This is a genomic window from Anaerobacillus sp. CMMVII, assembly GCF_025377685.1.
In the GTDB taxonomy this organism is placed as follows: Bacteria; Bacillota; Bacilli; order Bacillales; family Anaerobacillaceae; genus Anaerobacillus.
In genome coordinates, this window is the sequence record NZ_JACEHK010000008.1 from 1 (window position 1) to 57,671 (window position 57,671).

Annotated in this window: 58 protein-coding genes, 1 other RNA gene, 3 pseudogenes and 2 riboswitches; of the genes and pseudogenes, 47 read left to right on the forward strand and 15 right to left on the reverse strand. The window is 36.4% G+C overall.

What is annotated here, in order from left to right; genetic code table 11:
• The 14 genes and pseudogenes from H1D32_RS10620 to H1D32_RS10680 all read left to right on the forward strand — a co-directional run.
• On the forward strand, positions 1 to 876 hold an 876-nt coding region (locus tag H1D32_RS10620; RefSeq protein ID WP_261178271.1), incomplete at its 5' end, for an MATE family efflux transporter.
• A 33-nt stretch (positions 877 to 909) separates the two neighbouring features.
• Positions 910 to 1,161, forward strand: a complete 252-nt coding sequence (locus H1D32_RS10625; protein ID WP_261178272.1) for a glycosyltransferase — start codon at positions 910 to 912, stop codon at positions 1,159 to 1,161.
• 59 nt (positions 1,162 to 1,220) lie between these two features.
• Positions 1,221 to 1,754, forward strand: coding sequence for a hypothetical protein (locus H1D32_RS10630; protein WP_261178273.1), 534 nt, complete (start codon positions 1,221 to 1,223; stop codon positions 1,752 to 1,754).
• 432 nt (positions 1,755 to 2,186) lie between these two features.
• Positions 2,187 to 2,896 (forward strand): annotated as a pseudogene (locus H1D32_RS10635) (GT-D fold domain-containing glycosyltransferase).
• Positions 2,897 to 2,994: 98 nt separating this feature from the next.
• Positions 2,995 to 4,047 (forward strand): UDP-glucose 4-epimerase GalE, encoded by a 1,053-nt coding sequence (galE, locus tag H1D32_RS10640; RefSeq protein WP_261178274.1) that lies wholly within the window; start codon positions 2,995 to 2,997, stop codon positions 4,045 to 4,047.
• Between the two features lie 26 nt (positions 4,048 to 4,073).
• Complete coding sequence (locus tag H1D32_RS25385; protein ID WP_396126171.1) at positions 4,074 to 4,376, forward strand: DUF5658 family protein; 303 nt, start codon at positions 4,074 to 4,076, stop codon at positions 4,374 to 4,376.
• A gap of 102 nt (positions 4,377 to 4,478) precedes the next feature.
• Entirely contained in the window at positions 4,479 to 5,462 is a 984-nt protein-coding gene (locus H1D32_RS10645) for a metallophosphoesterase (protein ID WP_261178275.1), read from the forward strand.
• 273 nt (positions 5,463 to 5,735) lie between these two features.
• Positions 5,736 to 7,687, forward strand: a pseudogene (locus H1D32_RS10650) (asparagine synthase-related protein).
• Between the two features lie 14 nt (positions 7,688 to 7,701).
• The gene (locus H1D32_RS10655; RefSeq protein ID WP_261178276.1) at positions 7,702 to 7,857 is read left to right on the forward strand and encodes a paeninodin family lasso peptide; all 156 of its coding nucleotides are present in this window, start codon (positions 7,702 to 7,704) and stop codon (positions 7,855 to 7,857) included.
• 115 nt (positions 7,858 to 7,972) lie between these two features.
• Complete coding sequence (locus tag H1D32_RS10660; RefSeq protein ID WP_261178277.1) at positions 7,973 to 8,923, forward strand: HPr kinase/phosphorylase; 951 nt, start codon at positions 7,973 to 7,975, stop codon at positions 8,921 to 8,923.
• Positions 8,920 to 9,216: a lasso peptide biosynthesis PqqD family chaperone gene (locus tag H1D32_RS10665; RefSeq protein WP_261178278.1), complete on the forward strand. Its 297-nt coding sequence runs from the start codon at positions 8,920 to 8,922 to the stop codon at positions 9,214 to 9,216. The genes H1D32_RS10660 and H1D32_RS10665 overlap by 4 nt, the downstream gene beginning before the upstream one ends.
• Positions 9,217 to 9,227: 11 nt before the next feature.
• Positions 9,228 to 9,707, forward strand: a complete 480-nt coding sequence (locus tag H1D32_RS10670; RefSeq protein ID WP_261178279.1) for a lasso peptide biosynthesis B2 protein — start codon at positions 9,228 to 9,230, stop codon at positions 9,705 to 9,707.
• On the forward strand, positions 9,700 to 10,869 hold the full coding sequence (locus tag H1D32_RS10675; RefSeq protein WP_261178280.1) for a nucleotidyltransferase domain-containing protein: 1,170 nt from the start codon (positions 9,700 to 9,702) through the stop codon (positions 10,867 to 10,869). The genes H1D32_RS10670 and H1D32_RS10675 overlap by 8 nt, the downstream gene beginning before the upstream one ends.
• A 12-nt stretch (positions 10,870 to 10,881) precedes the next feature.
• Positions 10,882 to 12,693, forward strand: coding sequence for an ABC transporter ATP-binding protein (locus H1D32_RS10680; protein WP_261178281.1), 1,812 nt, complete (start codon positions 10,882 to 10,884; stop codon positions 12,691 to 12,693).
• Positions 12,694 to 12,717: 24 nt separating this feature from the next.
• Here H1D32_RS10680 and H1D32_RS10685 read toward each other — a convergent pair whose 3' ends face one another.
• Together H1D32_RS10685 and H1D32_RS10690 are read right to left on the reverse strand one after the other, a co-directional pair.
• Entirely contained in the window at positions 12,718 to 12,879 is a 162-nt protein-coding gene (locus H1D32_RS10685) for a hypothetical protein (RefSeq protein ID WP_261178282.1), read from the reverse strand.
• A gap of 160 nt (positions 12,880 to 13,039) precedes the next feature.
• A complete protein-coding gene (locus H1D32_RS10690) occupies positions 13,040 to 13,156 on the reverse strand; it encodes an anti-repressor SinI family protein (protein WP_261178283.1) in 117 nt (38 codons plus the stop codon).
• Between the two features lie 31 nt (positions 13,157 to 13,187).
• Positions 13,188 to 13,276: riboswitch (cyclic di-GMP riboswitch) on the reverse strand.
• A 450-nt stretch (positions 13,277 to 13,726) separates the two neighbouring features.
• Here H1D32_RS10690 and H1D32_RS10695 point away from each other — a divergent pair.
• A complete protein-coding gene (locus H1D32_RS10695) occupies positions 13,727 to 14,842 on the forward strand; it encodes an MBL fold metallo-hydrolase (protein WP_261178284.1) in 1,116 nt (371 codons plus the stop codon).
• Positions 14,843 to 14,980: 138 nt separating this feature from the next.
• Entirely contained in the window at positions 14,981 to 16,759 is a 1,779-nt protein-coding gene (locus tag H1D32_RS10700; RefSeq protein WP_261178285.1) for a S8 family peptidase, read from the forward strand.
• 253 nt (positions 16,760 to 17,012) lie between these two features.
• A riboswitch (cyclic di-GMP riboswitch) is annotated at positions 17,013 to 17,098 on the reverse strand.
• Positions 17,099 to 17,176: 78 nt separating this feature from the next.
• Here H1D32_RS10700 and H1D32_RS10705 read toward each other — a convergent pair.
• Together H1D32_RS10705 and H1D32_RS10710 are read right to left on the reverse strand one after the other, a co-directional pair.
• Positions 17,177 to 17,317: an aspartyl-phosphate phosphatase Spo0E family protein gene (locus H1D32_RS10705; RefSeq protein ID WP_261178286.1), complete on the reverse strand. Its 141-nt coding sequence runs from the start codon at positions 17,315 to 17,317 to the stop codon at positions 17,177 to 17,179.
• Between the two features lie 510 nt (positions 17,318 to 17,827).
• On the reverse strand, positions 17,828 to 17,971 hold the full coding sequence (locus H1D32_RS10710; RefSeq protein WP_261178287.1) for a hypothetical protein: 144 nt from the start codon (positions 17,969 to 17,971) through the stop codon (positions 17,828 to 17,830).
• 243 nt (positions 17,972 to 18,214) lie between these two features.
• Between H1D32_RS10710 and H1D32_RS10715 the strand changes: the two genes are divergently transcribed.
• From H1D32_RS10715 to H1D32_RS10725, 3 genes and pseudogenes are all read left to right on the forward strand, one after another.
• Positions 18,215 to 20,143: a DUF4179 domain-containing protein gene (locus H1D32_RS10715; RefSeq protein ID WP_261178288.1), complete on the forward strand. Its 1,929-nt coding sequence runs from the start codon at positions 18,215 to 18,217 to the stop codon at positions 20,141 to 20,143.
• 215 nt (positions 20,144 to 20,358) lie between these two features.
• Positions 20,359 to 21,005, forward strand: a pseudogene (pgmB, locus tag H1D32_RS10720) (beta-phosphoglucomutase).
• A gap of 72 nt (positions 21,006 to 21,077) precedes the next feature.
• Positions 21,078 to 23,384: a glycoside hydrolase family 65 protein gene (locus H1D32_RS10725; protein ID WP_261178289.1), complete on the forward strand. Its 2,307-nt coding sequence runs from the start codon at positions 21,078 to 21,080 to the stop codon at positions 23,382 to 23,384.
• Between the two features lie 235 nt (positions 23,385 to 23,619).
• Here H1D32_RS10725 and yppF read toward each other — a convergent pair whose 3' ends face one another.
• A complete protein-coding gene (yppF, locus tag H1D32_RS10730; RefSeq protein ID WP_261178290.1) occupies positions 23,620 to 23,832 on the reverse strand; it encodes a YppF family protein in 213 nt (70 codons plus the stop codon).
• A 416-nt stretch (positions 23,833 to 24,248) separates the two neighbouring features.
• The gene (locus tag H1D32_RS10735) at positions 24,249 to 25,190 is read right to left on the reverse strand and encodes a DUF2730 family protein (protein ID WP_261178291.1); all 942 of its coding nucleotides are present in this window, start codon (positions 25,188 to 25,190) and stop codon (positions 24,249 to 24,251) included.
• 119 nt (positions 25,191 to 25,309) lie between these two features.
• Between H1D32_RS10735 and H1D32_RS10740 the strand changes: the two genes are divergently transcribed.
• The 5 genes from H1D32_RS10740 to H1D32_RS10760 all read left to right on the forward strand — a co-directional run bounded on the left by H1D32_RS10740 (position 25,310) and on the right by H1D32_RS10760 (position 29,250).
• Positions 25,310 to 25,462: a hypothetical protein gene (locus H1D32_RS10740; RefSeq protein ID WP_261178292.1), complete on the forward strand. Its 153-nt coding sequence runs from the start codon at positions 25,310 to 25,312 to the stop codon at positions 25,460 to 25,462.
• Between the two features lie 66 nt (positions 25,463 to 25,528).
• On the forward strand, positions 25,529 to 26,920 hold the full coding sequence (gene fumC / locus H1D32_RS10745) for a class II fumarate hydratase (protein WP_261178293.1): 1,392 nt from the start codon (positions 25,529 to 25,531) through the stop codon (positions 26,918 to 26,920).
• A 227-nt stretch (positions 26,921 to 27,147) separates the two neighbouring features.
• Positions 27,148 to 28,071, forward strand: coding sequence for a dipeptidase (locus tag H1D32_RS10750; protein ID WP_261178294.1), 924 nt, complete (start codon positions 27,148 to 27,150; stop codon positions 28,069 to 28,071).
• Positions 28,072 to 28,162: 91 nt separating this feature from the next.
• A complete protein-coding gene (locus H1D32_RS10755; protein WP_261178295.1) occupies positions 28,163 to 28,966 on the forward strand; it encodes a nitroreductase family protein in 804 nt (267 codons plus the stop codon).
• Positions 28,967 to 29,046: 80 nt separating this feature from the next.
• Positions 29,047 to 29,250, forward strand: a complete 204-nt coding sequence (locus H1D32_RS10760; RefSeq protein WP_261178296.1) for a hypothetical protein — start codon at positions 29,047 to 29,049, stop codon at positions 29,248 to 29,250.
• Positions 29,251 to 29,316: 66 nt separating this feature from the next.
• Here H1D32_RS10760 and H1D32_RS10765 read toward each other — a convergent pair whose 3' ends face one another.
• Entirely contained in the window at positions 29,317 to 29,802 is a 486-nt protein-coding gene (locus tag H1D32_RS10765) for a YbgA family protein (protein WP_261178297.1), read from the reverse strand.
• Positions 29,803 to 30,054: 252 nt separating this feature from the next.
• Between H1D32_RS10765 and H1D32_RS10770 the strand changes: the two genes are divergently transcribed.
• From H1D32_RS10770 to H1D32_RS10810, 9 genes are all read left to right on the forward strand, one after another.
• Entirely contained in the window at positions 30,055 to 31,026 is a 972-nt protein-coding gene (locus H1D32_RS10770) for a YbgA family protein (protein WP_261178298.1), read from the forward strand.
• Between the two features lie 135 nt (positions 31,027 to 31,161).
• On the forward strand, positions 31,162 to 32,313 hold the full coding sequence (locus H1D32_RS10775; RefSeq protein ID WP_261178299.1) for an exonuclease SbcCD subunit D: 1,152 nt from the start codon (positions 31,162 to 31,164) through the stop codon (positions 32,311 to 32,313).
• Positions 32,310 to 35,450, forward strand: a complete 3,141-nt coding sequence (locus tag H1D32_RS10780; protein WP_261178300.1) for an AAA family ATPase — start codon at positions 32,310 to 32,312, stop codon at positions 35,448 to 35,450. Before H1D32_RS10775 ends, H1D32_RS10780 begins: the two co-directional genes overlap by 4 nt.
• 193 nt (positions 35,451 to 35,643) lie before the next feature.
• Positions 35,644 to 36,180 (forward strand): peptide-methionine (S)-S-oxide reductase MsrA, encoded by a 537-nt coding sequence (msrA, locus tag H1D32_RS10785; RefSeq protein WP_261178301.1) that lies wholly within the window; start codon positions 35,644 to 35,646, stop codon positions 36,178 to 36,180.
• A complete protein-coding gene (msrB, locus tag H1D32_RS10790) occupies positions 36,173 to 36,595 on the forward strand; it encodes a peptide-methionine (R)-S-oxide reductase MsrB (RefSeq protein WP_261178302.1) in 423 nt (140 codons plus the stop codon). The genes msrA and msrB overlap by 8 nt, the downstream gene beginning before the upstream one ends.
• 465 nt (positions 36,596 to 37,060) lie before the next feature.
• On the forward strand, positions 37,061 to 37,786 hold the full coding sequence (pxpB, locus tag H1D32_RS10795; protein WP_261178303.1) for a 5-oxoprolinase subunit PxpB: 726 nt from the start codon (positions 37,061 to 37,063) through the stop codon (positions 37,784 to 37,786).
• Positions 37,770 to 38,738, forward strand: a complete 969-nt coding sequence (locus H1D32_RS10800; RefSeq protein WP_261178304.1) for a 5-oxoprolinase subunit C family protein — start codon at positions 37,770 to 37,772, stop codon at positions 38,736 to 38,738. The genes pxpB and H1D32_RS10800 overlap by 17 nt, the downstream gene beginning before the upstream one ends.
• Positions 38,739 to 38,752: 14 nt before the next feature.
• Positions 38,753 to 39,481, forward strand: coding sequence for a 5-oxoprolinase subunit PxpA (locus tag H1D32_RS10805; RefSeq protein WP_261178619.1), 729 nt, complete (start codon positions 38,753 to 38,755; stop codon positions 39,479 to 39,481).
• Positions 39,482 to 39,704: 223 nt separating this feature from the next.
• Positions 39,705 to 39,827 carry a hypothetical protein gene (locus tag H1D32_RS10810; protein WP_261178305.1) on the forward strand — a complete coding sequence of 41 codons (123 nt, stop codon included), beginning with the start codon at positions 39,705 to 39,707 and terminating at the stop codon, positions 39,825 to 39,827.
• A gap of 206 nt (positions 39,828 to 40,033) precedes the next feature.
• Here the strand turns inward: H1D32_RS10810 and ssrS are convergent.
• Positions 40,034 to 40,216: non-coding RNA, 6S RNA (gene ssrS, locus H1D32_RS10815), on the reverse strand.
• A 189-nt stretch (positions 40,217 to 40,405) separates the two neighbouring features.
• Between ssrS and H1D32_RS10820 the strand changes: the two genes are divergently transcribed.
• From H1D32_RS10820 to bshB2, 3 genes are all read left to right on the forward strand, one after another.
• Entirely contained in the window at positions 40,406 to 40,972 is a 567-nt protein-coding gene (locus tag H1D32_RS10820; RefSeq protein ID WP_261178306.1) for a GNAT family N-acetyltransferase, read from the forward strand.
• A 152-nt stretch (positions 40,973 to 41,124) separates the two neighbouring features.
• Positions 41,125 to 41,472 (forward strand): YojF family protein, encoded by a 348-nt coding sequence (locus H1D32_RS10825; protein ID WP_261178307.1) that lies wholly within the window; start codon positions 41,125 to 41,127, stop codon positions 41,470 to 41,472.
• A gap of 14 nt (positions 41,473 to 41,486) precedes the next feature.
• Positions 41,487 to 42,137 carry a bacillithiol biosynthesis deacetylase BshB2 gene (gene bshB2, locus H1D32_RS10830; RefSeq protein ID WP_261178308.1) on the forward strand — a complete coding sequence of 217 codons (651 nt, stop codon included), beginning with the start codon at positions 41,487 to 41,489 and terminating at the stop codon, positions 42,135 to 42,137.
• A 471-nt stretch (positions 42,138 to 42,608) separates the two neighbouring features.
• Here bshB2 and H1D32_RS10835 read toward each other — a convergent pair whose 3' ends face one another.
• Together H1D32_RS10835 and H1D32_RS10840 are read right to left on the reverse strand one after the other, a co-directional pair.
• Positions 42,609 to 42,839: a hypothetical protein gene (locus H1D32_RS10835; RefSeq protein WP_261178310.1), complete on the reverse strand. Its 231-nt coding sequence runs from the start codon at positions 42,837 to 42,839 to the stop codon at positions 42,609 to 42,611.
• Positions 42,840 to 42,920: 81 nt separating this feature from the next.
• The gene (locus tag H1D32_RS10840; RefSeq protein ID WP_261178311.1) at positions 42,921 to 43,583 is read right to left on the reverse strand and encodes an HAD family hydrolase; all 663 of its coding nucleotides are present in this window, start codon (positions 43,581 to 43,583) and stop codon (positions 42,921 to 42,923) included.
• A 134-nt stretch (positions 43,584 to 43,717) separates the two neighbouring features.
• Here H1D32_RS10840 and H1D32_RS10845 point away from each other — a divergent pair, with 134 nt between their 5' ends.
• The gene (locus H1D32_RS10845; protein ID WP_261178312.1) at positions 43,718 to 43,933 is read left to right on the forward strand and encodes a YozQ family protein; all 216 of its coding nucleotides are present in this window, start codon (positions 43,718 to 43,720) and stop codon (positions 43,931 to 43,933) included.
• Positions 43,934 to 44,181: 248 nt separating this feature from the next.
• On the opposite strand, the gene H1D32_RS10850 is transcribed toward H1D32_RS10845, so the two are convergent.
• Positions 44,182 to 45,414, reverse strand: coding sequence for an aminopeptidase (locus H1D32_RS10850; protein ID WP_261178313.1), 1,233 nt, complete (start codon positions 45,412 to 45,414; stop codon positions 44,182 to 44,184).
• Positions 45,415 to 45,706: 292 nt separating this feature from the next.
• On the opposite strand from H1D32_RS10850, the gene H1D32_RS10855 reads away from it, so the two are divergent.
• Positions 45,707 to 46,852: an alpha/beta hydrolase gene (locus tag H1D32_RS10855; RefSeq protein WP_261178314.1), complete on the forward strand. Its 1,146-nt coding sequence runs from the start codon at positions 45,707 to 45,709 to the stop codon at positions 46,850 to 46,852.
• Between the two features lie 376 nt (positions 46,853 to 47,228).
• On the opposite strand, the gene H1D32_RS10860 is transcribed toward H1D32_RS10855, so the two are convergent.
• Complete coding sequence (locus H1D32_RS10860; RefSeq protein ID WP_261178316.1) at positions 47,229 to 48,611, reverse strand: MATE family efflux transporter; 1,383 nt, start codon at positions 48,609 to 48,611, stop codon at positions 47,229 to 47,231.
• A 176-nt stretch (positions 48,612 to 48,787) separates the two neighbouring features.
• Here H1D32_RS10860 and uvsE point away from each other — a divergent pair, with 176 nt between their 5' ends.
• From uvsE to H1D32_RS10895, 7 genes are all read left to right on the forward strand, one after another.
• The gene (gene uvsE / locus H1D32_RS10865) at positions 48,788 to 49,579 is read left to right on the forward strand and encodes a UV DNA damage repair endonuclease UvsE (protein ID WP_261178317.1); all 792 of its coding nucleotides are present in this window, start codon (positions 48,788 to 48,790) and stop codon (positions 49,577 to 49,579) included.
• Between the two features lie 442 nt (positions 49,580 to 50,021).
• A complete protein-coding gene (locus tag H1D32_RS10870; RefSeq protein ID WP_261178318.1) occupies positions 50,022 to 51,176 on the forward strand; it encodes an aminotransferase A in 1,155 nt (384 codons plus the stop codon).
• Between the two features lie 364 nt (positions 51,177 to 51,540).
• Positions 51,541 to 52,308: a hypothetical protein gene (locus tag H1D32_RS10875; protein WP_261178320.1), complete on the forward strand. Its 768-nt coding sequence runs from the start codon at positions 51,541 to 51,543 to the stop codon at positions 52,306 to 52,308.
• 24 nt (positions 52,309 to 52,332) lie between these two features.
• Entirely contained in the window at positions 52,333 to 52,635 is a 303-nt protein-coding gene (locus tag H1D32_RS10880) for a hypothetical protein (protein WP_314733395.1), read from the forward strand.
• Positions 52,636 to 52,904: 269 nt separating this feature from the next.
• Positions 52,905 to 53,141, forward strand: a complete 237-nt coding sequence (locus H1D32_RS10885) for a spore coat associated protein CotJA (RefSeq protein ID WP_261178321.1) — start codon at positions 52,905 to 52,907, stop codon at positions 53,139 to 53,141.
• A complete protein-coding gene (locus H1D32_RS10890) occupies positions 53,141 to 53,404 on the forward strand; it encodes a spore coat protein CotJB (protein ID WP_261178322.1) in 264 nt (87 codons plus the stop codon). Before H1D32_RS10885 ends, H1D32_RS10890 begins: the two co-directional genes overlap by 1 nt.
• A 20-nt stretch (positions 53,405 to 53,424) precedes the next feature.
• Positions 53,425 to 53,994, forward strand: coding sequence for a manganese catalase family protein (locus H1D32_RS10895; RefSeq protein ID WP_261178323.1), 570 nt, complete (start codon positions 53,425 to 53,427; stop codon positions 53,992 to 53,994).
• Positions 53,995 to 54,036: 42 nt separating this feature from the next.
• Here H1D32_RS10895 and H1D32_RS10900 read toward each other — a convergent pair whose 3' ends face one another.
• On the reverse strand, positions 54,037 to 55,056 hold the full coding sequence (locus H1D32_RS10900; protein ID WP_261178326.1) for a sodium-dependent bicarbonate transport family permease: 1,020 nt from the start codon (positions 55,054 to 55,056) through the stop codon (positions 54,037 to 54,039).
• Between the two features lie 124 nt (positions 55,057 to 55,180).
• Positions 55,181 to 55,549, reverse strand: a complete 369-nt coding sequence (locus H1D32_RS10905; protein ID WP_261178327.1) for a Na-translocating system protein MpsC family protein — start codon at positions 55,547 to 55,549, stop codon at positions 55,181 to 55,183.
• Positions 55,550 to 55,958: 409 nt separating this feature from the next.
• Here H1D32_RS10905 and H1D32_RS10910 point away from each other — a divergent pair, with 409 nt between their 5' ends.
• Both H1D32_RS10910 and H1D32_RS10915 read left to right on the forward strand, forming a co-directional pair.
• Positions 55,959 to 56,687, forward strand: a complete 729-nt coding sequence (locus H1D32_RS10910; protein ID WP_261178328.1) for a ZIP family metal transporter — start codon at positions 55,959 to 55,961, stop codon at positions 56,685 to 56,687.
• 79 nt (positions 56,688 to 56,766) lie between these two features.
• A complete protein-coding gene (locus H1D32_RS10915) occupies positions 56,767 to 57,237 on the forward strand; it encodes a GNAT family N-acetyltransferase (RefSeq protein WP_261178329.1) in 471 nt (156 codons plus the stop codon).
• A gap of 40 nt (positions 57,238 to 57,277) precedes the next feature.
• On the opposite strand, the gene H1D32_RS10920 is transcribed toward H1D32_RS10915, so the two are convergent.
• Entirely contained in the window at positions 57,278 to 57,619 is a 342-nt protein-coding gene (locus H1D32_RS10920; protein ID WP_261178331.1) for a DUF1992 domain-containing protein, read from the reverse strand.
• Positions 57,620 to 57,671 lie beyond the last annotated feature (52 nt).

Below are 57,671 nucleotides of genomic sequence, written 5' to 3' on the forward strand. Positions count from 1 at the left end.
GACATTAAGAAAAATGTCAAAGCAATAGTATTACATAAAATAGGCGGCTTTGCTGTATTTGGAACTGACAACATTATTATTTCAACATTTGTAAGTGTTGTAGCAGTAGGTTTATATTCTAACTATTACATGTTAATGGATATATGTAGAACTTTCATTAACCAGATATTTAATAACATTACTCATAGCGTAGGTAATTTACTAGCGAAAGAAACTAAACAGAAGATTTACAGTGTTTATAAAGTAACAATGTTTTTAAACTTTTGGATTTATTCTTTCTTTTCTATTTCATTGTATATTATGTTAGAACCTGTTATTACAATATGGATTGGCACTAATTTTCTATTAGAAAAAATAGTTGTAATAATGTTATTAATAAATTTTTTTATTTCTGGGATGAGACGATCTATCTCAACTGTAAAAGAAACAGCAGGTATTTTTCATGAAGATAGATATGCCCCCTTATTTGAGGCAGCAATAAATCTAGGAGCATCTATTTATCTAGTACAACACTTTGGAATGATGGGTGTTTTTATGGGGACCTTAATTAGTACTTTACTTATACCATTCTGGGTCGCACCATATTTAGTATATAAAAAGGTTTTTAAAAAACCAGTAATTTATTACTTTATTAGATATTTAATCTATTCTATTGTTGGTCTTGTAACACTATTTGTAACTTATTATCTCTGTGGCTTCGTTACAATGACGGGGATAACTGGTCTATTTATTAAAGGGATAATTTGCATAGTAATTCCGAATTTCTTGTATGTAATTACTTTCTATAAAACTGCTGAATATAAATATTTAAGAGGTGTATTAAGAGGAATAATACTTAAGAAAGTTAGGAAAGATGAGTCTTCATCAGTAGCTTAAATTCGATTGTTTAGAAAAGAAAGGGAAGTGGACATGTTAAGAAGACCAGCAATCTCTATAGTAATACCTATTTATAATGTTGAAAAGTATATTAATACTATTCTGGACTGTATATTAGAGCAATCTTTTACAGAATTTGAATTAATCCTTGTGAATGATGGGTCAACTGATAATTGCGGTACTATTTGTGATCATTATGCACAGCATGATAATAGAATTAAGGTTGTTCATAAGTTGAATGGTGGTCCAAGTAGTGCTAGAAATGCAGGAATAGAATTGCAATAGGGGAGTATATCGTTTTTATTGATCCTGATGATAAAATAACTGATGACTATTTAGTCAAATTGTATAGTATTGCTAAAAAAAATATGTGTGATGCTATAGTTAGTGGATATCAAACAGTACCTACTAATAATGTTATTGAGCCAGGCTTTAAACTTAATCAAGTTATGAACGGCAAAGAGTTTGTTCTCAGTTCGCCAGCAGTTCATTCCAAAAACGATCTTTGTTTTGTATGGAGATACATCTATAAGTTACAGATTATTAATGAAAGTAACATCCGCTTTAATGAACAAGTGTTTATTGGCGAGGATGTTATTTTTAATTTGGAATACTTATTATCGTCTAAAAGAGTTATGGCAATAGCTGATCAATTATATTTGTACACTGTAGATAATCCAGACAGTTTAATGAGAGTTTCGTATAAACCAAAATTAGAAAGTAGTTTAGTGCTTCAATATAAAATTAGAAAGGAGTTTTCCAAGAAATATAGTTTATTAGAACATGAACACTATACTAAAGATATTGGTAATTATTATATAAACAATATATATTGGATGTTGATTGATAATTGTAAGAATAACGAGAATATAAATTAAAAAGAAAATTACAAAAAATAAGAAACTACCAAATGATAAAAGATAGTATCAAAGAGATTGGCTTTTCCTATAATTGTAACAATTTTAAGGAATATATCCATTACATAGCATTAAAATATAAAATATATCCTATATTGCTAGTGCTAATAAAAAAGAGATATATTCAGTAATACTTAATTATTAATTCTTTTACAAATTGACTAATAAAGAGGTGTAATGGTGAGTTTTATTTTTAAAAAGAGGGTTGTAAATCTTTGGAATTTGCTAATTGATTTGAAAATAAAATGCATAAATTCTTTCTTTATCATTAGAGATAAATTTGCTAAATTTTTCTTTAAACCTCCTCATGTAAAGACCATAGAACAAACAATTAGTGAAATAATAGAAAACAATAGTTCAGTTTCAAGGTACGGTGATGGAGAGTTTAAATTAATGGTTGGTAAAAATATAACTTTTCAGAAGTACGATCGAGTGTTAGCTAGTAGATTAAGGGAGATATTGTTGGTCAAAGATAAAAAAATGCTAGTTTGTTTACCAGATATATTTGAAGATCTTTCAAGCTTAAGTAAAGAGCCGTATAATTATTGGAAGCTTCATATCTCTAAATTTAGGTTTAAATGGTATAACTATTGGACAATAAAAAGAATTATTTTAATTCATTTATATCGCGTTGGTATTATCAGTATAAGGATAAGTCAAACTGTGAAAGCATATTAAGACAATTAAGAATTATTTGGAATAACAAAGACATTGTTATAATTGAGGGTAGCAAAAGTAGATTAGGGGTCGGTAATGACTTATTTATTGATGCTAAATCAATAGAACGAATATTGGTTCCAGAAGAAAATGCCTTTAACTATTACGATGATATTTTGCAGGAAGCTTTAAGAGTTGACAGGGGAAAACTGATTTTATTAGCTATAGGTCCAACTGCTACTGTCCTTTCTTATGATCTATTTAAGAAGGGCTATCAAGCTATTGATATAGGCCATGTGGATATTGAATATGAATGGTTTCTAATGAAGGCGGTCACTAAAGTTAAAGTAAAAAACAAGTATGTATGTGAAGCCGGTGCTGGACAAGGAGTCGGTAGTATTAAAGATAAAAAGTATATAAGTCAAATAAAGAAGGAAATAATCTAAAAACCGTAATAAGGCTTGGTTAATAAAAGTAGACGAATTAAAGGGACATCTCACGAGTTGAGGTGTTTCTTTTTTCATTTTTGAGAGGAGAAAAATTGATGGAAATCTTAGTTACAGGCGGTGCAGGCTTCATAGGGTCACATACTTGCGTTGAGTTATTGAATGCAGGTTATGAAGTTGTCGTTGTCGATAATTTAATGAATAGTAAACAAGAGGCTTTAGACAGAGTAAGAGAAATTACTGGAAAGGAAGTGCTGTTCTATAATATAGACTTATTAGATAAAGATGCACTCAGCAAGGTGTTCTTAAAACATGAGATAAGGGCTGTTATTCACTTTGCTGGACTTAAAGCAGTAGGGGAATCTGTATCTCTACCATTGAAATACTATCACAATAATATTACTGGGACACTCAATCTATGTGAAGTGATGGAAGAGTTTGGAGTTCACCAATTGGTTTTTAGTTCATCTGCTACTGTTTATGGACTTCAGGATTGTGTCCCATTTCATGAAGAGCTTCCTCTACAAGCAACAAACCCTTATGGGAGAACTAAACTGATGATTGAGGAAATCCTTCGAGATCTTTATGTATCTAATAAAAAGTGGAGTATCGCCTTGTTACGTTATTTTAACCCTGTAGGTGCTCATCCAAGTGGTCTCATTGGAGAAGATCCAAACGGTATCCCTAATAATCTGGTACCCTATATCACTCAAGTAGCGATAGGTAAACTAGCGAAAATAAGTGTTTTGGGTAACGATTATTCCACTGACGATGGGACAGGGGTCAGAGATTATATTCATGTACTTGATTTAGCAGTAGGTCACCTAAAAGCATTAGAGAAAGTATCTTTTACTACTGGAGTAGAGGCATATAATCTTGGTACTGGTCGAGGGTATAGTGTGCTTGAAATGATCGCTACCTTTGAAAAAGTAACGGGCAATTCTATCCCCTATGAAATAGTAGATCGGAGACCAGGGGATATTGCTGTGAGTTATGCAGACCCAACTAAAGCAAAAAATAATCTGAATTGGATATCTCAAAAAGGACTCATTGATATGTGTGAAGATTCATGGCGTTGGCAAATGAACAATCCAAATGGGTTTGGAGAAGTTGGTCTAATAAAAAGTGGAAATAAAACTTTCATGAAATAGTAAATTGTTAAGAAAGGTGACTACTGATGGCTTATTTCTTCATCCTTGCGATTTTAAATTTGCTTGATGGTTTATTTACGTTTTGGGGTTTGTCAAACAGTTGGATTACGGAAGTAAATCCTTTTATGAATTGGATGTGGATTAAAAGTCCCTTATTGTTTCTAGGTTTTAAGATGTTTCTTAGTGTGTCTTTAACAGGATTAGCTTTTTATTTTTACCGTTTATCCTACCAAAAGTTATGGCGATGTGTAGTTATGGTCCTTAACATTGCATACAGTGTAATTTTGTTACTCCACATAAATTGGATTATATATATTGAGATAACATAATCACCTTAATCGAGTTATATCAAGTGTTTTAATGAAGATTATACGGTTAAATGTTCCTTTTGTTATTGTAAAAAAGTCCGTTGTTGTTAATAGGGGAGAATTATGAAGAAATTAGGTGGTATCCGTCTTTTTATAGGATTAACGTTATTATTCTGTGTACTTATCATATTTACATTTTGGAATAACAATAGAATAAAAATAGTAGAAGAAGAAGTAAAGGTTTATAATCTTCCAATAGACTTAGATGGTTTTACCATTGTTCAATTAAGTGATTTACATGAAAAACAGTTTAGAAAAGATCAAAAAAAATTGATTGATACTGTCAATTCCCTTCGCTATGATGCGATTGTATTTACTGGGGATATGTTGGATGGGAGAAAAAGCAAGAATTATCAACCATTTTACACATTAATAGAAGGCCTAAATAATAAAGAAACAGCGCTGTTTGTACCTGGAAATTCAGACCCTGCAATTTATCGATTAAATCCTTTTCAAAAGTCTGATTTTATCAAAGGTATGGAGGAGCGAGGAGTAAAGTTACTTGAGTCTGTACATAGCCTTTATGTAGGCAATTCAATGCTGCATTTCGTAGAATTTGAATTATCTATTGAAAATAAGGATTTAATGTTGTCTCAGTTAGAGAGAAGACTAAACCGAGAAAATGAACCGCATCCCGAATATTTTCGCCACAGAAAAAAATTATTTGAAGATCTTTCACAAATCGATGAATTAGGTTCCGAGGGTGTTTTAATAGCTTTGTCACATTATCCTATTGTAGATAAAAGATTAGATCTCATTGCTTCAGACTCAAGATTTCATTTAAGGGAATTTGATTTACTCATTGCAGGACATTATCATGGTGGACAGATACGCCTTCCATTCTTTGGTGCACTATTTGTGCCAGAATCTTTTTCAGACAGAAAAGGATTTTTTCCACCACAAAATAGAGTGAAGGGATTATGGAACTATAAAGGAATTAACCAATATGTGAGTGCGGGTTTGGGTAGTAGTGATGCCATCCCTTTCTTAAACTTTCGTTTACTTAATCCTCCGGAAGTAAATATAATAATCTTAAAAGCCAAATAGTATAAATGTTTTTTATTAATAAAAAATATTCAATTTCGTGTCAAGTTTTTTATTACGAATTTTTTATGGAAATAAATTAAATAGTAATTGACAGTAAAAACCTAAGATGGTATTTTAATAGTATAAACGTTCTTAATAAAGAACTGAACGATTTGACTTAAACTTATTGATAATCCAATAAAAATTTGGTTATATATTTTTAAAATCTTGTTCTTTATTAAGAACTTAACTCTTTAAGGGGAATTATACACTAGTTGATCTCAGGAGGAAATAATGAGTGCAATCGTCGGTATTTATAACACTAATCAAGAACCGGTAGTTCCTGATCATTCCAATAAACTTTTACAGTCATTACAACAATTTCCTGCGGACAGCGTTCAAGTTTGGGAAAGTGATAGCATCTTCCTTGGCTGCCATAACCAGTGGATTACCCCAGAATCGGTTGGAGAGACGCTACCATACTATGATTATCAAAGACAATTAGCGATAACAGCTGATGCAATAATTGATAATCGAGAAGAACTAATCTTACAGTTACATATAGATCCTTCTGAAGGGAAATACATTTCAGATAGTATGTTAATATTATTAGCTTACGAGAGATGGCAAGAAGATGCTCCTAAACACTTAATTGGTGACTTTGCGTTTATGATTTGGGATGAAGGAAAACAAAAAATCTTTGGTGCTAGGGATTTCTCTGGAACTAGAACACTTTACTACTATTCAAATAATAATTGTTTTGCATTTTCAACTATTATTAAACCATTATTTTCATTACCTTTTGTGAAAAAAGTATTAAACGAACAGTGGCTTGCCGAGTATCTAGCTATTCCAACCTTAGTAGAAGCAGTAGATATGAACAGTACAGTCTATCATTCGATCTTTCAAGTACCTCCTTCACATAGTATCTCTGTAGCTGATGGAATTGTTACGCTTAGAAGATATTGTACGATTGAGGTAAATGAAGAATTAAAATACAAATCAGATTTTGAGTATGTAGACGCTTTTAAAGAAATTTTTCAAAAAGCTGTAACTTCAAGAATTAGGACTTACGGGAGTGTTGGCTCTCATTTAAGTGGAGGACTAGATTCTGGTACCGTTGTTAGTTTTGCTGCAACAGCACTTCGGAAACAAGATAAACAGTTACATACTTATAGTTATATACCTGAAGAAAATTTCGAAGATTGGACACCGTATTACTATACTCCTAATGAGAGTCTATTTATTAAAGAAACTGTAAAGTATATTGGAAATATTAATGATCAATTACTGAGCTTTGAAGGGAGAAATCCCTTGTCAGAAGTTGATGAAACTCTAGAACTAATGGAAATGCCGTATAAGTTTTTTGATAACTCCTTCTGGTTGAAAGGTATTAATGAAATAGCCCATAAACAAGGAGTTAAGGTACTGTTAAATGGTGCTAGAGGAAATCATTCCATTTCGTGGGGGTCATGGAGCTTAACCACTGACTATTATGCGAGACTATTAAAAAAATTTAAATGGATTTCATTGTTTAATGAGTTAAATCACTACACTAGGGTCTATCAGACTGGAAAATCAAATATCCTTCCGATAATAACAAAAAAAGCATTTCCAATAATTAATCTACATCAAAAGAAAAATGATCAGGATTACCAATTTCCCCAATTTATAAGTGATGAATTAGCAATAAAAACAAATGTTTACGAAAAATTACAAGATTATGGAATGGATATATCCGGCAGTGCAGACAAAAGAAATTTAAATGAGTATCGTAAAGCATATTATCAGCAACTCTATCCTTGGAATAAGAGTGGTGTTGCAAATACAAACCTCTCACTAAGATATTCAATGTGGGATCGTGATCCTACGAACGATCTAGAATTGATTAAATTTTGTTTAGCACTACCAGAGGAGCAGTATGTAAAAGGAGGTCTAGAAAGATCTTTCATAAGAAGAGCAACCAAAGGCGTTTTACCTGATATGGTTAGATTAAATCAAAAAGCAGGGGGATCCAGGGGGCAGACGTAATTCACCGAATGAAGCCATATTGGCAAGAATTCATTGATGAGCTAGAAAATAATAGTAAGGACTCAATATTATCACAATATATAAATCAAGACGTAGTTCAAAATGCAATAAAAAAAATTAGCCGTGAGCCAAAACCAGAATTAATATTTGGTGACGATTATAAAATTCTAACTAGAAGTTTAATTGTTAGCCGTTTTATTAAAAGATTATCTTGAAAGGAGGTGAGAAAATGAAAAAAACATGGAAGTCTCCAACGTTAGATATTTTAACTGTAAGTATGACAATGAACGGTCCAGGAAATGCAAATCCAGATTGTTTTGATGCAGATGACGGAAGAAACGAAACTCATGAGGGTCAATCTAATGCAAGTTGCTTAGGAAGTTAATAAATATAAAAAGTAATGTTAGTTTGATAACGCCGTGAAACAAGGCTAATGTTATTATCATTTATACCTAATACCCCTTATACCTTAAGCAAGTATAAGGGTCATTATTTTAAAAATGGAGGAAGCATTATTGATTACAAATAAATTAGTCTACAGGGCTTTTGGGTATAATGTTTTAAGTGATTTTGATCTTCCGGAATTACCTAACAAATATGAAGTTAAAAAAGAGGAAGTAGACATTACTATCTCATTCTCCGAATTAAATGGTCAGTGGAAAAATATCTCTAAACAAGAAGACGATTATTTCGTACTCCGAGAAAACCTAATTATGTTTTGCATGCCAGGCATAGCTATCTTTTCAATTGAAAATGGAGACAAAATCTATGTAACTCCATTGGAGAACTCTCAGGAAGACCATATCCGTCTATATCTTCTCGGAACCTGCATGGGTGCAATCCTTATGCAACGGAAGATCCTGCCATTGCACGGTAGTGCCGTAGCTATTAATGGAAAGGTGTATGCCATCGTCGGTGACTCAGGTGCTGGCAAATCGACGCTTGCTTCTGCTTTTTTGCATAGAGGCTATCGGTTACTTAGTGATGATGTTATACCCGTTTCCTTTAACGAAGACAACATTCCTATAGTAACCCCGGCTTATCCGCAACAGAAGCTGTGGAAGGAAAGTTTAGATGCATATGGAATGCAATCTGACCTTTATAGACCAATTATTGATCGTGAAACGAAGTTTGCCATTCCAGTTCCGGAGCACTTTGAATATGAGGTTATGCCTTTAGCGGGAATTATTGAATTAACAAAAACTGAAAGTGACGAAATAGATATTAAACCTATTAATGACCTTCAACGCTTCCATACTCTGTTTTACCACACTTATCGTAACTTTTTCATTGAGCCTCTTGGTTTAATGGAATGGCATTTTAATACTTCAGCAAAGATGTTAAATAAGCTTGAAATGTACCAGATTAAGAGACCGATTTCCAGATTTACAGCCCATGATTTGACAGAAGTGATCCTTTCTACTATTACTAAGGAGGTAAGTGTTGGATGATTAAAAATCAAACAGTTTCTTTAAATAATATTGTGCGCCAAGGCACTGGGAATATCGTCAGTGATATGGACGGTGAAAAAGTGATGTTAAGCATTTCCAAGGGCAAATACTATAATTTAGGTGAAATTGGTGGGGAAATCTGGGAGCTTATTCAAACTCCTATCTTAATTGAAGAGGTAATAACTACACTTACTTCCCGATATGACGTGGAACAATCAGTTTGCCAAGAGCAAGTATTATCTTTTCTAGGATTATTGGCTAATGAAGGATTAATTGAAGTAAAAGAATCATAGGGGATTTAAAAATGGTAAATAAACTAAAGGTATTTTTCAAGCTTGATAGAAAAACAAAGTTACTGCTAGTAGAAGCTTATCTATATTTAGGGTGGGCCCGTATTCTGAAGGTCCTACCATTTGCAAAGGTTGCCCCTTCATTAGGCATACAAATGGAAGAAACCTCGTTGACACTGAAAAACGCTAACAAAGAAACGTTGAGAAGTGTCTCACATGCGATCCATGTAATGAGCAAATATACGTTTTGGGAAAGTCAATGTTTAGTAAAAGCGATTGCGGCGATGAGGATGTTAGAAAAACGAGGTGTGGAAAGTACTCTTTATTTAGGAACAGCAAAAGATACAAAAGGGATATTAATCGCCCATGCATGGCTACGCAGTGGACCTTTCTATGTTTCTGGATTTGAGGGAATGGAAAACTTCACGGTTGTTAGTAAATTTGCTAAGAAAATGACAGAGTCACAAACTAAAGGGGTAAACGATAATGGTTGATAATTTCTCTATTAATACGACTACTGTGACAAAGGAATTATCCCTCATCTTAGCTTTGTTAAAAAATGAAGAAGTCCGTGAGGAAGCCTTCGAAAGTATCAATTGGGATTTATTGATTGAGCTTGCCTACCATCATCGTCTCTATCCCATTCTCTACTCAAAACTTAAAAAGGTTAATAATTCTATTATTCCAGAACATGTAATTCAAACGCTAAGTAACCATTATAAGAGGAACACATTTCAAATGCTTCATCTATGTGGAGAAATGGAAACGGTTAGCGAGCTGTTTTTGAAGCAAGATATTCGTCTTCTGTTTCTAAAGGGTCCAGTACTAGCTCATTATCTGTATGGTGACCTATCACTTCGAACTTCTTGCGATTTAGATTTTCTCATTCCCATTGATAAGCTTGGCCAGGCAGAAGCACTTTTAATCGAGTTAGGTTATGTGAAGGATGATTACATAAAAACTGTATTGAACGATTGGCGCTGGCGGCATCATCACGTTACATACTATCATCCTCAGAAGGGGATTAAATTAGAAATTCACTGGCGTTTACACCCTGGTCCAGGGAAAGAACAGACCTTTGATGAGCTATGGAAGCACAAAAACACTAGTTCATTAACAACAAAACCGGTTTTTTATTTAGGTAAGGAAGATTTGTTTCTCTTCCTCATTACACATGGTGCCCGTCATGGCTGGTCCCGTTTGAGGTGGTTACAGGATATTCATCAGCTTCTACAAAAAGATTTAAACAATCGCCGACTAACTCAATTACTTACGAAATACCATTATCAACAAGTGGCAGGGAAAGCAATTATTTTAGCAGCACATTTATTTAATACGAACCTCACTCGAGAAATGAAGCAGCTAATCAATGGTGAGCGTCCTAAGAAGTTAGCTCAGGATACAATGTTTTATCTCCAAAAAATGGTGAATTTACACACCGATCCTGTTCCTGAAGAGGTTTCACGCTATCATAAAAGGTACTTATTTTCCTTAATGTCATTTCAGCAAAAAGTACTATTTATTTTAAGTTTTCTTTATCCTTATCCAGAGGATGCGGAGACGTTACCATTACCGAAAAAATTACATTTCTTATATTTTCCACTACGTCCTTTTTTATGGGTCTGGAGAAAAACGAGGAAGCATGCGTTATCTTAGGAGGCAATAAAATTGAAACACATTGTTTATTTTTTAAGACAAATCCATGCCTATGCCGGTAAAATTCTTTATATTAACCTCCTAGCGATGCTGTTTATTAGCTTACTAGATGGAGTTGGGATTTTGCTATTAATCCCGATGATAAGTATGAGTGGGCTTGTTGATATTGATCCTACAGGAACACCATTAGTAGGTATTTTTGATTTTCTTCAGTCAAATCCATTATCAGTAGGGCTGTCTATCATCCTGGGGTTATTCGTTCTTATAGTTATAGGTCAAAATTTACTCCAACGACAGATAGCCATAAAAGGATCTATTATTCAACACGGTTTCTTTAGACATCTACGAGTGAAAACCTATGATGCTTTGCTACATGCAGATTGGGGATTTTATATTAAAAATCGAAAGTCTGATCTAATTCATTTAATGACTGCTGAAATAGCAAGAGCAGGTGCGGGTACTCATTCGTTCTTACAATTTCTTGCTTCGTTAATTTTTACGTGTATCCAAGTTGTACTAGCTTTTTGGTTGTCACCAACGATTACAACATTTGTATTAGCTTCTGGCTTAATTCTACTTTTATTTAACCGTAAGTTTTTAAAACTCTCTCTTGAGCTCGGAAATAGGCAATTTACGTTAGGGAAGAATTATTTAGGTGGAGTCACTGATCAAATTAACGGAATTAAAGATATTAAAAGTAATACATTAGAAGAGTCAAGAATGCAGTGGTTTCATAAGGTCACGAAAAGCATGGAAGAAGAACAAATTGAGTATACGAGGTTAAAAACAAAATCACAATTGTACTATAAAATAGCTTCATCTGTTTTAATTGCAGGTTTTATATTTTTAGCAGTTAACCTGTTTAACGCTCAAGCAGCTCAGCTAATGCTAATTATCGTTATTTTTTCTAGGTTATGGCCAAGAGTGGCTGGTATTCAAGCATCTTTAGAACAAATTGCTACAACGATCCCAGCATTAAAAGCAGTGATTGCTTTGCAAGAGGAGTGTAGGAATGCTAGAGAATTTACGCTTGTTAGTGGAGGAGCTGTGCAACCGCTTCAAGTACATCGAGGTATGGAATGCCGTGATGTCTCGTTTCGCTACAATCGTAACGAATCTAAATTTGCTTTAAAAAGTATCAACGCATTCATCCCAGCCAACCAAATGACCGCAGTCGTTGGTCCTTCTGGAGCAGGGAAGAGTACCCTAATAGATTTATTGATGGGGCTGAACCAACTTGAGAGCGGAGAGCTACTCATTGATGGCAAACCATTAACTAGCTCGAATTTGCAATCACTTAGACGTGCAATCTCATACGTACCCCAAGACCCATTCCTTTTCAATGAAAGCATTCGCGAGAATTTGCAATTAGTTGCACCGAATGCTAGTGAAGCGGAGATGTGGGAGGCATTGGAATTTTCTTCGGCGGCTGAATTTGTTCGAAAGCTTCCAGAGGGTTTGGATACGTTAATCGGTGATCGTGGCATTCGCCTATCTGGAGGAGAACGACAGCGGATTGTTTTAGCGCGGGCGATTTTACGTAAGCCTTCTATTCTTGTATTAGATGAGGCAACGAGTGCGCTTGATACGGAAAATGAGTCGAAGATCCAAGAGGCCTTAGAACGGTTAAAAGGGAAGATGACAATTGTTGTCATTGCTCATCGACTCTCGACTATTCGAAATGCCGACCAAGTGGTTGTTTTAAATGAAGGTGAGATTATTCAACAGGGTGGGTTTAACCAGCTTGCCAAAGAAAAGCGAAGTATGTTTAGCAATTTACTTAGTAAACAAATGGAGGTTGTCCATTCACAAACATCTACATAAAAATGTAGGTGTTTGTTTTTTTGTTTAGTATTTCATCTCTTTGCGATGATACGCTGCTTTTTTATAGTATTTAATTCTCGTTTCATTGTCTAAACAGTCTTTATAAAGATGATAGTTATAAACATATAAACAGCGGTGATAGGTCTCTTTTGTTTTCTTGATCATCGTTTTTGGAAAAGAGAACATATGGAAGACCTCCTCTAGTTGAATGTAAAAGAATGAAATGGAGTAAGTGTTTCTTATATACTATTTATGCGCATTTGTTCGGTAATATCCAAGAAAAAAAGCGATGCCGATAAAAACTATCGACGATCACTTTTGTCTTTTAAAATCTTATGTACGTAACTTATTTGTGTTCTAGAAGAAATTCCATTACTTCATCAATACTAATACCTATACCAATCGCTTCTTTCATTAATTCTACCCATTCTTGATCAAGGTTTTCACGAACAATATGATCCAAGCAAGATTCCTCCTAAAATACTTTCCGTATCTCAAGCAGCCCAGCCATCATTGTTCGATATCGACCATTAGACCTGTGACTTTGCGTCCTTAATTTTCATTAAGTTTGCCCTTTATTGAAAATTGCGAAAAATCATTTTGTATTTATATGACTTTGTTTTCCCTTTTCCTGTAGTATAAGGCTTGATCACAATATCTTGTGTAGAAATATGTAACTAACATAAAATAACAATTTGACAAATAAAAGTAAAATATTTAAACCTCATGGGTCTATTTACCTATGGTTTCGACATGTGGGAAGAAAGGACTATTAAGGGTTGTCGTGGTAGAACATTTTATCTGTAAATATATGTAGGTAAAGCGATTAAAATGTAGAAAACTTATTTTGTTTACAATTCGAAACACAGCTTTTTCCTAACTATTTTTCTTGTTTTTTGTTATCCTAAGAAAAGCTGTTTATTTTTGAAGGGAGAAGATCAATATTAGTTTCTGGATTTTATTCGTAAGTATTGCACTGTTATTTTTAGTGAAAAAGAAAACTTTTTTTCCCGTTCTATGTCTAAGTTTCATTTTGGTTGGTTGCAGTGAACAACAATCAATAGTACCAATTGAACCGCCGAACGTTGAAGAAGTAGTTGAACAGATTGAAGAAGAGGGTGAAGTTGAAGAGGTTGATGAGAAACGGATTGCTGTTACGGGGGAAGCTACGATTCATTTTATTGACGTTGGTCAAGGTGATGCGACGCTGTTAATGGGGCCAAACTTTACAGTTTTAATTGATGCAGGTAGACATGAACGTAATGATGTGGTTCCTTATTTACAATCTGTAGGAGTAAGCGAGATAGACTTAGTTGTGGGAACACATCCTCATGCTGACCATATTGGTCAGATTGATAAAGTGATCGAAGCTTTTACAGTGAAAGAAGTGTGGATGTCTGGTGATGCTCATACAACCCAAACCTTCGATCGTGTTTTGAGTGCGATCTTAGATCATGATGTCGATTACTACGAACCTAGAGCAGGTGAACAATTTGATATTGGTTCACTACGGATTAAGGTAGTAAACCCAAGCAAACTTTCGGGTGACTTTCATGAAGGGAGTATTGGACTCGTAACCACGTTTGGAGAGGTTTCAATTTTGTTTACTGGAGATGCTGAAAGACAGACGGAAGAAGCCATGCTTGCAAGAAAAGAACCCGTTCAGGCACAGATTTTTCAGTTGGGGCATCACGGTTCTAGTACATCAAATATAGATAGGTTTATCAAAGCCGTCAATCCTGAAGTAACGATTTATTCAGCGGGTGTAGATAATTCATATGGGCATCCTCACGCCGAAGTAATTGAAAGGCTTGTAGCAATGGATATCCCAGTTTATGGTACGCCAGATAATGGGACGATCATTGTGACAACAGATGGTGTTTCCTATACCGTCGATGCACAAGTAAAAAAAGTAGGGAAAATAGAAAAAGCTGAACCAGTACCGAAAGTTTCAGCGGGTCCGAGTATTGATATTAACACTGCTTCTATAGAAGAGTTGCAACGGATCACGAATGTTGGCGAAGAACGTGCTCAGCAAATCCTTCAACTACGTCCTTTTAAGTCGATTGATGACTTAACGCGAGTGAATGGGATTGGGGCTGGGAGGCTAAAGGAAATTAAGGCTGAAGGTCTGGCATGCGTTAAGTAATGTAGAAGATAGAATGTAGAATTGGTTTAGTGATGCTTTGAGCAAAACTAAACTATTTTACATTCTATATTCTACATTTTTTTTATCGTAAAGCACATCCTAAACGTATGTATGAATACGTAAGGAGGTCAAAATATCATGCGCCGATTAGCTACATTGTTTAGTATTGTAATGATAGGTGTGATCGCCATTTGGTATGCGAATGTGCATGAAAATGGTGAGTATCAAGGTCAAAGTCAAATGTCGATGCTCCAGCAGCAGGCACTAGATGAAGTAATGGCTGAGGATTTATCATTAACAACATCCATGTTTATTGATCAGCTGAAAAATCAGCTTTTACGATGGAGTGAGCAAGATTTTACAAATGGTGAACTATACGAACAGTTTCAAGAAGAATTGCGAAAGCATAATCACTTTGAAGCTTTTGCTGTAATGAACAATGATAAAGTTGAAAAAATGGCAGGGAATATCCACGAAAAAGATCTGCAAAAGCTGACTCATTCATTTAATGGCTTAGATAGCTCTGACCCTTATATGAAAGATGGAAATGAGTACATGCTTGTCGGTTGTTCTACTGATGAGGGGAAACAGGTGTTAGGAGAAGTGAATTTGTCTTTTGTGAAAAAATATGTGCGTGATTTAGCACATGTTGTTGATGCCAATGGTAATTTATTCATCGGTGGGGATGAAGCAGAGGTTGAATTTGAAGGTGAAGGAATTCGTCCTTATGGTGCAACGAAGGAAGTTCCTGAGCTAGGGTGGAAAATCCGCGTTCAATCCGAGGCTAGAGAGCTAGATGATCACGAACACTTTGTAGAACATGAAGCAATTATCAGTTTTGTTGATGGGATCAATGGAGGTGAATGGATCAAATCTTCGCCACTATCGTTAGTAAAGAATGGTGGTCCTTATTATGTTGTTCGTGATGAGACGAGAACGACGGATCAGCTTGTTCATGAATTAAGCTTATTGGAAGAGATAGAAACTGTTGAGCCAAATTATTTCTACACAAAACAAGTGAACGAACCATTTTTAAGGCGACATGGTGAAATGGTTCCTAATGATGAATTTTACGAGCCATACCAATGGAATTTATCGCAAATTTTTGCCGAGATTGGCTGGAACATTACGAGTGGAACGAATGATGTCCCAATCGCCATTTTGGATAGTGGTGTCGATCCTGATCACGAAGATCTAGAAGAAAGGATCCTTATGGGGTATAACGCCTTCAAAGACGATGGGGAGTTTTTCGATGAACATGGTCACGGAACTCATGTTGCTGGAATAACGGCAGCTGCTACAAATAATATTATTGGGATTGCTGGTGTTTCGTGGGCGAATCCACTTTTACCGGTAAAAGTATTAAATGAGAAGGCAGAAGGAACTGCTTTTGAAGTTGCTCAAGGTATTCGCTGGGCGACAGACAATGGTGCAAAGGTTATTAATATGAGCTTAGGCGATACGTTTAACTCCAAGATTATGCATGATGCGATTAGGTATGCTTACAAAAAAGATGTTGTCTTAATTGCTGCTGCAGGAAATGATAATGTTGAAACACCAATGTATCCTGCTGCGTATGAAGAAGTCATTGCTGTTTCAGCTGTCGATAATAACCGACATAAAGCAATTTTCTCTAATTATGGAAACCACGTTGATGTGACGGCACCAGGTGAACATATCCCGAGCACGTTCCCAGATAATGCCTATGTGATGATGTCAGGAACTTCAATGGCTGCGCCCCACGTTGCTGGGTTAGCTGGTTTAATTCGCTCGATAAAGCCGGAACTCACCAATACTGACGTAGCTGAAATCATTCGTTCAACGGCTACTGATATTGGTCCACTAGGTTTTGATCCATATTACGGTTACGGTGAAATAAATGTAGTAAAAGCATTACAAGCGTTAAAAAACTATTAGAAAAGGCTGACTGAGAGTAGTCGACAAAAGTCGTAAAAGACAACAAGAAAAATAAGCCTTAGAAGGCTTATTTTTCTTGAACATGAACTTTTGACATGACTCTCATAGTTCGGTCTTTTTTCATGTGGTTTTGCCGGTGTTTCAGTAAGTTGAACGCTTCTTTAGGCTTATATTAAATCTTCCTTTGTAAATTCTTGAAAGGTAATTGAAGTTATCCTTTGCTGATTTTACATTGTTACGACTTTAGTTTGTTTTCGGTAACTGGCTGGCATATTGATGATCAATTTAGCCCCTATAGTTTTGCGTCACCATTTTTCAATGGCTTTGCCTGTTCGTGCCAATCATGTATGGAAGGGGAAGTATCCCTTTCATAACTTTAGCTTTGAAGAAGAACGTTTAAACACAGCAAATTTAGGATTAATGCGCGAAATTTTGAACTAGATTTAGTAGCTCGTCCAACTCTTGACTACACTTAATCGTCTTCTTCGACGTCATCCCTGTAATACTTGCTAGGTAAATCATTTGCATCCGTTTTTTTTCAATTACATGCGCTAACATCTTTTTTCAGTCACTCCTTAAATCTGCTGTGTTTATAATTTTGTTAAAGCTGTTCTCGTTATGTTGTTTTTTATTACGCAGTTTGAATTACCCACCGAGTTTATCATGGGGCAATATGACGTTGTATTAAAACAACAAAGTTACGAAAAAGACTTTGGTTCAGAGACTAGCACTCAGGCCAATCTCTAATGGTGCTTTGACACTTGTCGTCTTTTGCAATCTGCATGGAAGACCAAGTTGGTAAAAGCGCCATTCGTGCATGCGCTTGCGCCTTTTGTTACCTTGTTACCATTATTCAACAAAATCCCTAAAAGTTAAACGGTTTCGCTAAAACTAGTCACCAGTCTTGCAAATTTCTAAAAAACCGTCATTATTTCTTTGGTTTCGACAAGATTATCATTGGATGTCGACCTCTGCTTTTACTTATTTTGCATAATTACTTTAACCGAGTTAGATCAATCTAAATGTAGTGCGAACATAATAAATGATGAAATTCATTAGACGTACGAATTAATATTCAATCTCATCGTAGGCTTTCGGCTGAGGATCGCGTTCTTCAGGCGTGATGATGTCATACTTAATTTTCACTAGGTTGCTCGTTTTATTGTCTTGAGGTTTTTCATTATTTTTTTTCTGATTTTGTGCATGTTTCAAGTTATTTACACCCCACTTATGATATGATATTCCATATTATTTCCTTTTTTATTACATTTCATGTTTAATAAGGCTACTTATGCAAAGATTGTTGTTTTACAATTCTGTAGAATGAGAATACTAACCAAGTTTGATCCCATCTAACTCATACGTGTTAGAAAAAAAGCAATCTTGGTGGGTATATTCAAACTGCTAAGTTTACGATACATGCCATTAAGGAAACTAGAATTGAGGTGACGTCATTTGGAAAGAAACAACAATGAACTAGTCACAGACTGGGTGAAAAGACATAAGCTACTATTGTACAAGCTCGGCTACGTATTTTTAGAAGTAGAAGAGGTCATCGAAGTGGCTATTAAAAAGACTGTCGAAGTCTTTAAAGATGGCGTCGATTTTTCTGAAGAAGACTTGAAATATGCGTTTGTTAGCGAATGTTTGAAGCATAGAGTATTCCCCAGCATAAAACCGTTTGAAAACATCCAAGATGCGGTACAGATCCATTGCTTATTCTTCAAATATGTTCTACATATGAGTGCAGAAGAAATTGCTCGTTATTTACAAATAACACCTAGTGATGTCGAAAAAAACATAAATCTTGGTTTTGAAGCATTAATTGAAGCAGAAAAACTTGAGAAGTGTGAAACAACTGTTGAGAAACTAGTAAACTACCATGAAGGTCGGTTAAGTTTTGCGGAATATAAGGAAATAAATCTACTACTAGCAGAAAACAATCAATGTAGTGATGTTTTAGAGAGTGTATTAGCCATCATTGATGAACTATACGAGTTAGACAGAAAGCTTGTGCCTACTCCTTATTTTTTAGAAGAAAATCGACCGTTAACAGCAGTGCAATTAAAACGAAAAAAACGAAAACAGCAAATTTTTACCACAACTTTTGCACTTGCGCTAATAGTAGGGGTTATTATAAGTTCAGTTGGAGTAGCAGAAATTCAATACCAATGGAAACTATGGACAAGTGAGCGAGTCGGCTACGGAGAAAGTGTATTTGTTAGCACGATTGATCAAGATATCGAAATCACCATTACCCATGTTGCGGCAGATAGCACGCAAACGATGCTTTTTTATGAGATAAGGGATCTAGAAGATAAATATAATTATAATCTTAATTCTCACCAAGGGATGATGTTTGAAATCGTCGAAAAAGATATCTTTCAGTCTGTACGCAATGGGTTTTATAGTTCCCCAAGGTATTTTAGAATGAATTACGCGGAAGAGGTTGTTAATCAAGGGCGCCTAATCTTGCCGCCGATTGCTAATGAACATGAGACGATTACTGTTCATTTTCAGATTCTCCCCCAAGTGGAGAAAGGAACCGATATGCATGCTTATTATGACTATCAGCAGCGAAACCTAATTAGAGGGGATTGGATCCTAGAGGTGCCTGTTACCAAATATGAACCAAGAACAGTTGAAATTGATAAAACCATCGATGTCAAAGGGAAAGAAGTGTATCTTTCGCATCTTGAAGTCGCCCCGACGGCTACATTTTTGGTCTATAATTTGGGTTATGAGACCAATGAGCAAAGATATGAGTATCACGATTTGCAATTCTCTCATATCAAAGCGAATGGGAAAGAATACTTTCCTGACTATAATCTCGACTTTGGAAGGTACAAACCAATGGGATCTATTGAGAGATTTTTTCCCTTTGAGTCTATTTATTATTTACAACCGCGAGAATTAGAGCTCGTTTTATCTAGGTTGTATAGTAACTATGACTATCAACAGGAAGTTCAAATTGATTATGACAATCTTCCAATGGAAATTCCATTTTTGGACAATACCATCACAATAAAAGAGGTGGAAGTTGGAAATCCGGTGTTCATTAAAATTGAAGAGGAACTTGATTTAGATCGCAGCTATGATAGTTTTCACTTAGACGTCGCTTATCAAAATCGCAATTGGGGATATGGTATTTCTTCAGAAGGCATTTGGATTGATGGTGAAGGAAATCAATACAGTAGTTATGAAGAACTTATGGATTTAGATAATATTTTTGATTTACGGTATATCAGTACGGAGCAAACGATTGAAATTTATCTTGATGGCGAAGAATTTGACGAGGCGATGTTACCAGAAAAAATTATGATTAATAGCTATTCTAAGACGCACCTCCTCACTGACAAGGTGATAAAGCTGGAGCTCCAATAATGACGAAAGAGACTTACATTGTAGATGCTACAGTGTAAGTCTCTTTCTTTGAGTTAATTAAATCGTCACTTACATACAAAAAGCCTTTAATAATTGCAATAAACTAAGGACATTTTTATCGAGTAGAAAAAAAGTCACGTGAACCGCTTTCTTTTTCAAACCGAGTAGAGTAAAATGTAGTTGTTTAAGTTATTTAATTGTAGAGGGGGATCATTTTGACTCCAATTAAAGCGTGTATATTTGATTTAGATGGTGTGATTGTTGATACAGCTAAATTTCATTACTTAGCTTGGCGACGACTAGCCCGTGAATTAGGTTTTGACTTTTCCGAGGAGGATAATGAGAGACTTAAAGGTGTAAGTAGAATGGACTCTTTGAACATTTTACTTGAGATCGGCGGAGTTGAGTTAGATGAAATGAAGAAAGAAGAACTAGCAAGCAAGAAGAATGAATGGTATGTAGAGTTAATCTCCGACATGGATGAAAAGGAAATATTACCGGGTACGAAAGAATTTTAACAACATTGAAAGATGCTGGTATAAAAATTTCGCTTGGTTCAGCTAGTAAAAATGCAAAAACAATATTAACAAGAATTGGCTTAATTCACATGTTTGATTGCATCGTTGATGGAACTGACATAACAAAAGCAAAGCCAGATCCTGAAGTCTTTTTACTTGGTGCGAAAGCACTAAATGTCGATCCAAAAGATTGTGTTGTGTTTGAAGATGCTGTCTCAGGTGTAGAAGCAGCGATTAGTGCAGGAATGTATGTCATCGGTGTGGGTTCAAAACAAATACTACATAGAGCAAACGACGTGGTGGATTCTCTTGCAGAGATGTCGTTAGATAGGTTAGACATGTAACTAACCTTTATTTTAACGACAAATGCGCAAACGGTTGCCTTAAAGTAGTTTGATAGAAGGGATTGAGATAATATGAAACAATATTTAAAGTTAGACGAATGGTCAATCATTGAAGAAGGCTTTGAACCTGAAAACCATGAAGTATCTGAGAGTATTTTTAGTATTGGTAACGGTCACATGGGTCAAAGAGCTAATTTTGAAGAGGATTACTCTGGGAAATCACTTCAAGGAAGTTATATGGCAGGTGTTTATTATCCGGATAAAACCCGTGTTGGTTGGTGGAAAAATGGCTATCCTGAATATTTTGCCAAAGTACTAAATTCAACGAACTGGATTGGATTAACGTTAGAGATCGATGGTGAAAACTTAGACTTAGCAAAAGTCCCAGTGAGAGATTTCGTACGAACGTTAAATATGAAAGAGGGCTTTTTGGAAAGATCCTTTATTGCTATCTTACATGATGGCAAAGAGGTTAAGATTCATGCAAAGCGTTTTGTTAGCATCGTAGACAAAGAAGTAGGGACGATCCGTTATTCAATTACACCCTTAAATTTTAACGGCGAAGTGAAAGTGACTTCATATCTTGATGCTGATGTGAAAAATAAAGATGCAAATTACGATGAAAAGTTCTGGGATGAAGTTGCTAAAGAAGCGACTACGAATGTTGCCTCAGTGACAGTAGTAACAAAAAAGACAGAGTATGTCCTATGTTCAACGATGAAAACAGAGCTTATCCATAATGGTGTAAAAGTTGCCTTTACTCCAGAAGTAACGGAAAGCGAAAAGTTTGTTGCACATACGTTTGCGCACGCTCTTGTTGAAGGAAAAGAAACGGTCATCTATAAATACGTTGCCAATGTTACATCACGAGACTATGACAGGTCTGTCTTATCAAAAATTGCGATGGAGCGTCTTCAAGGAGCTTTAACAAAAGGCTTTGAAACCATGTTAAGCGAGCAAGCACAAGCTTGGGCTGAAAAATGGAAAGAAAGCGACATTGTGATTGAAGGTGATGTTGCAGCTCAACAAGGAATTCGTTTTAATATCTTTCAGCTAAATCAAACGTATACAGGGGAAGACGACCGTCTAAACATTGGGCCGAAAGGGTTTACAGGTGAGAAATACGGAGGAAGTACGTATTGGGATACAGAGGCTTATTGCTTACCATTTTACTTAAGTACTGCAGACCCGAAAATTTCAAGAAACTTACTTGTTTATCGCTTTAAGCATTTAGAAAAGGCAATTGAAAATGCAGAGAAACTAGGTTTTACAGACGGTGCTGCACTTTATCCAATGGTTACTATGAACGGAGAAGAATCTCATAATGAGTGGGAAATTACCTTTGAGGAAATTCACCGAAATGGGGCCATTGCCTATGGAATATATAATTATGTCAATTACACTGGTGATAAAGCTTACTTAGGCGAGTATGGTTTGGATGTATTAATTGGGATTTCAAGGTTTTGGGCACAACGTGTAAATTATGTGCCAGCAAAAAATCAGTACATGATGTTAGGTGTAACCGGTCCAAATGAATACGAAAACAATGTAAATAACAACTGGTATACAAACCGAATTGCATCTTGGACTTTAGAATACACCCTGTCAGCTATGGATTTCTTAAAAGATACTGATAAAGCTCGCTACGAAGAGTTAGAGCGGAAGTTAAAAATTTCAACAGAAGAAACTGCGAAATGGGTCGACATAATTGAAAAAATGTACTATCCATATGACGAAGAGATGGGAATATACCTACAACAAGACGGGTTCTTAGATAAAGAGTTAATTCATGTGAAAGATTTAGACCCTAAACATTTGCCATTAAACCAAAATTGGTCTTGGGATCGAATTTTGCGTTCTTGCTTTATTAAACAAGCTGATGTTCTCCAAGGTCTTTACTTCTTAAATGATGAATTTGATATGGAGACAAAGAAAAAGAACTTTGATTTTTATGAGCCAATGACAGTTCATGAATCATCACTATCACCTTGCGTTCATTCGATCTTGGCTTGTGAATTGGGGTATAAAGACAAAGCATATGAAATGTATTTAAGAACAGCGCGCCTTGACTTAGACAACTATAACAACGATACCGAAGATGGATGTCATACAACAAGTATGGCTGGAACTTGGATGAGTGTTGTTCAAGGATTTGGTGGTTTCAAAGTGAAAAATGACCAAGTAATTCTAAATCCTTTTATCCCTGGTGAGTGGAAGTCATTTTCATTTAAGGTTGTCTTTAGAGGAGCTTTACTAAATATTAAAGTTTCAGCAGATCAAATTTCAATTACGAACGAGACAGAAGTTACGATACCAGTGATTATTCATGGGACAAAATACACTGTTAATGGGAATGATACCTTAGCTGTTCATTATTAACTTTCATTTCCACAGCAAAAAGAAGCAGTTGACATCATGTCAATCGCTTCTTTTTTGTAGTTTAAGAAAGTATAAAATTTCAACGTAATAACTGTCTAGCTCCAGCGCCCAGCCCCTCGAGGTCAAATAACCTTCGAGAATAAAAGTGAAAGAGCACACTTTTTTTCTCGAAGAACATTTGCTTGTCGGGGCTAAGCAGGGCGCTTGCGCTTTTCTTAGTTAGGTAGGTATAGGGCTAGCTAATTAATTGTGGTTTTTTTACTTCGTAATAGAAGTCTGGTTTTTTCGCACCTCTAAGCATTAGTTCACGCATGAGAGATTTATACTGGCCGATTGTTAAGTGATTATTTAGGTATGATAAAGTGGCAAAATCTAGAAGTTGGTTTACATTTGCAGGTTTATCATTTTTAGCTGAAATATACTTTTCAATAAGCATTTTTACGATCATAGCGCCCTCCTCACAAACCGATGTTTGCTTGTTTTCATTTATCTTAGCATGGAAACTATCATTTTGATTTGTTTAGAATTTTTTAACTTCAGACATTTTCTTACATTTTTTTACCTTAACAAACAAATTACCACGTTATCCGAAGGGGGTCTTTTGTAGATTTGATAAAAAAATGAAATCTTATCGTGAATTATGCGAATTTTCTTTGGGAGTTTTTCTACTTTAGCTTAAATGATGATTTGTGAATTTACCATATTCACCATATTAACGATATTAATTCTAGTAATTCATGATTGGTTTTAGGGGGCGTAGGTAAGTATAAACTAGGCTTTACACGATACTTTGCGTGAAGCCAGAAGAAGCCGTATTTTGATTTGTCTCAACACGGCTTTCTTTTTACAAGAAGATAATAAGCGTTAATAGCTTATGGTTTTATTTGCGATTCCCCGTTTCATCATTTCCTCTATTTCTTCAGAAGTAACATCACGAAAGGTACGAAACGTATAGTCTTGTTTTTGATAGTAGTCGATGATTTCGGGTAATAATTGGGCAGTTGCTTTATTTGGTGCAATATCATGAAATAAAGCAACGATAAAGTTATTGTTCTGAGAACCTTTGATCACTTGCTCAAGCATTTTGTTAGGTTTTTTTGAAATTTTTGTGGCATCTCCTGAAATGACATTCCAGTCAATATAGGTGTATCCGCGAGCTCTTAGGTCTGACGTTAAGCTAGGCATGAACTGCTTTCCACCAAATTTAATGGAACTTGGGTTTGAAGACCCGCCTGGAAATCGAAAGATCGTAGGAGATTTAAACCCTAGTATGTCTTCATATACAGTTTCTACCTTAGCAAGATCTTTATAAAACATATCGAATGTGGAATAAATTGAATAATTATGAGAATATGAATGTGGTAATACCATATGCCCATTTTCATAGGTTTGCTTTACGATCTCAGGATATTGCTCCATCATTGTTCCGATTGTAAAAAAAGTTGCTTGGACATTCTTTTTATTTAAAATAGCCAAAATGTCCTTTGTCAGTGGGGAGGGTCCGTCATCAAAGGTTAAGAAGACCTTTTTGGTAGGTTTTTTCTCAACAGCTAAACGAGAGAGTTCTGATTCTAATTGTTGTATCTTATCATTTAATGTTTTGATCTGGGTCTCAAGTTCAGCTACTTGTTGTTCTTTTTCTTCAAGTTCATTTTCATTAGGTAGGTTATTCATTTGTTGTTCGAGGATCGTTAATTTTTCGTTTAAAAGTTCTAATTGCCGTGATGACTGATTTAGCCCTATGTAATAAGCTGTAAAGATGAAAATGGCAGTTAAGAAAAGTATGCCTAAAAATTTTTGTTTCATATTCCCAAGCCCCCTTTCATCTTCTTCTAACGTATTTTGTCGATGTGACCTTCTTTATTGTGAACGATTTTATCTAATAAATGTTTATCAAATTTTGGTAAAGAATGGAGGTTGTATAAATGGAATGGCCAATTCTTTTACTCGTTATTGTGGGGATATTTTTATTCATTAAAGTGATAAGTAAGATTGTAAGAATAATCATTGTTGTTGCTTTATTGGCAATGATCGTTTATTTTGTTTCATCAATGGATTTTGCGATGATTATGTTTTAACTAGCGGGGGAAACGTAAGAAGGAAGCGAAAATATGGAAGAAATGATAGTGAGGAGGGGTATTTTATTGTCTTATCGAATCGAAAGAGATACATTAGGAGAAATACAAGTACCTACTGATCGCTGGTGGGGGGCACAAACTGAACGGAGTAGACAGAACTTTAAAATTGGTACTGAAAAAATGCCAATTGAGGTAATTGATGCATTTTTGATACTGAAAAGAGCAGCTGCTACAGTAAACGAGAAATTAGGGAAGCTTGAAAGTGAAAAAGCGAATGCCATTGTTAAGGCAGTCGACGATATAAGAAAGAATCTTACTACTGAACATTTTCCTCTGGTCGTTTGGCAAACAGGAAGTGGAACTCAATCTAATATGAATGTTAATGAAGTGATTGCGTATAAGGCGAATGAGATTTTAAGGCAAACAGAGAGTAAGGTCATTGTTCACCCGAATGATGATGTAAATAAATCGCAAAGCTCGAACGATACGTTTCCAACTGCGATGCATATTGCCGCTTTGCTTAAGGTAGAAAATGATTTATTAGAAAGCATAACTACCTTTAAAACAACATTGTCGAACAAGGTAGCCCAATTTGCAACTGTTATCAAGATCGGTCGAACTCACTTACAGGATGCAACCCCACTTACCCTCGGTCAAGAAATTAGTGGATGGCATCGAATGATCGAAAAGTGTGAAAAGATGATCCAGACAAGTCTAGAGAACATCCGCGAACTAGCCATAGGTGGCACAGCAGTTGGGACAGGAATCAATGCCCACACTAAATTCGGTGAACTCGTTGCTGAGGAAATAAGTAAAATCACAGGAAAAGCGTTTGTTACAGCGGAAAACAAATTCCACGCACTGACCAGCCATGATGAACTCGTTCATCTACACGGAGCCCTCAAAGCCTTAGCTGCTGATGCGATGAAAATAGCCAATGATGTACGTTGGTTAGCAAGTGGCCCACGCTGTGGAATAGGTGAGATTATGATTCCTGCAAATGAACCTGGAAGTTCAATTATGCCCGGAAAGGTAAATCCGACCCAAAGTGAAGCCTTAACCATGGTTGCAGTGCAGGTCATGGGGAATGATGCTACCATTTCGTTTGCTGCAAGCCAAGGAAATTTTGAATTGAATGTCTTTAAGCCTGTTATTATTTATAATTTTATCCAATCAACAACATTACTTGCTGATGCAATCCGTTCATTTAATGATCATTGCGCAGTTGGTATTGATGCAAATATTGAAGTAATTGAAAGGCATCTTAAAAATTCATTAATGCTTGTTACAGCGCTTAATCCTCATATCGGTTATGAAAAGGCAGCTATGATTGCAAAGAGTGCTCACCAGAATGGTATCACCTTGAAAGAAGCCGCCATTAACAGTGGTTTTTTATTAGAAGATGAATATGATTCTATTGTTGATCCAAGCAAAATGATCAATCCACAAGATCACTAAAGGAAACTTGAAATCACCCAGACATATTAGAAGGGTGATTTCGTTCATATTTGTTAGAAAAGTTCAAAAAGATGTACAATACAGTAGGAGAAATAAACTTTGTCAGATGAAAAAATGGTGTACTTACAGAAATCTTTAGAAGAACACATTTTGTTGAACAATTTATGTAGCTGCTATTTCATAGTCTTTTGTTTAGAGTAATAGTAAGGAAAAGGAGGGAATGCAAAATGAAAATCATTGATACGCATTGTGATGCTTTATTAAAGCTCTACGATGATACTAATCGTTCTTTTACCAATAGTCCGGATATAGAGACGAACTTTGAAAGACTATCAATAGGTGGTGTGAAGGGGCAGTTATTTGCCATTTTTATCGAGCCCGAAACACCTTTTGATGAGAAGTATCAGGCTGCCATAAAGCAAATTGAATTATTTCATAGTGAGGTTGTAGGAAAACACCAGCATATCAAAAAAATTGAACAGTGGTCTGATTTTTCATTATTGAAGGATGGTGAAATTGGTGCTGTTTTAACACTTGAAGGTTCGGATGCATTTGGAAATGATCTAAATAAGCTGAACCATTTTTATGATTTAGGTGTAAAATCACTGGGATTAACATGGAATAATGCGAATCTTGTTGGTGATGGTGTTGGTGAAAGTCGTGCTGCGGGCTTAACTGATTTTGGTAAAGAAGTTGTGAAGCTGAATAATTTTAACCAAGTGTTAACGGATGTTTCTCATTTAAGTGTCAGGGGGTTTTGGGATGTCATTGAACTAGCTGATTATCCGATTGCCACCCACTCTAATGCATTTGCATTATGTGGGCATAGACGAAATTTGCTTGATGAACAAGCGAAAGCTTTGTTTCAGAAAAATGGCTTAGTTGGGATCGTTTTTAATCCGCCTTTTTTAACGGAGTCAGGAAAGGCGACTATCACCGATATTGTCCGTCATATTGAGTACTTTTGTTCATTAGGTGGAGAAAAACATATTTGCTTAGGCTCCGATTTTGATGGGATCTCTGAGTTTGTAGAAGGTCTGGAAAATGCTTCAAAATACCAAATGCTTATGAATGAGCTCTTGAAGTATTATAGTGAAGCCCAAGTAGCAGGCTTTGCTTCAAAAAACTTCCTGAATTTCATCCCGAAATGAGCATCTAAGGAAGAAAAAATTTCAATTTAATAAGCGATAATTATGCTATAATAACATATGGAAATATGTTATAAAGCAAGGTGGTGTATAGATGTCTATACGTTATGAGGATTGGTATAAAGTTATCCAAATTCGTCGTTCTAGAAGAACGTTTGTAACTAAAAAGATTGAAGATGATAAGATCTTGACATTAAACAGTGCGATTAGTGAATTAAATGGCCTTTATGAAGGAGTACGTATGATTTTCATAGATCAAGCACCAGATACAGTTTTTGTTGGAGCAATTGGACCGTACGGGAAAATCACAGGAGCTCCAGCATATCTGGCACTAATTATAAATAATGAGGGTACCTTTCAGTTCGAAAAGGCGGGATTTATAGGTCAAGCAATCGTGTTAGAAGCTGCAAAGCATGGTCTTTCAACCTGTTGGGTAGGTGGTTATTTCAATCGTGAAGTTTCGGCCCAGCAAGTAGGCATTAGTGATGAGGAAAGTGTGATCGCTATTATTCCTATCGGTCATGCCAGAAAAAATCTTAGTCTTACAGAGAAGATGATGAACCAGGTAGGGGATTATCATAAGAGAAAGTCTGTCGATGAGATTGTTGAAGGATTAGCTCAAGAAGATTGGCCGGCGTGGATAAGTTCTAGTGTCCGAGCTGCTAGTCTCTCCCCATCCGCCTATAATCGTCAATCAGTAAGCTTTATAATCGGAAAAGATCATTCCATCTCTTTAAAGATCAATAATGCCCAAGAAGATACGAATGTACCAAAAGGAATTGACCGTGGAATTGCCATGCTTCATTTGGATGTTGCAATAAAATACCACAACGTAGTTGGTCAATGGCGATTTGATCAAGATGATAATTTAGTAGTTTTTGAAAAAGTGGGGTCATAGTAACATTGCTACATAATAAACAATATGGAAAGACTGTAGAAATTCTACGGTCTTTTTCTCTAAGCTAAGGAGAGATGTAAATGCACAATAAGATTGCTAGACTCTTGTTTGTGATTGGAATATTAACGATATTCGTTGGTGGAGCTGTAGGTCTTCTCTTGACAATGCAAGATATCACAGGGCTTATGTTTTTAATTAGTGCAGTTGTTAGTGGCGTTTTTGTCATTGGTTTTTCTGAAATTATTAAACTGCTAGATGAAATAAAAGAGAAGTTAAACCGTTAAAAAGGCAATAGCAACAATCTTTTCGGAAAGATTGTTGCTTGCTATAAGTCGAATAAAAACTCTAGTCTAATCAAATTTTACATCCTGATAGGTATTTTCTGAAATAAGGAATGCCTTTTTTTGTTGAACTTCATTCCAGATGAGGTCAGGAAATAAAATGGTAGAATTTTTAAGGTAATCATTTTCATATCGAGCTAATAATTGAAGGATAAATGAAAATATCTTTTTAACTTCTTCTGGTAGAGTGGTAAATGAATCAATTTGAACTTGTCGAATATCGTTTAGTTGCTGGAAAAATCGTTCTTTTTCTTCATTTGAAGCATTCTTTTTAAAATAGCCCCAAATATGCTCTAACGTGTTAATCATGGCTTTCGTCTTATATGGTACTTCTCGAAGTGTACTGATTTTATGGTATATCAGAGCATAATCCGATATGGTAGTAGCTTGTTTGAGCATGGTTCTAACTTCAAGATAATGTTCATAACCTTTTGCCATAACTTCATATTTATTTTTTGCCCAAAGTTTCTCGGTTACTATTTTGATGTTTGTCATATAATTTACTCCTAAAGGAAATAATGATGAAGACTTTTTCAATTTTGTTTTCGTCTAGATTGTGTTTTTCAATAATGCAGCATGAGATATTTCATCACGTTTAGCGGGCATCTTTTCTAACCTGCCATTGGATGGATAACATAAACAATCTTAGCGCTTAAACATTATATCTTAATATAGCCACAAAGTTTACATAATGGAAATCAGTTAGTGGTAGTTACTTCTTACATACATCTGTAAATGGGGGACAATATGGGAGAATTTGTTAAACCAAGGGTGATTGTTAGCAAATGTCTAGAATTTCAAGGGTGTCGTTATGATGGCGAAATCATTCGAGATCAAACAGTTCATAATTTATTACCTTATGTCGAGTTTATACCTGTTTGTCCAGAGGTAGAAATAGGTTTAGGTGTACCAAGGGATGTTATTCGAGTCATAGACAATGATGGGATGGATCAGCTTTATCAGCCTGCCAAAAAAATCGACCTAACGAATAAAATGAATCAGTTTTCAGAACAGTTCTTAACAGAAGTTGGCGATATCGACGGGTTTATCCTGAAAAATCGATCACCCAGCTGTGGAATAAATGACGTGAAGGTTTATGCTGGTATCGAAAAAGCTCCTGTTATTCGAACGAGTAGCGGGTTATTTGGTAGCAAGGTTCAAGCTCAATATGGCCACTTAGCAGTAGAGGATGAAGGTAGGCTAAAAAACTTTACGATCCGAGAGCACTTTTTCACAAAGTTGTTTACTATCGCTTCGTTTAAGAAGTTAAAGAAGGAAGGACTCCTAGCTGACCTCGTCGAATATCATGCGAAAAATAAATATTTGTTCATGGCATACCAACCAACAATCCTAAAAAAATTAGGAAACATTGTTGGAAATCATAAAAAGAAATCTTTACAGCAAATCTTTGAGGAATATGAAGTAGAGCTTTACCATTTGTTTGCAAAACTACCGAAATATACGTCGAATATAAGCGTAAGTCAGCACTTGTTTGGCTATTTTTCAAAACAGTTGTCAGCGAAGGAAAAAGAGTTTTTTATTTCCATGATTGATAAATACAAAAAAAAGAAAGTGCCGTTAAGTAGTGTTGCGAGTCTATTGCATTCTTGGGCAATACGCTTCGACAATGAATATCTTCTTAAACAAACCTATTTTCAACCCTACCCTGAAAAGTTAATTGAAATTAGCGATTCAGGAAAAGGTCGAGATTATCGGTGATGTGCTGAAAGTGTCAGTCAACCTAAGCCAAGGTGACTGACACTTTACTTTTGGTTAGCTTATTTTTTCACGACAGTTTCCATGTTCATGGTAGAATAGAAGATAGTGAGAAAAATGATTTAGGGGGCAATAACTTTGAAGTTTATTCATACAGCTGATTGGCACTTAGGTAAACTTGTTCATGGAATTCATATGACAGAAGATCAAATGCACATGCTACAACAGTTTGTTCAATTAGTCGCTGAGGAACAACCTGATGCGGTAATAATAGCTGGTGATTTATATGACCGTTCTGTACCACCTACAGCGGCGGTTGAAGTTCTTCATGACGTTTTTTATAAGATCACAACAGAACTTAATACTCCAATCTTAGCGATATCAGGAAACCATGATAGTGCTGAAAGAATTCATTTTGGTAATCAACTTTTCCGAAAAAGTAATTTATTTATAGAGGGGAAACCATCTAGCAAGCCGACACCTGTTCAACTAAACGGCGTCAACTTTTATCTAATGCCATATGCTGAGCCAGGAACAATCCGATACTTACTTGAAGATCAGACTATCTCTAGCCATGAAGATGCCATGAAACGAATGGTCGATGTTATTGAGAAAACGTTAAATCCAAACGAGCCAAATGTTTTGGTTGGACACGCCTTTGTCTTAGGTGGAATGCAATCAGATTCAGAGAGAAGTTTATCAGTAGGTGGATCTGAGGTCGTGAGTGCAGATGTTTTTGCACCATTTCAATATACGGCCTTAGGGCATCTGCACAGTCCGAGTGCCATCAAGCATCCTACGGTGTACTATTCAGGATCATTAATGAAATATTCGTTTTCAGAAGCAAAACAGGATAAATCTGTTTCAATTGTTACCATTGATGAAAAAGGACAAGTATCTGTAACATATAAGAGCTTAAAGCCAAAATTTGATATGCGTATCATTGAGGGTCACTTAGAAGAGTTATTGGATATCAATTACTATCAATCGCAAAAGGTGGAGGATTATCTGAAAATATCCTTACTTGATGAAGGGGCGCTGATTGATCCAATTGGCAAACTCCGAACAATCTATCCAAATGTACTTCACTTAGAACGAAAAATTGAGCAACGTGACGCCAAGAAAAATAAGCTTTTCCAAATTGATCATAGCAATCAAAAAGGGACATTAGATTTATTTGCTGATTTTTATCAAGAAATGACAACAAGTAACTTCACAGCGGAAAAACAAGAGGTTATAACATCGATTGTTGATTCTGTTGTAGGGAAGAAAGGAGTTGCCTGCAAATGAAACCATTAAAACTATCCATGCAAGCTTTTGGCCCATACGCCACGAAACAGGAAGTAGACTTTTCAAAATTAGGAGCAAAGACCATGTTTGTGGTTTCAGGGCCAACTGGTTCTGGAAAGACGACGATTTTTGATGGTATTAGTTTCGCGATTTATGGAAAGGCAAGTGGCGATGATCGCAGCGGAGTCGATTTACGCAGTCAATTTACACAGGATGATACAGTGACAGAGGTGTCTCTGACATTTGAATTACGTGGCAAACGCTACTTAATCATAAGAAGCCCTCAACAAGAAAAGAAAAAATCTCGTGGTGAGGGAACAACGATTATTGGCGCCAAAGCAGAACTATATGAAATAGGAGAAAATGAGACACTTCTAGCCTCAAATGTCCGTGAAGTAGATGATAAAATACAGGAAATCATGAAGATCGATTGTCATCAATTCCGTCAGATTATGATGATCCCACAAGGGGAGTTTCGAAAACTTTTAGTATCTGAGAGTAAGGACAAAGAGAAAATTCTACAAAAGCTGTTCCATACTGAAGTCTATAAAACGATTGAGGAAAAATTAAAAGAAAAATCTGCTCAATTAAGGAAGCTAGTAGAACGCAGTGTTTTAGAGCGTAATAGTTTTATTAGTCGAATTCAAGCTCAAGATAACGAAAAGTTACAAGCACTCTTAGCTGAAGAACATATTAATGTTGTTGAGCTGTTGCAAGAATTAAAACAAGATGTCGCTGAGGATCAAAAAGCGCTTACTGCCTTTGCAGCGAACATTTTCACAAAAGAAGAACAGCGCGGGTTCATTGAAAAAGAAATCCATCACGGCAATGTTCTGATAGAGCAACTAGAAACAATGGAAAAGTTACTTCTGCAAAAAGAGCAGTTAGAGGCAAGGCAACCTGAGATTGCGGATGTCGTTAAGGCAATCGATTTAGCGAATAAAGCGGTTATTATTCACCAACAAGAAGAACGTTGTCGTGACGTATCAAGACAGGTCGTAACTAAGGAACAAGAATTGAAGAACGCCAGGACCCTTATTACGAATCTAACGTTGGTCTTAAAAGAAAAACAAGCCCACCTTCAAAAAGAGGAAGCTAAAGCTTCTGAAAAAGAAGCAATTCAAAAGGAAATTAGCCGGTTACAGTTGATGGAAAAAGACGTAAGATCCTTTTCGTCGCTTGAAAAAACAGTGGATTCGCTTAATAGATCTCTAGAGACGATAAGAGGGTCTAAAACAAATCTTGAAAAAGAATATACAGCCCTTGAAGAAAAATTAGAAGTTTTAGCGACTGAAAAAGAAGCGATAAATGAAGCGAAACTTGCGAAGGCAGAACTGGCAGCGAAATTGGCTTCAGAGGAACGAATGTTAGAAAGAGTAACCGACCTCATGAAAAATAAGAAGTTGTTAATTTCGCTTGAAAACCAATATTCAGAAACTGAAGATGATCGTGCTGACTTGGAAGATGAGTTAGCAGAAAAAAATGAACAACTTGAGGAGCTACAAGAAGCCTGGAATAAAGGACAAGCGGGGTTACTAGCGCAACACCTTATCGAAGGCGATTCATGTCCGGTTTGTGGGGCCGTTCATCACCTTGAAAAAGCCATCGTTCATGAGGATATGCCGACGGCTGAACAATTAAAATCCGTCCAAAATGAATTGAAGGAAATAGAGAAAGCAAAGTCAAAAAATGATGCTCTCTACTATGAGGCAAAATCGAAGTTTGAAACACAAATGGACCAAGTAATTAAATTGGCTGATGAATTAAGCATGAACCTTACGTATCAGCTTCGACAATTCGCCTTAGAAGACCAAGAAGAACACTATCGGCTTCAATGTAAAAATCTTTCAAATGAATTAAAGGCCATCGATGAAAAGCTACTTAAAGTGACAGAACTAGAACAGGAAGTAAAACAAACGACTGCTAACCTACTATCGGTAAAGGAGCGCTTAGCGAAGAGTCAGGAAGAACATGATAGTCTTTATACGTCTTTTGTAGAAAAACGTACCGAGCTTGCTCGATTAAAAGAGACACTTCCAGAACAATTGCGAAATGAAGCTGCGTTCAAGAAGCAATTAACAGTGGAACAAGAGCGTTTAAGAGATTTAGAACAAGCCTTAGTACAGGCTCAACAAGCAGTTACTGAAACAACTCAAAACATTGCTGGATTAGAAGGTTCGGTGTCATCACTACAAAAAGTCGTAACCGAATTAACTGAACGTCACAAGGAATTCCAAGAAATGTTTAACGATAAATTACATGAACTAGGATTTGCTTCTGTAGAGGAATATAGTAGAGTGAGATTGCCAGAAATGGAAATTCGTAAAATGGAAGCAAATGTTCAAGCATATAGAGAGGAGCTTCGCTCTGTTACTGATCGCTACACTGATTTGGTGACTAGGTTAACAAATATTGAAAAACCAGACCTAGCGAAGCTTTCTGAAAAGCTACAGATGATAAACGATGAAATCTCTGCCCTGCAAGAAAAACGAAACATTCTTTATCACAAGACGAAAACGAATCATGACATCGTAGAAACTATTGAAAAAATAAATGCACAAATGGCTTCAGTAGAGGAAGAATATAAAACTGTTGGGGAACTTGCAGAAATTGCCTCTGGGAAAAATACGTACAAAATAACGTTTGAGCGCTTTGTTTTAGCTGCCTTTTTAGATGATATTCTACTAGCGGCGAATGCTAGACTCAATAAAATGACAAATGGCCGCTACCAACTACAAAGAAAAACTGAACGATCTAAAGGCAATGCGCAAAGTGGACTTGAACTTTTGGCTTTTGATCAATATACCGGTGGCTCCAGACATGTAAAAACATTATCAGGTGGTGAAAGCTTTAAAGCTTCGCTTGCATTAGCGTTAGGACTAGCAGATATTGTTCAAAGCTTTTCGGGTGGGGTTTCAATGGAAACGATGTTCATTGACGAGGGCTTTGGTACGCTAGACCCTGAATCACTAGAAAGTGCAATTGATACCTTAATCGATATTCAAAGTACTGGTCGACTAGTAGGAATTATCTCACACGTTCCTGAGCTAAAAGAGCGGATTGACGCCCGTTTTGAAGTGATAGCCACACAAACTGGAAGTGTTGTAAAATACCATGGCGATACCGCTTCGGTTTAGAGTGTAGAGTGTAGAGTTGAAAAACCATTGTGAATATTTCACAATGGTTTTTCATAACTCATAACTCATAACTCATAACTCATAACTCATAACTCAAAACTCATCATTCATCATTAACCTATGAGCATTGTTTGGGATAATCAGGGGAACAATTGGTATAATTAGCATATCCAAAATGGAAAGGGTGATAAGTATGCCGATTGAGAAAGCAACGTTTGCAGGTGGCTGCTTCTGGTGTATGGTTAAACCGTTTCACGAGCAGGAAGGAATCCTAGACGTTCTTGTAGGTTATACCGGTGGCCATACAGAAAATCCAACATATAAAGAAGTTTGTAGAGAAGATACAGGTCATTACGAAGCGGTCCAAATCACATTCGACTCTTCAATTTACCCATATGAAAAATTATTGAGTTTATTTTGGCAACAAATTGACCCTACGGATCCCGGAGGGCAATTTGGTGATAGGGGGCAGTCGTATCAAACGGCTATTTTTTACCACACCGATGAGCAACGAGAAAAAGCAGAAACTTCAAAGGTAGAGCTTGAGGCAAGTGGGCGCTTTTCAAAACCAATAGTAACGCCAATTTTGCCAGCAACTACGTTTTACATTGGTGAAGACTACCATCAAGATTATTACAAGAAAAATCCAACCCATTATTCGCTATATAGCGTCGGTTCAGGCAGGGTAGGTTTTATAAAAGCGCATTGGGGGAATACGAACAATGAATGATGATCTAAAAAAACGATTATCACCAATTCAGTACGAAGTAACACAAAGAAACGGCACAGAACCACCTTTTCAAAATGAATATTGGAACAACAAACAAGAGGGGATTTACGTCGACATTATTTCTGGTGAGCCTTTGTTTTCTTCGATCGATAAATATGATTCTGGCTGTGGTTGGCCAAGCTTTACAAAACCTTTGGGTGATGACTTAATCGTCGAAAAAGCTGATGTCAGTCATTTTATGATTAGAACTGAGGTTAGATCAAAGAAATCAGACTCTCATTTAGGTCATGTTTTTAATGATGGACCACCACCAACAAATCTTCGCTATTGCATTAATTCTGCGAGTTTAAACTTTATTGCGAAAGAGAAACTTGTGGAAGAGGGATATGGGGAGTATTTAGAGCTTTTTAAATAAGTAATAAAGGCTCTTTTCGTAAACATTGTGGCATTATGGACAATATTCAATAAATAATCGATATTTCTACGTTACCAACACCTTCGAATGGTAGAAAAGATGGCCTCGAGAACTAGATATATCTTGTCTTTACTATAACAACAATCTTTGAGAAAACAGCCATAATAAAAAACATGCTGAAATTGGCATGTTTTTTGTTGTTATGCGATTTTTGGGATCTCAAAGTAGATATTAATAAACACTAAAGAGAGCAATATTCCTCCAAAAAGAAATAGAAAGAGGAATGCTGCTATTATTTCATGTTTCCCTAACCATTTTATTACTTTTTTCATGTTTATCACCCTGAAATTTAGGGTGGATAACTTTTCCTGATTTATACCTATTTTTTAGAAAATAGTAAACTTTTTTAGAGTATTGTGAAATAACTCTATTGGTTATAGAATTTAGATAGTTAGGAGGAGGCCTATGAGCATTTCGATAGAACCTTTAGGAGATTGCGGTTTAGTAGTAGTTTTTGGCGAAGCTGTAAGTGAAGAAGTACAGCAAAGGGTCACCGCTTTTTCGAAGTTATTAGCAAATACTTCAATAGAAGGATTTATAGAATATATACCTGCCTATACAACGGTTGCGATTATTTATAATCCTCTCTTTTATTTGAAAAATAAATACCAGTCACCATTTGAATCCTGTAAGGAAAAGGTCGAGCAATTACTTCAAAGCTGCAACTTAGAAAATAGAGAAAAAACAACCCAGCCGACTACGATCGTTCCTGTTTGTTATGGAGGAAAGTATGGCCCAGATTTGGAAACATTAGCAAGGTTTCATGCTTTAACTCAAGAGGAAGTAATTGAGTTACATCTTGAAGCTGACTATACAGTAGCGATGATCGGCTTTGCACCTGGCTTTCCGTACCTAAGTGGCTTAAATGAGCGAATCGCGACACAAAGACTTGCAACACCTAGAAAAAAAGTGCCAAAAGGCTCTGTAGGTATTGCAGGGTTACAAACAGGGATATACTCAATTGACTCGCCAGGTGGCTGGCAGATCATTGGTTGTACGCCAATTCCTTTATTCGATCATAAAAGATTGGAGCCAAGTCTGTTAAAGCAAGGTGATAGAGTTCGCTTTGAACGAATGAGCGAAGTGCAATTTGAATCGTGGAGAGGAACGAAAGATGAGTATCTTAGTTAAACAGGGTGGATTACGAACAACAATCCAAGATTTAGGTCGGTATTCTTTTCAAAAATACGGTGTTGTAGTTGGCGGGGCAATGGATTCCTTCTCACATAAATTAGCGAATCTCTTAGTCGGAAACCAAATCAGTGAGGCAACATTGGAAATAACATTGTTAGGTCCTGAACTTGTTTTTTTGGAAGATACGATTTTTGCCATATGTGGAGGATACTTCTTGCCGCAGCTTAATTTTGATGTGGTACCAATGGGAAGACCGATTTTTGTAAAGAAAGGATCGATTTTGAAATTTGGAAACTGTCAAAGCGGCTGTCGCGCCTATCTGGCTATCAAGGGTGGGATTGACACGCCGCTTGTGATGATGAGTCGTTCAACCTATGAACCGGCAAAATATGGAGGTCTTCATGGTGAGAAGCTTAAAAAAGGAGATATCATCCCTGTAAAAAGTCAAAAGCTAAAAAATAACTTCATAGTACATAATGACAATTTTTCTACTACCCGTTGGTTCGTTCATTCTCTTAAGAAATCGAAGAAAATTCGTGTTACGAGAGGAAGGCAGTATTCAGATTTTACTCTTGAAGCGATAGAGAACTTCTTTGAGAAGGAGTATCAACTTTCCTTAGATTCCGATCGAATGGGCTACCGTTTAGAAGGAGAAAAACTAGTAACACTTAATACCGTAGAACAAATTTCAGAAGCGACAGCATTTGGCACTGTGCAAGTTCCTGCCGATGGACAACCGATAATTTTAATGGCAGATCGACAACCGACAGGAGGCTATCCAAAACTGGCCAATGTGATCTCAGTTGATTTACCTTTATTAGCACAGCTGAAGCCAAGAGATATGGTTCAATTTGAAGAAATTTCATTAGAAGAAGCGCAAGAGTTATATGTCGCACAAGAAAAAGAACTAAGAAGACTTTCAATCTTATTGAAGCAAATCAGAAGGTAAGGAGCAAATAGATGATGGGGAAGATTGACCTAAATTGTGACCTAGGAGAAAGCTTTGGCATTTATAAGTTAGGTATAGACGAAGAAATATTAAATTACATCACATCTGCAAATATTGCCTGTGGATTTCATGCAGGCGATCCTAATGTCATGAGAAAAACAGTTGCATCGGCATTGGAAAAGGGTGTGAATGTTGGTGCGCATCCAGGTTTTCAGGACTTGGTAGGTTTTGGAAGAAGAGAAATTGAAATAACTGCTACTGAAGTGTATAATCTCGTCGTTTATCAAATAGGTGCTCTTCAAGCAATTGTTAAAGTAGAAGGCGGTGTCCTTCACCATGTAAAGCCACACGGAGCATTGTATAATATGGCTGCTCGAGATCCTGTGCTTGCCAAGGCAATTGTGAAAGCAATTAAGGATGTAGATGCAGCTTTAATTTTATATGGATTAGCAAATAGTCAGTTAACAAAGGCTGGAGAAGCTCTTGGGTTGCAAGTATATCATGAAGTTTTTGCTGACAGAACATATCAAGCGGATGGTACGTTGACACCTCGAACTGCGAAGAACGCCATCATTACTAATGAAAATGAAGCAATAAAGCAAATCTCAACGATGATCAGAGATGGGGCTGTACAATCGCTTCAGGGGGTAAAAGTGCCAATTAAACCGGACACCATTTGTATTCATGGAGATAATCATCATGCCTTAGCGTTCGCAAAAAAAATAAGCAGTGTCCTCATATAGTATCGTCCTTTGTTCTCTCTCTAGTCATAATCATAATCAGGTATACATATGATTTTCTATACTATTCTTTGTAAGAATGGTGCGATTTTTTTACTAATTGAGTGAATTTCATAATTATCTAAATCGCCATAGCAACTAACTAATGGCGCAAAAAGAAATTATGAAGTCATTATATTAGATAACACATGAAAACAAATCTAAAGAAAATGGAGTGTTGTTATTCATGGTAAAAAGAAAACGTATTAGAAAGACAATTCGTATGGTGCTGAGAGAAGCTAGGAGAGAACAAAAAGAACAAGTGCAAATTTCCAAAACTAATATTCAACAAAAAGAAAATTTAGAATAGGTTCAAATATTACTCAAGGCTCTTTTCGTTAACCTAGTTGTTATTGGTTGTATTAACATTTATTTTTTTCAGTTATTTAGTCTAATTTAGAAAAGATGCCCCGAGATCTTAGTGCTTCAGGTTATAGCTCTCCAATTTAATATGCGAAAAAAACTTAATCAAAAAAAGCCTGTGTCCAATTGGATACAGGCTTTAACTAACTAAATATTTTCCCCGCTCTGACGTAGCTCCTAGTGTCTCAAAACCCGCTCAAAAGCAGGTGGGTACTCGCAATCACTTTTCCAACTTCCAATTAGCTTACTTGGCTTGTTGTCCAAATGACAATTAGAATTCCCGTAAACAATGCATCGGTTTGAGACATCTCAAGCACACGTTCATCGCAGGATGTTTGTTATGCGTTTTTCTTATATTTGTATATTAATATAATTTTCCCTTAGTAACAATAGTGGTTTCTTACCATTAGTGGGAGAAAGTAAAGAAAGCAGGAATTTGCTACTATTTTGTCTAATATATTTAAATACTACTAGCTATATTTTTAGTTAACAGAATGAACGTAAGATTAAGGAGGAGGATATCATATGTTTTCATTTGAGACAGATCGGCTATATTTAAGACCGTTTGAGTTATCTGATGGTCAAACAATAAAATCCCTAGCTAACAATCAAGATTTGGCTCGAACGACTTTACACATACCGTATCCTTACCCAGATGGTTATGCTGAGCAATGGATCGCAAGTTGTTCTGAAAAAATGAAAAAAGGTAGCAGTTACTCCTTGGCGATTATCCTTAAAGAAACGTTGGAACTTGTTGGTTGTTTAACACTTAACATTGCCTTAAATCATAAACGTGGAGAGCTAGCGTATTGGATCGGAAAGCCCTATTGGGATAACGGATATGCTACCGAAGCCTCGTTAAAAATGATTGAATTTGCTTTTGGTAAGCTAGACCTAAACCGTGTCTGGGCTTGCGTCATGATCAGAAACCATGCCTCTATTGAAGTAATGAAAAAAGCTGGGCTTCATTATGAAGGGACGCTCTCACAGCATGTCCTTAAGTGGGGGAAATATGAAGATGTCTCCTATTATGGTCTGCTAAAAGAACAATATCTAACATCATTTTACGAAGATGAAGTCGCAGAAGCATAACCTATTAAGTAGTCCTAACTTTTTTTGAGGGCTACTTTTTTGTTTTGTTAGTTCGTTAATGATAGGATGCTGCTGAAAGGCAAGTGTTAAAGTGGGTAGTTTTGAAAAAACTGTGGTAAAATGCAAGAAAGTTATTTGTAGGAGGGTTTTTGATGAATCCAATTAATGTTCAGCTAGTTCAGGCTGAAATAAATAAGTATAAAAATAAACCTATATATCTCCACTTAGAAACAACAAATGGAGCCTATGCGGCTCATCGAAATGAGGGCATGATGACAGTGAGTGCTTTTATTCGAAATGGGAAAGTAGAATTTTCACAAGGGAAAATAACAGGTGATCACCCTTATAGAGTAGGCTTACACTTAGAAGATGGGTGGGTTTATGCTCAAGGACTTACGGATTGGGAAGTAAATGAAGATGGACAATTACTTTTAGCTGGTCATGATAGTGAAGGTAAGATTGCTATAGCTCTACAATTAAGTGAGAAACCTTTTATCTAGAAAGGAAGAGAGAGATGAATGAAGAACATGTGTTAGTTGTATTCCCGCATCCTGATGACGAATCATTTGGTCCCGGAGGAACAATCGCAGAGTATAAAAGATTAGGTGTTAAAGTAACATATGCCTGCTTAACATTAGGGGAAATGGGGAGGAACATGGGAACTCCGCCCTTTGCTAATCGAGAAACTTTGCCAGCTCTTCGAAAAAAAGAACTAATTGATGCTTGTGAGATATTAGGGATTGAAGATTTACGAATGTTGGGATTTCGAGATAAAACGATTGAATTTGAAGACGAGGCTAATTTAATTAAAACAATTAAAGAAATTATTCTAGAAGTCAAGCCATCATTAATTATTACTCATTATCCAGGGCATGGTGTTCACCCTGACCATGATGCTACTGGACATGCAACAGTGGAAGCCGTGCGACAGTTAGCAAAGGAACAACGCCCAAAGGTTTATTGTATGGCAATCACAAAAGAACGGGAAAAAGTATTGGGTAAACCAGATGTTGTACATGATGTCGCCAATACCATTGATGTCAAGATTGCAGCCATTAAAGCTCATCGTTCGCAAACAGAAGCTATCTTTAAGCAAAGCAAAGATCAGAAAGCTAGCTTAAGGAAATGGTTAACAGAAGAACACTTCTGGATTTATCGCTTTTAAGAAAAGCGCAATCTCCCGAGGGAAAAGTGTAGTGCTTTTTCCCATTGAAGCCCCGACATGCAAATGTTCTTCTAGAATAAAAGTGTGCTCTTTCACTTTTATTCTAGGAAAAAGGAAGTTCACTTTTTCTTTCGAAGGTTATTTGACCTCGAGGGGCTGGGCGCTGTAGCTAGACCGTTATTACGATAAAATTTCTATAAATTCTATTCTTTTAAAAAAGGTAGTACTTTTCGTATCTGAAAAGTACTACCTTTTTTGAACTGTGTCATTTGTGTCATTTGGGGTCTGACCCCCGCTAAAGTAAAGCGGTAAAGCGATGAGGTAGAAAAGTTCACCTTCATCAACACAAGATGTAAGTATGATTAAATAGCCAACTCAATAAAAGAAAGTGAACTTTCGTGTGAGCTCTACTTATATATTAGACCAAATGAAAGTGCCCTTCCACCGATACATGATGTACATATGACAGTTCTAGAAATCATCAAAGTTTCCTTTAATCATGGCTAGCAAATCAGAGTATGCCTCTTCATCCTCAAAAAATTTGGGATACCATTGAGTTTCAATCCATTGGATTAGTTGTTCTTTATTTTGGAAAACTTCGCCACTAGTATCAGCGTTCCTTAACATGTATCTTCCGTTATCCTCGTCAATAGTTACTAAACAGGGGATAGCACTATCCTTTGCTTTAATAACGTACTCCATCGCTGTCGGCCTCCTTTAATATTTGCTCATGAATAGCTTTTGTTAAAAACAATGAATTCATGAGGGGAGAACCATGCCAAGTTAAGAGAGGATTTCCCAATTTCGTTTCGTAGCAATTTCCAAAAGTCTCGGCTCTGGTTTTACAGCTACAGGGTTTCCAACAAGTTCTAGGACACTTAGGTCAGAATAACTATCACCATAAGCGTAGCTATTTTGCCAATCTACGTCATGATTGGCAAGTTGCGCAAAGATATTAGCGTTTTTCCGTTCGCCTTGAATGTGAATGACTGGAGTATGCTTATCAATTTCCTTATTCTTAAAAGGAATACTTGTACCAATAATGCAATCAAAGTCGATATCTTTTGTAACAGAATAAAGTAAAGGTTCAAATGCTCCAGAAACTAACATAATGTAATACCCGTCTTTACTATGCTGTTTTAGCCTTTGGACTACCGCTTCACTTAAATTTTGACTCATTTCGTCACCAAGTTGTGCAAAAAACTGTTGGATATCAATTTTAGATGATCGACCAAATGAGGAAATATAAGAACGCATAGAATACTCTTTCATTTTTTGCTCAGGATAAAGTTTGAGTTTATAAGCTAAATATACCGGTAATATTTTTGAGATAAAACGACGATATTTAGGAGCATGGACTGGATGAGTTTTTAAATGTCTCATCATCAAAGGAAAAGTTTCTTCTGGAAATAATGTTCCATCAAAGTCAAAAATAGCTACCTTCACATTAAGCTTCCTTTCGAATATATATTTTGTTTAATTGTATAATTATGCTAATTAGATTTGCAAGTTAATTTTTCTAGGAAGCAATACCTATCTTCGAAAGGGGTCATACTACTTTTAAAGGGGGTGTTTAGTTTATGGGCAAAAAAAATAAAACGACTAACAGCAGCAGTAACCAAGTTGCTGAAAATTCATATGATCCTTCTGATTATCAAAGCAATAATGAGGTGGATAAAGGACTTGCCTTTACTCATGAGCAAGTTAGTGACACCTATATGGAGGGAACAATCGATGGTGAGATTGATAATTTAGAGGAAGTAACAAAGGATTTTCCACGAAAGCAAGGAAAGTAATACTTAATTAAGGCTCGTTCCTAACTTTGCTCCTGCGATTACTCGTCGCATGGTAAAAATATTGCTCCTGCGATTACTCGTCGCATGGTAAAAATATGCGATTTGTCGTCAAAAAGTGATTGGTAGTAGGAAGTTAGAAACTTGTCCTTGAGATCTTGTGTTTTCAAGTATCATATACTTGCAAAAATAGCCTAAAATAAAAAAACGAGTTTGGTTTCCCAAGCTCGTTTTTTAAAGGCTAAGATTACTTAAAACGCCCAGTTTCCGTTTTTGAATAATGGTTCACGATTACCATCCTCAGTAATTCCATCAATGTTCATTTCTCCGGAACCGATCATAAAGTCGACATGAGTAATACTTGTGTTTGCCCCATGCTGTTGAAGTTCTTCTTTTGACATGGTTTTCCCACCTTCAAGGTTGAAGGAATAGGCATTGCCGATCGCTAAATGACTTGAAGCATTTTCGTCAAATAATGTGTTGTAGAAGATAATGTTTGAATTTGAGATTGGTGAATCGTGTGGTACAAGAGCTACTTCTCCAAGAAAATGTGAACCTTCGTCAGTTTCAATTAAACGTTTTAAGGTTTCATATCCAGTTTCGGCAGTGAAGTCAACAATTTTCCCATTCTCAAACGTTAGACTGAAATTATCAATGACGTTACCACTATAGTTTAATGGCTTCGTACTTGCAACAACACCATTAACCCCGTCTTTTTTCGGAAGTGTAAATACTTCTTCAGTAGGCATATTCGCCACAAAACTTATTCCAGATTCGCTCTTACCTCCACCACCAACCCAAAGGTGTTTTTCATGTAGTTCAATTGTTAAATCAGTGCCAGGCCCTTGATAATGCAACTTTTGATATTTTTTATTATTTAAATAATCAACTTTGCTCAGAAGTTTAGCGTTATGTTCTCTCCAAGCTGCTACTGGGTCATCTAAATCAGCTCGAGTCGCCATGAGAATTGCTTCCCAAAGTTTAGCAACGCTTTCCTCTTCAGATGTAGTAGGAAAAACCTTTTGCGCCCATTCTTTAGATGGTGCAGCAATGACACACCAGCTTACTTTGTCAGCTTGAACATAATTACGGTACTTCTCAAGAGCTAGGCCTCTTGCTTTGTTGGCATTTGAAATTCTTTCAGGGTCAACTTCTTTTAAGAGGTCGGGATTAGCAGCAACGATACTCATGAAAGCAGCTCCATTTTCAGCCAATTCTTCAAAACCTCTAGCCTTCCAAGCAGGAAACTCAAGGAACGCTTCGTCAGGTGCTAAAGTATATTTTAGTAAGGTAAGTTCTTCGTCATTCCATTCAATGTGAACATCTTTTGCTCCTGCTTCATAAGCCTTTTTGGCAACAAGGCGAACAAAGTCCATGTTATTTGTAGGTGCATTTATCACTAACGTTTGTCCCTGTTGAATATTAATTCCAACTTTAACGGCAATTTCAGCATATTTTTCTAGGTGTAGTTCAAATGTACTCATGTATACAAACCCCTCACATATGTATTTTTCTTGCAAATTCATTTTACCAAAAGAAAGGACTATAGGAAAAGATTATCTCGTAGGTTCGATTTTAAAGTAGTTCCTAAGGTAATGCAATCTTGCTTTTCGGAGCGTAGGAAATTAACTTAGTAACGGCCCATTTCTTCAAAAACGAAGCATAATGAAAAACAACAACTGAGCGAATATCTATTAAAAAAATTGTGAAAACGAAAGAACGTGTTTCATTTTTGGTTCACAAAGGGAAACTACAGAAAAAAAGGAGGGAAATGGCATGAAGAAGGTGATAAAGAAGATCTTCGTCTATCTTGCGGCTGTATTCTTAATTTTTATAAGCTATGTGATCTTATCGGTTCATTATTGGTCGACGACTGACGAAGGAATTTTGCCACCAAAAACTGCCGTCATTCTTCACGCAGTTAACAATAACATTATTACATCAGATATGAAACCACCTAAATTTCTAATACAGCCAAGACCATCGACAATTGCTAGAGAAGATATCATGATCCCTGTGGCAGAAGGTCAAGAAATCGCAGGAAGAGTTTATTATCCCAAAAGCGATGGGGGGCATCCAGTCCTCATGTATTATCATGGAGGTGCTTTTTTAGATGGTTATGGGAATATCGAAACCCATGATAATATTATTCGAGCTATTGCTGCTAGAACAAATAGTGTAGTAATCGCTGTGGGTTATCGAGTAGCACCGCAATATGTTTTTCCAACTGCAGTCGAAGATAGTTATGAAGCATTGCTGTGGGCTTATCAGCAGGCTGAGAGGTTTAATGGCGATCCAGATCGAATCGCAGTTATAGGGGATAGCGCTGGGGGGAACTTAGCGACAGCTGTTGCCTTAATGTCGCGTGATTTTAATGGTCCTCCGTTAACGGCTCAAGCATTGCTCTATCCGCTAACGACGTTCCAAGACGTACCTCTCCAGTCGCGAATTATTTATGACAGTGGATATTACTTATTGTCTCGTAATGTCATGTATCGAGCGCGAGAGTTATATACACCAATGGAAGACATGTGGCTAAGTCCTTACACTTCTCCTCTTAATGCAGAAAGTCTTGAGGCACTGCCACCGACGTTAATAATAACGGCAGAGTATGATCCTTTACGCGATGAAGGTGAACAGTACGCAGAGAGACTAGCGGAAGCAGGAATACCTGTTACCCACCTTCATTATGAAGGCGTAATGCATGGATTTATTTCATTTTACGAAGTCATGAATTTAGGAGAACATGGCTTACGTGAAACAGTTTCATTTCTTAAGAATGTCTTTTCCGATGAGACAAAATTGGACAGCGGTCTAGAGAAATCCATTGTAAGCAGTCCTCGAGGTAGAGAAGGGATTAGGGAATACCTCGAAGCCTATGCAATCGCCGCTTTTTTGCTCTATAAAGATATAATTGGGTAAGTTATCTTTTTAATAGAAGGCTCTTTTCGTAAACATTGCTCCTGCGGTTACTCGTCGCACAAAAAAACTTGTTGCTTTGTTACTCTTAAATAATCGAAAAAATACCTTAGATGAAGATATCACCCAATAAATTAATTAAGAAAAGAGCAATACTTACTAAATAGTGGTGAATTCTTAGTATTTTGTGTAAAAATCCGGCTTTTGGGATTTTTACGAAAGCAACAAACTTTGCGAAAACAGCCATATAGAAAAAAACACAAGGTAACTTTTCATTTACCTTGTGTTTCTTAAATTAGTCTGTTTTTTGTTTTTTTAAAATAGGCTATTCTTGATTGACTGGCCATAAAGTCACACTGTTGCCGAAAAGATCCTTACATTAAGATGATTTTTTCATGACGGGTGGCGTGGTCAGTTTCATCAACTGTCTCTTTTGAACATATTGCAAGCGGATGAACAAGAAGACCGCTCCTGTTGCAAGTCCTGTAATTAATCCTATCCAGTAGCCAAACGCACCTAATTCAGTAAAGGTAGCTAATGTGTAGCCAAGTGGTAATCCGATGATCCAAAATGAGAGGACTGCTAGTAGGAAGGTTACATTTACATCCTTATAGCCACGCAGAGCTCCTTGAAGCGGGGCGCCAACAGCATCAGACATTTGGAAGAAAATCGCAAAGATTAAAAACTGAGAAATTAACGCTAATACTTCTGGTTCATTTGTATAAAGCATTCCAACTTGCTCGTTGAAGACTAGTAATATAACCGAACATAAAATCCCTAGCAATAAACCAAGACCAATCCCCAAGTAACTGTAGCTTTTAGCATCCTTATAACGTTTTGCACCAACTTCAAAGCCAACCGTAATTGTTAAGGCCATTGAAATACTTAGCGGTAGCATATATAAAAATGAGGCAAAGTTAATTGCTGCTTGATGTGCAGCAATTGTAATTGTATTATACTGGCTCATTAAAAGCGTGACAGCAGCAAAAATGCTGGTTTCGCAGAAAATTGCTAAACCACTTGGTACTCCAATTTTCAGAAGCTCTTTCCAAGAATGCAACGATATTTTTGGCCAATCTCTAAAAATGTTGTATTCAGCAAATGGGGTGATTCGGTGAATAAAATAAATTGAAATTAAAAAGATACACCAGTATGTGATCGAGGACGCAACCCCAGCTCCAATTCCCCCTAGTTGTGGAAAACCAAGCTTACCGAAAATAAGAATATAATTAAAGAAAATATTTATGGGTAAAGATAAGAGCGTAATAATCATGGTGATCCGGGTATGACCCAAAGCATCGATAAAAGAACGTAAAATGGTGTAGCTAAATAACGGGAATATTCCAAATGCTAAGGCAATCAAATAATTTTTTGCAATGTTTCTAACTACATCATCTAAGTTCATGAAGTTCAAGATTGGATTTAAAAAGAGTATTCCGATGACAATTACAATGATTGCTAATACAATAGACAAGTAAATACCTTGAACAACAGTATAAGGAACTGTTTTTTTATTATTGGCACCAATAAGATGAGCAATAATCGGTGTGGCTGCCATCAGGATTCCTGACAGACCTGTAAAAATTGGAACCCATAGACTAGAACCAATTGCAACCCCAGCCAAGTCATTCGAGCTGACGTTTCCACTCATCATTGTGTCAAAGAAATTCATTGAGAACAAAGCAAATTGAGTGACTAAAATGGGAAGTAAAATATATAGGAAATGCTTTGTTTTTTCTTTAAGGGTAAGGGTTTGTTTCATAGGCCCCCTTCTTTCTAATTTAAGTCATATGAACGAGATTATATCAGAAAAATCCAAGTACGGATAGAACTTTATTTACATAGGGGTGAAACAATGAAACTGGGCTACGCATGCTTAAATGTTACGCTTGGCTTGAAAATCGAACGTGTCGTCTAAAAACTGTCGAATTAGAGGGGATGGCGAAAGTTAAGGAATTAACCTTATATAATTTGGAATCTGTGAAAACAATCCTGAAATGGAATAAGGAAAACAATATTAATTTTTTTAGGGTAAGTAGTGATATTGTGCCTTTTGGCAGCCATGAGATTCTAGATTGGGATTGGTGGATGGATGAGGATGTTTTATCCCTAACTAGTGAGATAAAGACTTTTCAACGAAAGCATGGGATGAGGTTAACGGTTCATCCAGGGCAATATACGATTATCAATTCGCCTAATGAAAAGGTTGTCGAAAATGCGTTTCGTGACCTTGAGTATCATTATAAGTTTATCAATCTGATGGGTGGAACGGATATGGTTATTCATGTTGGTGGGGTCTATGGGGATAAGACAGAGGCTAAAAAACGCTATATTGAAAACTATAAAAAATTAAGCCCTGAAATCCGAAGTATATTAATTTTAGAAAATGATGATAAATCGTTTCATGTGAAGGATGTCTTAGAAATAAACGAAGAAATTGGTGTACCTGTTTGTTTCGACATACATCATCATCGTTGTAATCCATATGAAGAAGAGTCCTTAGGGGGATTATTGGACAGAGTCATTAAGACCTGGGAAAACCTCCGTTTACCGAAAATGCATATTAGTTCAGGAAAAAATTCCAAGACAGATGCGTCCCATCACGACTTTATTTTAAGGGAAGATTATGACTCGTTTATTGAGTTGTTAGGTGAGCGAGATGCTGACTTAATGTTTGAAGCAAAGCAAAAAGAATTAGCAGTATTAAGAATTCGAGATGGAGAGCAATAAAAAGTTTCCTATTTTTCCTTGTTTTTTGCTAAAATACTGTTATTACAAGGCTCTTTTCTAAAGGCTCTTTTCTAAAACATTGTTGCTTTCTCAACTAAAATAATTGGAAAAATTCCATAGATGGACATATCACCATCTAAATTGAGTGAGAAAAGAGCACGGCTCACTAAATAAGTAGTGAAACCTTAGTATTTTGGTGTAAAAATCCGGCTTCTGGGATTTTTACGAAAGCAACAAACTTTGCGAAAACAGCCTTTCTAAAACATCGTTGCTTTTTAACCTAAATTAATTGGAAAAATTCTTTAGGATGAAAATATCACCCAATAAATTAAGTAAGAAAAGAGCAATACTCACTAAATAAGTAGTGAAATCTTAGTATGTACTTAAGCAACAAACTTTGCGAAAACAGCCTATTACATAGGAATACGAAAGGAAGTAACAGATGGAGCATTTAGTCAATAAGCAAGTGCAAAACATTCAAATATCTGGAATTCGCCAGTTTTTTAATATGGTAGCAAGCTTTCCGGATGCGATTCAGCTTACGATTGGACAACCTGATTTTCCGACACCAACACATATAAAAGAAGCCGGTATAAAAGCTATTGAGGAAAATAAAACGGGTTATACGAAAAACGCAGGCTTAGACGAGCTTTGTGCAGCTGCTGCTCGTTTTATTGACTCGAAGTATGGACTTCGTTATCAGCCTAAAACGGAAGTCATTACAACAATTGGTGCTAGCCAAGGAATAGATATTGCCTTTCGAACAATTCTAGAAGAAGGTGCTGAGGTGATTTTACCAGGACCTGTATATCCAGCGTACGAACCGATCATTAAAATGTGTGGTGCGATCCCTGTTTATGCGGATACACGAGCTACCGACTTTAAAATAACCGCTGAACAAATAGAAAGCCTTATTACTAGTAAAACAAGATGCGTGATGCTACCGTACCCATCAAATCCAACAGGATGTATTTTAACGGAAACAGAACTTGCCGCTATTGCAAGTGTTCTAAAAGATCGTGATATTTTCGTTCTTTCCGACGAAATATATAGTGAATTGGTGTATGGAGATAAACATTGTTCAATCGCCTCCTTTCCTGGAATGAAGGAAAAAACAATCATCATTAATGGACTATCAAAGTCACACTCAATGACTGGTTGGAGGATCGGCTTTGTCTTTGCTCCAGAAACGATTGCTAAACATATCATTAAGGTCCATCAGTACAATGTTAGCTGTGCGAGTTCCATCTCGCAATGGGCTGCAGTGCAGGCTTTAACAGTAGGTGTTGATGATGCTGACTCGATGCGAGTGGAGTACGAAAAACGTCGTGATTACGTATATGGTCGTTTAGTTGCTATGGGAATCGAGGTAGTCAAACCGAACGGTGCCTTTTATCTATTTCCTTCAATTGAGAAATTTGGTTTGAGTTCGACTGAGTTTGCGACTCGTCTTTTGCAAGAGGGGAAAGTGGCCTGTGTTCCTGGTTCAGCATTTTCGGATTATGGTGAAGGATATCTGCGTTTATCCTATGCGTATAGCATGGATATCCTTGAAGAAGGCTGTAATCGTCTTGAAAGGTTTATTTCGAATTTATAAAATGGGTGCGAATCACTATGTGATTCGCATTTTTTTGTGTTGGATTTGCAGTTGGGGAGGGGATATCAAAAGGATTAGGAAGTGGAGTTTACAGTTTTTTATAGAGTTGTGTTCCAATTTGGGTGTTGGAACAAAATCTATACCATTTTCGAGCCGTTTTGGAGTTTCAAGGAGGGTTGTTGGAACCAAATCTTTCCACTTCCGAGCAGTTTCTAGTTCTAATCAGTTTACAAATTTCGACATATCTATCAAGAGCATGGTGTTTACAGTTATAAAAGATAAATCGCAATTATTACTACTCCTAGTGCATATTAATTGGCGGATATTCCAAAAATAAGCAAAAATGCACTTGAAGGAGCTCCAAATGGACAACAAGGCAATGACACAAAGTGCTCGGTATTATCGGGCCTACATAAGCTCATATAATACAAACATTATCCAGATGAAAAATCCCTGGGTGGCAGTGTGGTGGTCTGCTGCTTTTCCTGGTATGGGCCATTTATTACAAGGGGCATATACGAAGGGGTTTATCCTCTTCTTTTGGGAATTTGTTATAAATGTAAATTCGAAACTAAACCTAGCAATGGTCTATTCATTTACAGGAAAGTTTGAACTAGCGAAAGAGGTTATTAATACACGGTGGATCTTAATTTACATACCAGTTTACATTATCTCGATGTGGGATGGCTATCGTAAAACGATTGATATTAACAAATTGTATATATTGGCTAATTCTGAAAAGGCCGAAATCGTTCCCTTTAACTTAAGTGCGATGGGCTTGAATTTTTTAGATAAACGACAGCCGTGGGTCGCAATGCTTTGGTCGATATTAATGCCAGGGATGGGACACTTATATCTAAAAAGAATACCAACAGGTTTCTTTATTTTACTATGCTGGACGATTTGTATATATTTTTCAAACATTCTTCCTGCAATTCATTTAACATTGTTAGGTGACTTTGCATCAAGTACCGCTATACTTGATGCACAATGGGCTTTATTTATGCCTTCATTATTCGGATTTGCAATTTACGAATCATATTCTTTAACCGTTGAGTACAATAAATTGTTTAAAATCCAACAGTCCGAGTATTTAAAAAAAGAATATCAGTCCCTTGAATTAAACATCTAATAATTCAGTTAAGGTGGTCATTATATGCTAGTGGTTTCTTCTTTTGAACAATCTGCATCGTTAGAATTAGCGATTATTAATTTGGAGCAAAATGGAATAGAAAAAGAGAAAATTTTAGCTGTTCCTTTTGATAAAAGAAGGGAAGAGAGGAAACTTTTTGATACTATTCACCGTTCCGACGGGGTGAGTCTCTTTGACATCTCCGCAGCCCTTGCGACTGTTTTTTTCAGTCCTTGGGGCAAGTTACGGGTTTATTTTGGTATGGGGACCAATTATTTGGGGGTTAATTGGATTTGCATTTGGTGCAATAGTAGGATTTATTATTGATTATTTATATACAAACGAAAAACGAAAGATCGTCAAAAGGTTCCAGCTCAATTTGCAGAAGTAGTATTAATTGTTGAATGTGACAAAACCAAAACTCAAATAGTTGAGGAGATTCTCTGGTCGAATCTTGCTTTAGGAGTGGCTATTGTTAAAAAATAAGTTAGTGGAAGCTAAGGTGCTTACGGCATCTTAGCTTTTTTGTTCTACCTACAATTTAAAAAGCATATTCTTTAATGGTGTAAAAAATGGGTAAAGGGAGGAACGACTACATGCAAAATTTCACACCAAGAAAATGTTATACCCCTTATGTCAGTCCATTTGATCCGTGTCCACCGCAGAAGGTTAAGTCTTATGATACGCCACCTCATTTATATATGGCGTATCAGCCTTATGGGCTTCCGCAGTTTTCACCTCGTGAAGCACTATGTGCCGGAACATTATGGCCAGCTTTGTATAATCCTTATTTTAGTCCGTATAAACCACATGAAAGGCAGGAGGATGAGTAATGCATAAACAACTGCCGAAGGAATTTTATCCGTTAATGGAAGAACTACAAGCTGTCGACTTTGTTCTATTAGAGCTAACTTTATATTTAGATACCCATCCTGACGATCAAGAGGCCATCCAGCAATTCAATCAATTTGCGCAAACTAGGCACCAATTAAGACATCAAGTTGAACAGATTTATGGCCCACTACAACAATACGGCAATAGTTATAGTGGTTACCCTTGGAATTGGAAAGACGGACCATGGCCGTGGCAAATATAGAAAAGGGGGGGATAACATAAATGTGGATTTATGAAAAAAAACTACAATATCCAGTTAAGGTAAGTCAATGTAATCCGATGCTCGCGAAATTTTTAGTGGAGCAGTATGGGGGTGCAGACGGGGAGTTAGCCGCGGCTCTTCGTTACTTAAACCAACGCTATACAATACCTGAGAAGGTCATTGGCTTGTTGACCGATATCGGGACTGAGGAGTTTGCGCATTTAGAAATGATCGCAACTATGATCTATAAGCTAACAAAAGATGCAACTCCTGAACAAATGAAAGCAGCCGGATTAGGCGACCATTACGCCGTTCATGATAAAGCGCTGTTCTATCATAATGCTTCTGGTGTACCATGGACAGCTTCATATATTCAAGCAAAAGGTGACCCAATAGCAGATTTATACGAGGATATAGCAGCTGAAGAGAAAGCAAGAGCAACATACCAATGGTTAATTGACATGTCTGACGACCCTGATATCAATGATAGCTTACGCTTTTTAAGAGAACGAGAGATTGTCCATTCGTTAAGATTTAGAGAAGCAGTTGAAATATTAAAAGAAGAACAAGGGAAGAAACAATTCTTTTAAAAAAGTGGGGAGGGCAGTGTCAGACGCTGCCCCTTATTTATTTTAGAAAAACCAGCCCGCGATTGAATAATAAAGTGGAATACCGATCGTTAAATTTATCGGAAAAGTAATCCCTAAAGCTAAGCCTAAATAAATTGCGGGATCTGCTTCTGGAACTGATGTGCGAAGGGCAGCAGGCGCAGCGATATAAGAAGCACTTGCCGAGAGAACGCCCATTAACGTGGCTCCTCCTAGCGACAGCCCAACGAAAGAACCAACTAAGACCCCTAATGCTCCATAGAAAATCGGAAAAATAATAGCAAAGCCTAGGAGTTTTAAGCCATGACGGCGGACGACCGCTAACCGTTTTCCAGCCATTAAGCCCATATTTAGTAAGAATAAAATGAGTACACTTTGATATAAGTCGAAAAATAAAGGTTGTATGATCGGTAATCCATTTGTTCCTACAGTAAGACCAATTACTAAACTACCAACAAGTAATAAAATGCTTTTGCCAAAAAGACTTTCCTTTAAAACTTTCTTATCAATAAATGAAAAAGGGTTTTGTGCAACAAAACCAACGTTTCTAGCCGACATTTTTGGTACGGGTGTAGAACTGTTTTTTTCGATCATGCCTAGTAATAATAATGCTACTAATATTCCGGGGATTTCCATCACGACGACCAAAGCATTCATGAAACCTTCATAGGAAACATTTACATTGTCTAAAAAGGTAATCGCAGCTCCGTAAGTGACGATACTTACAGATCCGTAGGTTGCCGCTAGACCAACGGAGTTTTTTAAATCTAATTTTAAGAAATGTCGTAATACATATAAAGTAATTATTGGGATAAGTGTTCCTAGAAAAATCGTTCCTAGGATGGGCTTTGAAACTGTAGCAAATGAGTAGTTTGATAACTCAATTCCACCTTTTAAGCCAATAGCAATTAATAAATAAGCACTTAAACCTTCCCCTAATCCCTTTGGTAAATCAAAATCAGAACTAACGATTGCGGCAATAATACCAAGGATGAAAAACATAATAGCTGGTGAAAGTAAGTTTTGCAGGACCATATCGAACATATTAATTTCCTCCTTTTGATATGTTTTGATCAAAATAAAAAAGGCCAACGAAGATGATAAAATCCTCATTGGCCTCTGTTGTACTCACTAAATGTAGTGTTTACTTAAGCAACCTATTATTCTGCTAATTTTTTTCTAATTGATCCTTTAAGATAAAGACGATAATTCGTTCACCGTTTCTTGTACTTATATCGGTATGGAAGCTTTCGACGGTTTCACCAGTTAAGGTATTAATTATTTCTTTGAGATGATGGTTGCCAGCTTCAATTAGGTCAGCGCGAATTTTCTTGATTGAAAGAAGTCCTGTATCGGTCTTTGTTAATTCTTTTTCGGCAGGAGTAAGTATGCCTTTAAGGTGAACGATAATCATATTTCTCAAGATGTCTGTCTTTACTTGTAACGGACCTCTGCCAAGATACTCTTTTTCCCATTGAGTAATTGATTTACTGATTTCCGCCTCTAACTGACCTTTTTTTTGAAAAGGTGTTTCCAAGCTCGATTCCCCCTCTCTAAAAACCACTTATAAAAAATAAAAAAGTATATTCCACACCTGTAGATAGATGAGAATATACCGGTTATTTTCATCAATGCAGCTAGTTTCATAAAATTACCCTTGTATCACTACCACGAGAAGGTGGCATTAATCTAAGTTTAATTTTTAACTAGGGCATGTATTTCATACACGGTTAATATTTGGTTAATTCCGATTATAGCGAGTAGAGGTTTAACTGTCAATGCTTCGTTTTTCATAGAAATGTCCTGTATTTTTAGTTCAAGCGCCAAGTATTCTTGTTGTTACAAAAAGGTACTCTTAAAGAACGTAAAATAGTATATGTAGACAAACTGTTGTGAATAAAATAAAGTATTATATAATTAAGTGTTTGTTTATGGAGGCAGGAATAATGGAACAATTTATAGTTGCCAGTGTATTATCCGCTTTAGCAACAGGTGTAGGTGCGTTACCTGTTTTGTTTTTTCAAAAGGCAACTCATCGTTGGCGCGATGTATTATTAGCTTTTACAGCAGGGGTAATGGTTGCAGCAGCAACGTTTGAGTTAATCCCTGAAGCAATCGAAATGTCAAATATATTCTTGATGTCAGTGGGTGTTTTAGTAGGTGTCTTAGTTTTAACCATGCTAGAGCGTACCATACCGCATATCGATTTGAGTCACAATCAGAAAAGGATTAATTTTGATCAAAAGTCGATGTTAATTATTGCTGCTATAACTTTGCATAACTTACCAGAAGGTTTATCAGTAGGTGTGAGTTATGGGAGTGGGGTTGAGGGGTTAGGTCCAGTAATTGCAATAGCGATCGGCTTGCAAAACGCGCCAGAAGGACTTCTCATCGCTTTGTTTTTAGTGCAGCAGCAAGTGAACAAATGGAAAGCATTTATTCTTGCGACTTTAACTGGTGCTGTTGAAATTGTGACCGCGTTTATTGGTTATTTTTTAACTGCTTATGTGTCTGGCCTAGTCCCATTCGGATTAGCGTTTGCAGCAGGATCAATGCTTTACATCGTGTACAAAGAAATCATTCCAGAAAGTCACGGTGATGGGCATGCGTTAAGTGCGACATACGCATTTGTCTTTGGATTACTAGCGATGATTTTTCTAACGAATATTTTTTAAGCATATAAAACACATGTTCCTTGGTATCGACATGTGTTTTTAGACATTATCGTAAAATACTGGATTGGTGGAAAAATGCATGGAATCTATAACATTTGAAGAAATTCGCGAAGATACATTATATATCGCCCTCGAGTTGGTCAATTCGAATTTAGCATATAATGTATTAGAACATAACAAAGAAACGAGAACCCTTGAAGAGCTCAAGGAAGAATTACTAAATGATCAAACGAAAAGCATGTTTATAAAACTTGATGAAACTTACATCGGACTGATTGATTATCTGATGAAAAATCCAAAAGACAATTTTCCTTGGATCGGCTTATTTCTTATCCATAGTGATTATCAGGGGTATGGTTTTGGGAGCGGCGCCTATTTTCGCTTTGAAAATGAGATTTTAAAACCAGAGACGAAGATTGTTCGGATAGGAATTCTGAAAGAAAATAAAATAGCGAAAGGTTTCTGGGAGTCACAAGGTTATCAATACGATCAAACCATTGTTACTGAACAGGATAAAGTCGTTTTCTGTTATCAAAAAAGCCTTGTGTGAACTTAAAGAAATAGACAAAAGCTGAGAATAAGGTAGCTACTTATTCCCAGCTTTTTATTTGTGATTTAGCTTGATCTAGTGAGATTAGCATTTTTTGCATAGGCGTTGGACAAAGTGAATTGTACTTTTTAACGAGAATATTAATTTCAGCAATTTCTTGATTGAGTTGATCTGTTTCAGATGGGGTTTCTAGTAAAAGGATGATTTTGCCTAAACGATCTCTGACATCTTGTTGAATCGCAATCCATTGTGGGACATAGCCGGCATTTTTTATTGTTCGATCAAGAACATTTCCCTCAAGAACTTCTCTTGATAATGGTTTTCCCATCCCTTTTAACTTCTCATCCCTGTTAATCATATCTCCTAGCCAGTCTCTAGACATGAGTGGTCCTCCTTTCACGATTTCCATGTTTACTCTATTATACTAGATAATG

Bases quoted from the DNA above. Each gene is read 5' to 3' on its own strand.
- H1D32_RS10725 (WP_261178289.1), top strand. From the start codon at position 21,078: ATGAAACAATATTTAAAGTTAGACGAATGGTCAATCATTGAAGAAGGC.
- H1D32_RS10700 (WP_261178285.1), top strand. From the start codon at position 14,981: ATGCGCCGATTAGCTACATTGTTTAGTATTGTAATGATAGGTGTGATC.
- H1D32_RS10760 (WP_261178296.1), top strand. From the start codon at position 29,047: ATGCACAATAAGATTGCTAGACTCTTGTTTGTGATTGGAATATTAACG.
- H1D32_RS10740 (WP_261178292.1), top strand. From the start codon at position 25,310: ATGGAATGGCCAATTCTTTTACTCGTTATTGTGGGGATATTTTTATTC.
- H1D32_RS10655 (WP_261178276.1), top strand. From the start codon at position 7,702: ATGAAAAAAACATGGAAGTCTCCAACGTTAGATATTTTAACTGTAAGT.
- H1D32_RS10885 (WP_261178321.1), top strand. From the start codon at position 52,905: ATGCAAAATTTCACACCAAGAAAATGTTATACCCCTTATGTCAGTCCA.
- H1D32_RS10870 (WP_261178318.1), top strand. From the start codon at position 50,022: ATGGAGCATTTAGTCAATAAGCAAGTGCAAAACATTCAAATATCTGGA.
- H1D32_RS10805 (WP_261178619.1), top strand. From the start codon at position 38,753: ATGGGGAAGATTGACCTAAATTGTGACCTAGGAGAAAGCTTTGGCATT.
- H1D32_RS10770 (WP_261178298.1), top strand. From the start codon at position 30,055: ATGGGAGAATTTGTTAAACCAAGGGTGATTGTTAGCAAATGTCTAGAA.
- H1D32_RS10850 (WP_261178313.1), bottom strand. From the start codon at position 45,414: ATGAGTACATTTGAACTACACCTAGAAAAATATGCTGAAATTGCCGTT.
- msrB (WP_261178302.1), top strand. From the start codon at position 36,173: ATGAATGATGATCTAAAAAAACGATTATCACCAATTCAGTACGAAGTA.
- H1D32_RS10890 (WP_261178322.1), top strand. From the start codon at position 53,141: ATGCATAAACAACTGCCGAAGGAATTTTATCCGTTAATGGAAGAACTA.
- H1D32_RS10645 (WP_261178275.1), top strand. From the start codon at position 4,479: ATGAAGAAATTAGGTGGTATCCGTCTTTTTATAGGATTAACGTTATTA.
- H1D32_RS10845 (WP_261178312.1), top strand. From the start codon at position 43,718: ATGGGCAAAAAAAATAAAACGACTAACAGCAGCAGTAACCAAGTTGCT.
- H1D32_RS10685 (WP_261178282.1), bottom strand. From the start codon at position 12,879: ATGTTCTCTTTTCCAAAAACGATGATCAAGAAAACAAAAGAGACCTAT.
- H1D32_RS10755 (WP_261178295.1), top strand. From the start codon at position 28,163: ATGTCTATACGTTATGAGGATTGGTATAAAGTTATCCAAATTCGTCGT.
- H1D32_RS10855 (WP_261178314.1), top strand. From the start codon at position 45,707: ATGAAGAAGGTGATAAAGAAGATCTTCGTCTATCTTGCGGCTGTATTC.
- H1D32_RS10875 (WP_261178320.1), top strand. From the start codon at position 51,541: ATGGACAACAAGGCAATGACACAAAGTGCTCGGTATTATCGGGCCTAC.
- H1D32_RS10920 (WP_261178331.1), bottom strand. From the start codon at position 57,619: ATGTCTAGAGACTGGCTAGGAGATATGATTAACAGGGATGAGAAGTTA.
- H1D32_RS10915 (WP_261178329.1), top strand. From the start codon at position 56,767: ATGGAATCTATAACATTTGAAGAAATTCGCGAAGATACATTATATATC.
- H1D32_RS10670 (WP_261178279.1), top strand. From the start codon at position 9,228: ATGGTAAATAAACTAAAGGTATTTTTCAAGCTTGATAGAAAAACAAAG.
- H1D32_RS10765 (WP_261178297.1), bottom strand. From the start codon at position 29,802: ATGACAAACATCAAAATAGTAACCGAGAAACTTTGGGCAAAAAATAAA.
- H1D32_RS10735 (WP_261178291.1), bottom strand. From the start codon at position 25,190: ATGAAACAAAAATTTTTAGGCATACTTTTCTTAACTGCCATTTTCATC.
- H1D32_RS10665 (WP_261178278.1), top strand. From the start codon at position 8,920: ATGATTAAAAATCAAACAGTTTCTTTAAATAATATTGTGCGCCAAGGC.
- pxpB (WP_261178303.1), top strand. From the start codon at position 37,061: ATGAGCATTTCGATAGAACCTTTAGGAGATTGCGGTTTAGTAGTAGTT.
- H1D32_RS10910 (WP_261178328.1), top strand. From the start codon at position 55,959: ATGGAACAATTTATAGTTGCCAGTGTATTATCCGCTTTAGCAACAGGT.
- H1D32_RS10900 (WP_261178326.1), bottom strand. From the start codon at position 55,056: ATGTTCGATATGGTCCTGCAAAACTTACTTTCACCAGCTATTATGTTT.
- H1D32_RS10895 (WP_261178323.1), top strand. From the start codon at position 53,425: ATGTGGATTTATGAAAAAAAACTACAATATCCAGTTAAGGTAAGTCAA.
- H1D32_RS10780 (WP_261178300.1), top strand. From the start codon at position 32,310: ATGAAACCATTAAAACTATCCATGCAAGCTTTTGGCCCATACGCCACG.
- uvsE (WP_261178317.1), top strand. From the start codon at position 48,788: ATGGCGAAAGTTAAGGAATTAACCTTATATAATTTGGAATCTGTGAAA.
- H1D32_RS10625 (WP_261178272.1), top strand. From the start codon at position 910: ATGTTAAGAAGACCAGCAATCTCTATAGTAATACCTATTTATAATGTT.
- msrA (WP_261178301.1), top strand. From the start codon at position 35,644: ATGCCGATTGAGAAAGCAACGTTTGCAGGTGGCTGCTTCTGGTGTATG.
- yppF (WP_261178290.1), bottom strand. From the start codon at position 23,832: ATGATCGTAAAAATGCTTATTGAAAAGTATATTTCAGCTAAAAATGAT.
- H1D32_RS10750 (WP_261178294.1), top strand. From the start codon at position 27,148: ATGAAAATCATTGATACGCATTGTGATGCTTTATTAAAGCTCTACGAT.
- bshB2 (WP_261178308.1), top strand. From the start codon at position 41,487: ATGAATGAAGAACATGTGTTAGTTGTATTCCCGCATCCTGATGACGAA.
- H1D32_RS25385 (WP_396126171.1), top strand. From the start codon at position 4,074: ATGGCTTATTTCTTCATCCTTGCGATTTTAAATTTGCTTGATGGTTTA.
- H1D32_RS10825 (WP_261178307.1), top strand. From the start codon at position 41,125: ATGAATCCAATTAATGTTCAGCTAGTTCAGGCTGAAATAAATAAGTAT.
- H1D32_RS10800 (WP_261178304.1), top strand. From the start codon at position 37,770: ATGAGTATCTTAGTTAAACAGGGTGGATTACGAACAACAATCCAAGAT.
- H1D32_RS10880 (WP_314733395.1), top strand. From the start codon at position 52,333: ATGCTAGTGGTTTCTTCTTTTGAACAATCTGCATCGTTAGAATTAGCG.
- H1D32_RS10810 (WP_261178305.1), top strand. From the start codon at position 39,705: ATGGTAAAAAGAAAACGTATTAGAAAGACAATTCGTATGGTGCTGAGA.
- H1D32_RS10705 (WP_261178286.1), bottom strand. From the start codon at position 17,317: ATGTTAGCGCATGTAATTGAAAAAAAACGGATGCAAATGATTTACCTA.
- H1D32_RS10675 (WP_261178280.1), top strand. From the start codon at position 9,700: ATGGTTGATAATTTCTCTATTAATACGACTACTGTGACAAAGGAATTA.
- H1D32_RS10835 (WP_261178310.1), bottom strand. From the start codon at position 42,839: ATGGAGTACGTTATTAAAGCAAAGGATAGTGCTATCCCCTGTTTAGTA.
- H1D32_RS10820 (WP_261178306.1), top strand. From the start codon at position 40,406: ATGTTTTCATTTGAGACAGATCGGCTATATTTAAGACCGTTTGAGTTA.
- H1D32_RS10860 (WP_261178316.1), bottom strand. From the start codon at position 48,611: ATGAAACAAACCCTTACCCTTAAAGAAAAAACAAAGCATTTCCTATAT.
- H1D32_RS10660 (WP_261178277.1), top strand. From the start codon at position 7,973: ATGGAGGAAGCATTATTGATTACAAATAAATTAGTCTACAGGGCTTTT.
- galE (WP_261178274.1), top strand. From the start codon at position 2,995: ATGGAAATCTTAGTTACAGGCGGTGCAGGCTTCATAGGGTCACATACT.